This is a genomic window from Pseudohalioglobus lutimaris, from assembly GCF_002866825.1.
Classification (GTDB): domain Bacteria; phylum Pseudomonadota; class Gammaproteobacteria; order Pseudomonadales; family Halieaceae; genus Halioglobus; species Halioglobus lutimaris.
In genome coordinates this window covers 57,672-115,342 of the sequence record NZ_PKUS01000005.1, presented here as the reverse complement: position 1 = coordinate 115,342, position 57,671 = coordinate 57,672, and the positions used below count along the sequence as shown (strand labels likewise).

Annotated in this window: 50 protein-coding genes (2 of these 50 cut by a window edge); 25 read left to right on the top strand and 25 right to left on the bottom strand. The window is 57.3% G+C overall.

Features of this window, described 5'->3' with window-relative positions:
- From C0039_RS06440 to C0039_RS06430, 3 genes are all read right to left on the bottom strand, one after another.
- Window positions 1-743, bottom strand: partial view of a hypothetical protein gene (locus C0039_RS06440; RefSeq protein WP_076001780.1) — the 5' portion only. Its footprint begins 286 nt before the window's first position; 743 of the gene's 1,029 nt are visible here — the first part of the coding sequence; the start codon lies at window positions 741-743; its stop codon lies beyond the left edge, outside the window.
- 239 nt (window positions 744-982) lie between these two features.
- Window positions 983-2,407: a DUF3482 domain-containing protein gene (locus tag C0039_RS06435; RefSeq protein ID WP_084179925.1), complete on the bottom strand. Its 1,425-nt coding sequence runs from the start codon at window positions 2,405-2,407 to the stop codon at window positions 983-985.
- Window positions 2,404-3,765 (bottom strand): DUF2868 domain-containing protein, encoded by a 1,362-nt coding sequence (locus C0039_RS06430; protein WP_101517611.1) that lies wholly within the window; start codon window positions 3,763-3,765, stop codon window positions 2,404-2,406. Before C0039_RS06430 ends, C0039_RS06435 begins: the two co-directional genes overlap by 4 nt.
- 80 nt (window positions 3,766-3,845) lie before the next feature.
- Between C0039_RS06430 and C0039_RS06425 the strand changes: the two genes are divergently transcribed.
- From C0039_RS06425 to C0039_RS06415, 3 genes are all read left to right on the top strand, one after another.
- Complete coding sequence (locus C0039_RS06425; protein ID WP_101517610.1) at window positions 3,846-4,289, top strand: nuclear transport factor 2-like protein; 444 nt, start codon at window positions 3,846-3,848, stop codon at window positions 4,287-4,289.
- 107 nt (window positions 4,290-4,396) lie between these two features.
- A complete protein-coding gene (locus tag C0039_RS06420; protein ID WP_101517609.1) occupies window positions 4,397-5,935 on the top strand; it encodes an AbgT family transporter in 1,539 nt (512 codons plus the stop codon).
- Between the two features lie 236 nt (window positions 5,936-6,171).
- The gene (locus C0039_RS06415; protein ID WP_084179926.1) at window positions 6,172-6,759 is read left to right on the top strand and encodes a DUF3833 domain-containing protein; all 588 of its coding nucleotides are present in this window, start codon (window positions 6,172-6,174) and stop codon (window positions 6,757-6,759) included.
- Here the strand turns inward: C0039_RS06415 and C0039_RS06410 are convergent.
- Window positions 6,756-7,469 (bottom strand): YebC/PmpR family DNA-binding transcriptional regulator, encoded by a 714-nt coding sequence (locus tag C0039_RS06410; RefSeq protein WP_076001783.1) that lies wholly within the window; start codon window positions 7,467-7,469, stop codon window positions 6,756-6,758. The two genes, C0039_RS06415 and C0039_RS06410, sit on opposite strands and share 4 nt — an antisense overlap.
- A gap of 183 nt (window positions 7,470-7,652) precedes the next feature.
- Here C0039_RS06410 and C0039_RS06405 point away from each other — a divergent pair, with 183 nt between their 5' ends.
- Complete coding sequence (locus C0039_RS06405; RefSeq protein WP_101517608.1) at window positions 7,653-8,870, top strand: serine hydrolase domain-containing protein; 1,218 nt, start codon at window positions 7,653-7,655, stop codon at window positions 8,868-8,870.
- Between the two features lie 12 nt (window positions 8,871-8,882).
- Here the strand turns inward: C0039_RS06405 and msrA are convergent, their stop codons facing one another.
- Complete coding sequence (gene msrA / locus C0039_RS06400) at window positions 8,883-9,464, bottom strand: peptide-methionine (S)-S-oxide reductase MsrA (RefSeq protein ID WP_076001785.1); 582 nt, start codon at window positions 9,462-9,464, stop codon at window positions 8,883-8,885.
- A gap of 153 nt (window positions 9,465-9,617) precedes the next feature.
- Between msrA and C0039_RS06395 the strand changes: the two genes are divergently transcribed.
- From C0039_RS06395 to C0039_RS06370, 6 genes are all read left to right on the top strand, one after another.
- Window positions 9,618-10,472, top strand: coding sequence for a phytanoyl-CoA dioxygenase family protein (locus C0039_RS06395; protein WP_101517607.1), 855 nt, complete (start codon window positions 9,618-9,620; stop codon window positions 10,470-10,472).
- Window positions 10,473-10,516: 44 nt separating this feature from the next.
- On the top strand, window positions 10,517-12,295 hold the full coding sequence (locus C0039_RS06390) for a carboxyl transferase domain-containing protein (protein WP_101517606.1): 1,779 nt from the start codon (window positions 10,517-10,519) through the stop codon (window positions 12,293-12,295).
- A gap of 172 nt (window positions 12,296-12,467) precedes the next feature.
- A complete protein-coding gene (locus tag C0039_RS06385) occupies window positions 12,468-12,668 on the top strand; it encodes a hypothetical protein (RefSeq protein WP_076001788.1) in 201 nt (66 codons plus the stop codon).
- A 116-nt stretch (window positions 12,669-12,784) separates the two neighbouring features.
- Window positions 12,785-14,893: a hypothetical protein gene (locus C0039_RS06380; RefSeq protein WP_207796384.1), complete on the top strand. Its 2,109-nt coding sequence runs from the start codon at window positions 12,785-12,787 to the stop codon at window positions 14,891-14,893.
- A 78-nt stretch (window positions 14,894-14,971) separates the two neighbouring features.
- Window positions 14,972-17,032: an SDR family oxidoreductase gene (locus C0039_RS06375; protein ID WP_101517605.1), complete on the top strand. Its 2,061-nt coding sequence runs from the start codon at window positions 14,972-14,974 to the stop codon at window positions 17,030-17,032.
- A 25-nt stretch (window positions 17,033-17,057) separates the two neighbouring features.
- Window positions 17,058-18,659, top strand: coding sequence for a WS/DGAT/MGAT family O-acyltransferase (locus tag C0039_RS06370; protein WP_101517604.1), 1,602 nt, complete (start codon window positions 17,058-17,060; stop codon window positions 18,657-18,659).
- A gap of 68 nt (window positions 18,660-18,727) precedes the next feature.
- Here the strand turns inward: C0039_RS06370 and C0039_RS06365 are convergent, their stop codons facing one another.
- From C0039_RS06365 to C0039_RS06355, 3 genes are all read right to left on the bottom strand, one after another.
- A complete protein-coding gene (locus C0039_RS06365; protein WP_101517603.1) occupies window positions 18,728-20,098 on the bottom strand; it encodes a wax ester/triacylglycerol synthase family O-acyltransferase in 1,371 nt (456 codons plus the stop codon).
- Window positions 20,099-20,186: 88 nt separating this feature from the next.
- A complete protein-coding gene (locus tag C0039_RS06360) occupies window positions 20,187-22,181 on the bottom strand; it encodes a DUF3604 domain-containing protein (RefSeq protein WP_101517602.1) in 1,995 nt (664 codons plus the stop codon).
- A gap of 27 nt (window positions 22,182-22,208) precedes the next feature.
- The gene (locus C0039_RS06355; RefSeq protein ID WP_076001794.1) at window positions 22,209-22,961 is read right to left on the bottom strand and encodes an SDR family NAD(P)-dependent oxidoreductase; all 753 of its coding nucleotides are present in this window, start codon (window positions 22,959-22,961) and stop codon (window positions 22,209-22,211) included.
- Window positions 22,962-23,376: 415 nt separating this feature from the next.
- On the opposite strand from C0039_RS06355, the gene C0039_RS06350 reads away from it, so the two are divergent.
- The 4 genes from C0039_RS06350 (at window position 23,377) to C0039_RS06335 (ending at window position 26,158) form a co-directional block, all read left to right on the top strand.
- Window positions 23,377-24,690 carry a succinylglutamate desuccinylase/aspartoacylase family protein gene (locus tag C0039_RS06350; protein ID WP_101517601.1) on the top strand — a complete coding sequence of 438 codons (1,314 nt, stop codon included), beginning with the start codon at window positions 23,377-23,379 and terminating at the stop codon, window positions 24,688-24,690.
- A 95-nt stretch (window positions 24,691-24,785) separates the two neighbouring features.
- Window positions 24,786-25,142: a hypothetical protein gene (locus C0039_RS06345; RefSeq protein WP_076001797.1), complete on the top strand. Its 357-nt coding sequence runs from the start codon at window positions 24,786-24,788 to the stop codon at window positions 25,140-25,142.
- Window positions 25,120-25,728, top strand: a complete 609-nt coding sequence (locus C0039_RS06340; RefSeq protein ID WP_076001798.1) for a hypothetical protein — start codon at window positions 25,120-25,122, stop codon at window positions 25,726-25,728. The genes C0039_RS06345 and C0039_RS06340 overlap by 23 nt, the downstream gene beginning before the upstream one ends.
- Window positions 25,729-25,774: 46 nt before the next feature.
- Window positions 25,775-26,158 carry a phage holin family protein gene (locus tag C0039_RS06335; RefSeq protein ID WP_076001799.1) on the top strand — a complete coding sequence of 128 codons (384 nt, stop codon included), beginning with the start codon at window positions 25,775-25,777 and terminating at the stop codon, window positions 26,156-26,158.
- 20 nt (window positions 26,159-26,178) lie between these two features.
- On the opposite strand, the gene C0039_RS06330 is transcribed toward C0039_RS06335, so the two are convergent.
- Both C0039_RS06330 and C0039_RS06325 read right to left on the bottom strand, forming a co-directional pair.
- Window positions 26,179-27,060, bottom strand: a complete 882-nt coding sequence (locus C0039_RS06330; RefSeq protein WP_101517599.1) for a DMT family transporter — start codon at window positions 27,058-27,060, stop codon at window positions 26,179-26,181.
- A 52-nt stretch (window positions 27,061-27,112) separates the two neighbouring features.
- On the bottom strand, window positions 27,113-27,994 hold the full coding sequence (locus C0039_RS06325; protein WP_076001801.1) for a TIGR03619 family F420-dependent LLM class oxidoreductase: 882 nt from the start codon (window positions 27,992-27,994) through the stop codon (window positions 27,113-27,115).
- A gap of 349 nt (window positions 27,995-28,343) precedes the next feature.
- Here C0039_RS06325 and C0039_RS06320 point away from each other — a divergent pair, with 349 nt between their 5' ends.
- Both C0039_RS06320 and C0039_RS06315 read left to right on the top strand, forming a co-directional pair.
- Window positions 28,344-28,898, top strand: a complete 555-nt coding sequence (locus C0039_RS06320) for a hypothetical protein (RefSeq protein WP_084179928.1) — start codon at window positions 28,344-28,346, stop codon at window positions 28,896-28,898.
- The gene (locus tag C0039_RS06315; RefSeq protein WP_133125955.1) at window positions 28,888-29,481 is read left to right on the top strand and encodes a PX domain-containing protein; all 594 of its coding nucleotides are present in this window, start codon (window positions 28,888-28,890) and stop codon (window positions 29,479-29,481) included. Before C0039_RS06320 ends, C0039_RS06315 begins: the two co-directional genes overlap by 11 nt.
- Window positions 29,482-29,563: 82 nt before the next feature.
- On the opposite strand, the gene C0039_RS06310 is transcribed toward C0039_RS06315, so the two are convergent.
- The 12 genes from C0039_RS06310 to C0039_RS06255 all read right to left on the bottom strand — a co-directional run bounded on the left by C0039_RS06310 (window position 29,564) and on the right by C0039_RS06255 (window position 44,708).
- Window positions 29,564-31,153, bottom strand: a complete 1,590-nt coding sequence (locus C0039_RS06310; RefSeq protein ID WP_084179929.1) for a M48 family metalloprotease — start codon at window positions 31,151-31,153, stop codon at window positions 29,564-29,566.
- A gap of 39 nt (window positions 31,154-31,192) precedes the next feature.
- Window positions 31,193-31,861, bottom strand: a complete 669-nt coding sequence (locus C0039_RS21400) for a cytochrome-c peroxidase (protein ID WP_279304911.1) — start codon at window positions 31,859-31,861, stop codon at window positions 31,193-31,195.
- Window positions 31,862-32,009: 148 nt separating this feature from the next.
- Window positions 32,010-32,492 (bottom strand): peroxiredoxin family protein, encoded by a 483-nt coding sequence (locus tag C0039_RS06300; RefSeq protein ID WP_076001803.1) that lies wholly within the window; start codon window positions 32,490-32,492, stop codon window positions 32,010-32,012.
- Between the two features lie 2 nt (window positions 32,493-32,494).
- Window positions 32,495-34,621: a TonB-dependent receptor plug domain-containing protein gene (locus tag C0039_RS06295; protein ID WP_084179931.1), complete on the bottom strand. Its 2,127-nt coding sequence runs from the start codon at window positions 34,619-34,621 to the stop codon at window positions 32,495-32,497.
- 274 nt (window positions 34,622-34,895) lie between these two features.
- Window positions 34,896-35,603: a 5-formyltetrahydrofolate cyclo-ligase gene (locus C0039_RS06290; protein ID WP_076001804.1), complete on the bottom strand. Its 708-nt coding sequence runs from the start codon at window positions 35,601-35,603 to the stop codon at window positions 34,896-34,898.
- Window positions 35,604-35,786: 183 nt separating this feature from the next.
- A complete protein-coding gene (locus C0039_RS06285; RefSeq protein WP_076001805.1) occupies window positions 35,787-37,133 on the bottom strand; it encodes a metal-dependent hydrolase family protein in 1,347 nt (448 codons plus the stop codon).
- 157 nt (window positions 37,134-37,290) lie between these two features.
- Window positions 37,291-38,394, bottom strand: a complete 1,104-nt coding sequence (locus tag C0039_RS06280; RefSeq protein ID WP_165787051.1) for an alpha/beta fold hydrolase — start codon at window positions 38,392-38,394, stop codon at window positions 37,291-37,293.
- Between the two features lie 63 nt (window positions 38,395-38,457).
- Window positions 38,458-40,707, bottom strand: a complete 2,250-nt coding sequence (locus C0039_RS06275) for a TonB-dependent receptor (RefSeq protein WP_076002477.1) — start codon at window positions 40,705-40,707, stop codon at window positions 38,458-38,460.
- A gap of 267 nt (window positions 40,708-40,974) precedes the next feature.
- Complete coding sequence (locus C0039_RS06270) at window positions 40,975-42,285, bottom strand: serine hydrolase domain-containing protein (protein WP_133125954.1); 1,311 nt, start codon at window positions 42,283-42,285, stop codon at window positions 40,975-40,977.
- Window positions 42,286-42,327: 42 nt separating this feature from the next.
- Window positions 42,328-42,636 carry a putative quinol monooxygenase gene (locus C0039_RS06265; RefSeq protein ID WP_076001808.1) on the bottom strand — a complete coding sequence of 103 codons (309 nt, stop codon included), beginning with the start codon at window positions 42,634-42,636 and terminating at the stop codon, window positions 42,328-42,330.
- Window positions 42,611-43,459: an enoyl-CoA hydratase-related protein gene (locus C0039_RS06260; protein ID WP_101517597.1), complete on the bottom strand. Its 849-nt coding sequence runs from the start codon at window positions 43,457-43,459 to the stop codon at window positions 42,611-42,613. The genes C0039_RS06265 and C0039_RS06260 overlap by 26 nt, the downstream gene beginning before the upstream one ends.
- A gap of 34 nt (window positions 43,460-43,493) precedes the next feature.
- Entirely contained in the window at window positions 43,494-44,708 is a 1,215-nt protein-coding gene (locus tag C0039_RS06255; protein WP_101517596.1) for a CaiB/BaiF CoA transferase family protein, read from the bottom strand.
- A 338-nt stretch (window positions 44,709-45,046) separates the two neighbouring features.
- Between C0039_RS06255 and C0039_RS06250 the strand changes: the two genes are divergently transcribed.
- The 5 genes from C0039_RS06250 to C0039_RS06230 all read left to right on the top strand — a co-directional run bounded on the left by C0039_RS06250 (window position 45,047) and on the right by C0039_RS06230 (window position 49,990).
- On the top strand, window positions 45,047-46,426 hold the full coding sequence (locus tag C0039_RS06250; protein ID WP_076001813.1) for a GntP family permease: 1,380 nt from the start codon (window positions 45,047-45,049) through the stop codon (window positions 46,424-46,426).
- A gap of 87 nt (window positions 46,427-46,513) precedes the next feature.
- A complete protein-coding gene (locus tag C0039_RS06245) occupies window positions 46,514-47,722 on the top strand; it encodes a CaiB/BaiF CoA transferase family protein (protein ID WP_076001814.1) in 1,209 nt (402 codons plus the stop codon).
- Between the two features lie 134 nt (window positions 47,723-47,856).
- Entirely contained in the window at window positions 47,857-48,066 is a 210-nt protein-coding gene (locus C0039_RS06240; RefSeq protein WP_076001815.1) for a hypothetical protein, read from the top strand.
- Between the two features lie 181 nt (window positions 48,067-48,247).
- Window positions 48,248-49,402, top strand: coding sequence for a hypothetical protein (locus C0039_RS06235; protein WP_076001816.1), 1,155 nt, complete (start codon window positions 48,248-48,250; stop codon window positions 49,400-49,402).
- 126 nt (window positions 49,403-49,528) lie between these two features.
- A complete protein-coding gene (locus tag C0039_RS06230; protein ID WP_076001817.1) occupies window positions 49,529-49,990 on the top strand; it encodes a MaoC family dehydratase in 462 nt (153 codons plus the stop codon).
- Between the two features lie 68 nt (window positions 49,991-50,058).
- Here C0039_RS06230 and C0039_RS06225 read toward each other — a convergent pair whose 3' ends face one another.
- From C0039_RS06225 to C0039_RS06210, 3 genes are all read right to left on the bottom strand, one after another.
- Window positions 50,059-51,084: an AraC family transcriptional regulator gene (locus C0039_RS06225; protein WP_101517595.1), complete on the bottom strand. Its 1,026-nt coding sequence runs from the start codon at window positions 51,082-51,084 to the stop codon at window positions 50,059-50,061.
- A 661-nt stretch (window positions 51,085-51,745) separates the two neighbouring features.
- Window positions 51,746-52,156: a nucleoside diphosphate kinase regulator gene (gene rnk / locus C0039_RS06215; RefSeq protein ID WP_076001820.1), complete on the bottom strand. Its 411-nt coding sequence runs from the start codon at window positions 52,154-52,156 to the stop codon at window positions 51,746-51,748.
- A 225-nt stretch (window positions 52,157-52,381) separates the two neighbouring features.
- Window positions 52,382-53,758, bottom strand: coding sequence for an MFS transporter (locus C0039_RS06210; RefSeq protein ID WP_207796383.1), 1,377 nt, complete (start codon window positions 53,756-53,758; stop codon window positions 52,382-52,384).
- A gap of 325 nt (window positions 53,759-54,083) precedes the next feature.
- Between C0039_RS06210 and C0039_RS06205 the strand changes: the two genes are divergently transcribed.
- From C0039_RS06205 to C0039_RS06190, 4 genes are all read left to right on the top strand, one after another.
- Window positions 54,084-54,440 (top strand): MliC family protein, encoded by a 357-nt coding sequence (locus tag C0039_RS06205; RefSeq protein ID WP_165787050.1) that lies wholly within the window; start codon window positions 54,084-54,086, stop codon window positions 54,438-54,440.
- A 215-nt stretch (window positions 54,441-54,655) separates the two neighbouring features.
- The gene (gene rbr, locus C0039_RS06200) at window positions 54,656-55,234 is read left to right on the top strand and encodes a rubrerythrin (protein ID WP_101517593.1); all 579 of its coding nucleotides are present in this window, start codon (window positions 54,656-54,658) and stop codon (window positions 55,232-55,234) included.
- Between the two features lie 124 nt (window positions 55,235-55,358).
- Window positions 55,359-56,798 (top strand): cardiolipin synthase, encoded by a 1,440-nt coding sequence (gene cls / locus C0039_RS06195; RefSeq protein WP_101517592.1) that lies wholly within the window; start codon window positions 55,359-55,361, stop codon window positions 56,796-56,798.
- 164 nt (window positions 56,799-56,962) lie between these two features.
- Window positions 56,963-57,671: the 5' portion of an SDR family NAD(P)-dependent oxidoreductase gene (locus C0039_RS06190; protein WP_101517591.1), read on the top strand. Its footprint extends 8 nt past the window's final position; 709 of the gene's 717 nt are visible here — the first part of the coding sequence; its start codon is at window positions 56,963-56,965; the stop codon falls past the right edge of the window.

Below are 57,671 nucleotides of genomic sequence, written 5' to 3'. Positions count from 1 at the left end.
TAGGAATCCCCTACTTTCAGGTCAAAGCGCTGCAAAAATGCGGGAGAGATTGACCCCTCGGCCTCCTGCATTACCGGTTTTACAGTCGTCTGATCAATTCCTATTGTACGAATACGCAGGGCAGCGAGGTCTACCTGGTTGTAAGCTGTTATCTCCAGCTCGGAATCCAGCACGCCTTTATTGGTAATCGCCTCGCGCAGGATCATCACACTCTTCCCCTTATACATAGCAGGGCCTGAAACGTTACTCAACGTTCGCCTAGTGCCTTCCTTCACACCATCATCATAAAGCTGAATGGTGATGTCGGAACGGTATCCGTTCGCATACATCGACCGATCAATACAGGCCTTGAAGGGACGGTTGACGATATCTCCCGCGCCGCTCTTCTCCGAGAAAACAGGCCTGAGATAAAAGACCTCCTCTGACTCCAGTAATGCCAACAGGTCGGGGTTGCCCGTAAAACCAGACGTGGACAATACGCAGTCCTTTGCCGAACCACCACAGAGAGTGTTGGCCCCCCGCTTCCAGCCGGCAAAGGCAAAGCCATCGACGGCTTCGCCACGAAACGTATCTGCAAAGAAAACATCGACCACATCAAAGGAGCAGGTGTCGCCTTCCGCGCAATCGAGCGCGCCGCTGTCACTGACCACGCTGCCGCCCGAGGGCACTGTGATCTGTACTTTGCAGGCCATTAGAGGCGCCACCAGGAGAAGCAACAGAAAGCCGGTAGAAATGTTGTGCATGGCGAGAGACTCCGCAGCTGGGCGAAAGCTATCGCAAGACAGGTTCGCAGTAGATTATGCAAGCCCGATTCAATCTAGCAAACCCGGTAATAAAAGCAATGAAACGCGGCGATATTTGGCAGTTATAGACTTAACTTTGACTAGCGTTTCGGCTGAGGGCGGAGCCCCCCTCTCGCTCGCTCAATGCGGCGGGCCGAAGTTTGGAGTGCCTCTGCGCTGCGCAACCTCCCTGGTGGCACTTAACCTGACGCGTCAACCGCTTCGCACCAGGCTTTTATCAACTGGCTTAACTCTGCGCGCCGCTCGCTGACGCGCTTTGCGCTGCGAATGTCATCGAATATACGCGCCAAACGACGTTTGTCCTTGTCTTCCAGCCAGTCCAGCGCAGGCTCGTGGAGTTTCAGGGTTTCACGCACCGCATGAGTACGCTGGCTGATAGCGCGGTGGTGTTGCATGGCGCGCCCCAGCAGGACAAAGGGAAAATTGGCGTTGCGCGAGGGACCATAGGCAAGTCGATTGCCGCCAGTAGGGACGCCGCTAACCGTCCACCTGGCAATATCATCGGCGTGGCGCAACACGCTGCGCGTGGACGCAACGGCACCGCCAATCGAGCCGGCCAGCGTGGCCAGCCCACCTAACAGGCCGCCGGTCATGCCGTCCACCACGACCCCGGCACCACCGCCGGCCACGCCGCCTGCTGCCCCGGCTGCCAGCAACAGCTGTTTGCGATTCAGTCCCCACAGGTACCAGTTTTCCTGGTGAAACAGGTCCTCTTCCTCAAAAGCAATGCCCTGCTCGGACTTGCTCAGGTCGCGGTAGTAAAACAACTCTTCAACCCTGGCCCGGGCGCTGCGCTCGCGCTTGATCAGTTGCCGCTGGTAACGGGTGAACAGGAGTTTACGAATCGGTTCCTCCGGCGCACCCTCGGGCACGGCCTGTTCCACAGTAACGGTAAGGCCGTCGTATATCAGCTCGGCAATCGTCTCCCCCGCCTCATGGTGCTGGCGCAGTCGATCCGCCTCCAGCACATCAACGGCGCGCTGCAGGGGCTGTCGCCACTCCGGGTCAAGATGGCCAAACAGGGTGAGCAGATCCAGTTGCTTACGATACTCAGCGCGATGCGCGTCAAAGCTGCGGACCGTCTGGAAATACTGACCCAGACCCGTGGTCCACTGGGCAACATAGTCGCTGTTGGCGATGGGGTTAATCAGGGCCAGACTGGGCCGGCCTGTCCAGCGCAGAATTTCCATTTCTGCCTCATAGTCACCGCCAAAAGGCACGGAACCGTCCACCACGTAGATGACGCCGGCACCCGCCACTATGGGCTCCAGTGCATGACACTCATCGGCAAACTGCGCCTGACCGGCGTGCTCCGCCAGAAACTGTTGCACTGCAGCGGGCCGCGCGGCAGCATCCTTGCAATGGCTGCGCAGCCAGGCCAGCACCTGTCGTGATCGCTGTATACCCGGCGTGTCGATCAATTCGTAAAGCGTTTCCCCGTCCACCTGCATGGGAAACCGCCGCGTACTTTTGGTGGAGCCTGCGCGGGCGGCGATGTGCACAGTATCGTCACGGGCCAATGTGGCCACGATAGAGGACTTGCCCTTGTTGGGCCTGCCGACGACGGCAAAGTGCGGAAGGTCTGCGTCCTGTCGCACACTCACGCGGTCAGCTCCAGTGGCTGCACATCCGTATGGGTAAAACCCAGCTCCCGGCCGAATTCCTGCCAGTCACGAATACTGCTCTCATTAACCTGTTTTCCCTGCAGGGGGATCAATTGCAGGATGCAGTGCGACACGTTACGTACATCACCGAGCACATCCGCAAGATCCGCCATGGGCGGCTCCCATGACTTTACCGCCACCCGCAGCACTTTCGGCCGGCGCTGGTTAACCAGTTCAATACAGTCCAGGTCATCAGCAGGCGAACCCAGCCCGGCGCGCAGATGGTTCTCAGGTGACGCCAGTTGCAGCCCCGCTGCGCCCAGTTCAGCCAACGCGCCGGCCCATTCCAGCAGCAAAGCGCCATCATCTTTAAAAATAACGGATGATCTGGCGTCAACGTGTTCAGTGTCACCCGCCTGGGTTTTAACCACAGGCGAGCGCATCCGGGCCAGTACTGCCGCGGCCCCCGGAAAGGTAAGAAAGCTGCGCGTCACTTCACGACGGTACAAGCGACGCGACAGCAGCCAGAGCAGGAACCTGGGCAACAGCGCATAAGTCACCAGGCACATTGCCAGGAACGACCACCAGCCCCGCTTGCTGGCCTCATTGAGCCCACTCAGGTCCAACTGTGCCGCATGATAGCGGGTAGCGGTAACCACGTCGGCCGGCACCACCGCCTGCGGTAACCATGAGGACCAGGGCAATGAAAGTGTATTGTTAAAGGTGCTGACGGCACTGTCGCTGAAGCCAAAGGTGGAGCCCCAGACAAAGCTGAAATCGGTAAAAGCGAGCAGCACCAGGAACGCGGCAATCACACCCAGCGCAAACAACACCCCCAGTTCCTGGCCATAACGCAGCATCAGCAGGCGCAGCGCTGCGCTGGCCTCACGTAATTCTCCCTGCGCGGGCAAGGCGCGGTTGGCCACCAGACGCGCCGGGTTGAAAGGCGAAACAGCGGGCGGCCGGCCGCGGACTGAGCGCAGCATAACCACTGCGGCCAATAGAGAAAAAAACAGGGGCAGAAAAACAAACAGCAGTTGAAACAGGAATACGTTGATCAGGGCGCGCTCACTGGCCAACAGAAAACCGCCCACGGCCAGCGCACCCGCCAATAACGCTAGCAGGCGCAGCAACAGCGCCGTATGCGCTTCAGTGAACCAGCCCGGTTGATCCTCATCACAAGCGACCTTGTCCAGCCAGTAGAGCAAACGTCCGGTGTCATCACGCTCAGTGCATCGCAGACCCAGCGCATGATCGCGCTCGCGAAGCACAGACGCGGGCAGGTCCCGCTCCGCCTCGAGTTGCTGGCCGAGGCGGTACAGGTCGTTTAGCGTGACTGAAGCGGCGTTCCCTGACATTTCTTGTCTCTGGAGAATGAGGCTGTAATAGTGTCGTGTCCCGACTTAAACTGCAATGCAACCAGCACAGGGTGTCGTTCATGCGCGCTTTACACGGTCTCTCTTTAGCACTGCTCCTGGCACTGAGCTGTGCCTGCTCCAGCCCCTCTGATCCCGAGGCCGAGATCAGGCAGGTCATCAAGGAAATGCAGCGGGCACTGGAAGAAGGCAGTAATGCTGACTTTCGCGAACATCTGGCCGACTCGTTTCTCGGCGGCCACCGCGGACAAAGAAACATCGGCAAGGAAGAAGTTCGTAAGATACTCACGGGCTACTTTCTGCGCTACCAGAACGTCGGTGTGGTTATTCCAGTGCTGACGGTAGAAGTTGACCGCCATGAACCGGCTCTGGCTACCGTGCAGGGCACGGCCGCGCTCAGCGGCAGCAACGCCAGCCTGCCCGAGGCTGCGCAGCTCTACCAGTTCAGGGGCCAATGGCGCCACCTCCAGGGCCGCTGGCAACTGATACAGTTCAGCTGGGAGTAGTCGCTTCCCTAGGGTAAGCATGACCGCGCGCACAGTATTGAACTGCAGGTTGTGCAGCGCTATCTCGCACCTTAGACTGCCGCATAAATCACTGCCCAGGTAACCAGATGAACACACACACCACATCCGACGCCGGCTTCACGCGTCGCGCATTAGCTGGCGTAGAGCGCATCGGCAACAAGCTACCCGATCCCGCTGTGTTGTTCATCGCTTTACTGGTTGCCGTTTGGGTGCTCTCGTGGTTGCTTTCCTATGTCGACTGGGGCGTCAGCGACCCGCGCACTGGCGAGCCGCTGGTCGTGGTGAACCAGCTGTCCGGCGAGTCCATGGTCCTGTTCTTCTCCTCCATGGTAAAAACCTTCGCCCATTTCCACCCGATCGGCGTGGTACTGGTGGCAATGCTCGGCATCGGCGTAGCCGACCACACGGGCTTTATCAATTCCGCACTGCGCGCGATGATGGGCGTCACCGCACGCTGGCTGCTCACACCCATGCTCATCCTGGTAGGCATTGTCAGCCATACGGCGGCAGATGCAGGCTATGTGCTGGTGATTCCGCTGGGCGGGGCGATTTTCTATGCGGCGGGCAGGCACCCGTTGGCAGGCATTGCCGCGGCGTTCGCCGGTGTCTCCGGGGGCTTTTCCGCCAACTTCATTCCCTCCGCTATCGATCCCATGCTGCAGGGGATTTCACAATCCAGCGCTCAAATACTGGACCCGGGCATCACCCTGAACCCGCTGAATAATTATTTTTTTACCGCCTACTCCTCGTTTCTGATTGTCGCTGTTGGCTGGTGGGTAACCGACAAACTGGTGGAACCGCGACTTCAGGGCACGATCATTGACGACGACCTGGAAGATCTGCCGTCTATGCAACCGCTTGACGACAATGAGCGCCGCGGGTTGCGGGCAGCTCTCTGGTCGATGGCCCTCGCCGTTACCCTGCTGGTGGCCAGCGCCTGGCCGGTTAACTCGCCCTGGCGCGGCCAGACGGGTGGACTGACAGAACTGGGCGCACCGCTGATGGGTTCCATCGTGCCGTTAATTTTTATTCTGTTCCTGGTCCCAGGCGTGGTCTACGGTTACCGGGCAGGCACAGTCACCAGCGCGCGCGACATCATCGCCGGCATGACCAAGGCGATGGAGAGCATGGCCTATTACCTGGTCATCATGTTCTTTATTGCCCAGTTTATCTTTGCTTTTGCCCAGTCCAACCTGGGGATACTGCTGGCCATCGAGGGCGCAGCAGTACTGCAAGCAGCGGGCCTGCCCAGCGCCATGACCATTGTCGGTATTATCCTGCTTACCGGACTGCTCAATCTGTTCATTGGTTCGGCATCCGCCAAGTGGGCCCTGTTAGCGCCGATTTTCGTTCCCCTGCTGATGAAGCTGGGCATTTCCCCTGACCTGACCCAGGCTGCCTACCGGGTGGGCGACTCCACCACTAACATCATCACCCCGCTTATGCCGTATTTCCCGCTGGTAGTGGTGTATTGCCAGCGTTATATCAAGAGTGCCGGTATAGGCACACTGACGGCAATGATGCTGCCTTACTCTATAACCTTCATCAGTGTATGGAGTCTGTTTCTGCTGGCTTACTGGGCGCTGGGAATACCGCTGGGCCTGCAGGCGTCCTACTCGTATTGATTAGCTGAATCCAGGTAGTCCTGTCGGCGCCTGCTTCCGTATCAAAGACTCAGATGCCGGAGACACAGGATGACAGACATGCCAGAAACAAGCGCCGCGGGCGGCCAGCCCCCAATACAGACGCTCCCGGAACACCGGCCGCCCTGCCGCGGCTGCCCGCCAGAGTGCAGCCACCGTGATCACTGTGAGGGCAGGCTATGGCGCATGGATCAGCGGGCACAGCGGGGAGCAATACAATGAAGATTATCAATGCCGTTCAATTTGAGCCGGGCGGGCAGCGTCTGGCCGGCATACGCGCTGCGCTCTCAGCACTGTTTCTCACCCTCGCAGCCGCCTGCTCACCTGTGCAGGTCACCGACTACAGTGCGATGACACCACGGTTCAGCGTCGAGGAATTTTTCCAGGGCCCGCTCGCTGCCCACGGGGTAGTGAAGGACCGCAGTGGCAAAGTGATACGAACCTTCAACGCCACCATCGCTGCCAGCTGGGAAGATGGCGTGGGGACACTGGACGAAGACTTTGTATTCAACGATGGGGAGAAGCAGAAACGGATTTGGACACTGCGCCGCCAGAGTGATGGCAGCTACACCGGCACTGCCGGCGACGTCACCGGCGAGGGCACCCTGCGCCAGTCCGGCAACGCGGTGTTTCTGGACTACGTGCTGCAGGTGCCCTATCGGGGCGACACCATCGACCTGCACGTGGACGACAGGATGTATCTGCTGACGCCGGACATCCTGATCAATGAGTCCACACTCGACAAGTTTGGTTTCCAGGTGGGCGAACTGCTGCTGGTCATTCGACGCCTGCCGACGCCCGACTAGGCGACGTTGTGATACACCTTCTGCACATCCTCGACATCGTTCAGCATGTCGAGGAATTTCTCAAACATGGCCTCGTCGTCTGCAGGAATGGGCGCCGTATCCCGTGGCACGAACTGAATTTCTTCCACTTCAAAATCAATATCACCCAGGGCCTCATTCAGCGCCTGCCGGGCCTTGGCGAACTCGGTATGCGGCGTGAACACGGTAATCTTGCCGTCTTCGCATTCGATATCCTCTACGTCCACGTCCGCCATCATCAGCGCCTCCAGCACTGCCTCGTCATCCTCTCCTGCAAAAACGAAGATGGCACTGTGATCGAATGAGTGGCTGACACTGCCGGGAGTGCCAATCTTGCACTTGGTCTTGGTAAAGCATTGGCGCACATCACCAATGGTGCGATTGGGATTGTCGGTCAGACAGTCCACGATGACCATACAGCCCCCGGGCCCAAAGCCTTCGTATCGCGCCGCGGCGAAGTCTTCTCCCGCACTTCCACCGGCCTTGTCCAGCGCCTTGTCGATGACATGCGCGGGAACCTGGTCCTTCTTCGCCCGGTCGATCGCGCTGCGCAGGGCCAGGTTGCCGTCGGGGTCGACGCCGCCCTGTTTGGCCGTCACATAGATGACACGCGCGTGCTTGCTGTAGACCCGGGCCTTCTGGTCCGATGTCTTGGCCATGGATTCCTTGCGGTTCTGGTAGGCTCTGCCCATGGGATGCTCCTGAAAAAAACCGCAAGTATAAGCGAGATAAGCAATCGGTTTCACGTTTTGCGCAATTTCCCGGACCCAGTCCCCGCGTACCCACCATTCGCGTAACAATAACCGCCTGTCGGGCGATGCACTGACCGCAGGACTGGTCTAGACTAATCAACGTCATTAAATTGAGGTCAGCCTATGTCATGCCGTGCACACCTGCGCAATCTGTTTATCACCTCCACTCTGCTGGCCAGCACCACCGTTGTGGCCCAGGGAGTCACCATCGGCGGCACACCGTCGGGCGGCGAAGCAACCGGCTTCAGTGCCATGTTTGCCGGCGATCGTTTCGAGAATTTCCGCAATATGGACCGCTTTGTGCCCACCTCGACGATGTCGCCCTCCCCCGACCCCTGGGACCTGGGCAGTAGCGCTGACAGCCTGCAATTCACTGCTGATTTTCAAGGTAAGCCCACTACGCTGGAGGCTTTTATCGAGCTCTCAGACACCTCGGCCTTCCTGGTGATCAAGGACGGCAAAATAATTCACGAAACCTACACCCACGGCGACGACCGTGACAGCCTGCACATTTCCTTTTCCATGGCCAAGTCATTCACCTCTGCATTACTGGGAATTGCACTCGGTGAAGGCAGGCTGGACAGCCTTGACGACCCAATTCGCAAGTACCTCCCCGCACTCACCAGCAAGACATTTGACGGTGTTACCGTCAAACACGTGCTGCAGATGGCCTCAGGCACCCGCTTCAACGAGGCCTATACCGACCCGGAATCCGACATCAATAAAATGACCACGATGGTTCCGCCAATGTCGTATATCGAGTACATCAACACGCTGGAAAGAGAGCACCCACCCGGCACATTCAACCACTACGCCAGTATCAACACGCAGCTGCTGGGCATTCTGTTGGTAAAGGTGACCGGCGAGTCCCTCACCGAGTATATGACCAGCCGACTGTGGCATCCGCTGGGCATGGAGAACGCGGGGTTATGGACGCTGGATGAGCAGGGCTACGAATTGGCCATGGGCGGGCTGGCTGCATCGACACGCGATTACGCGAAACTTGGGCTTCTCTATCTGAACAAGGGCATGCGCGGGGAGCAACGCATCCTGCCGCAGGGCTGGGTTGAGGAATCAGTGACACCTGACGAACCCCACCTGATGCCGGGGGAAAACCCACGCTCGTCCAACGTATCCGGGTATCAGTACCAGTGGTGGACGCCCCGTGACTGGGACGGTGACTTTCTTGCCCGGGGTATATGGGGCCAGAACATCTATGTGCATCCTGACAACCAGGTAGTGATCGTCAAGCTGGCCGCAGACCAGAAAAACTTTGACCCTGCGTTTAAGCTCGCCTACGTCGACTACCTGCAGGACCTGGCGCAGTCTCTCTCAGACTAGTCCTGCTCATGCTCAGTGGGTCGCGGCCGCGTCACCCCAGATTTCCCTGGTGCGCTGATCTCGCCCACAGTTCCAGCGATAGTAGTTGTAGCGCACCGGGTTTTTCAGGTAGTAATCCTGGTGGTATTCCTCCACCGGCCAGAATTCGTTCGCATCGCGCAGCTCGGTGTAGACAACCTGGTCGGGAAAACGGGCCTGCACCGCATCCAGAGACTGCTGCGCCATGGCTTTCTCTTCAGCGCTGCTGGTGAATACGGCACTGCGGTAGCTGAAACCCTTGTCGCAGAACTGGCCCGCATTGTCGAAGGGGTCGATACTCACCCAGAACAGGTCCAGCAGTTGCTGGTAGCTGATCACTGCCGGATCGTAGCTCACCTTGATCGCCTCGAAGTGCCCCTCGTGATTGCCCTTGTAGGTGGGGTTTTTCAGTGTGCCACCAATGAAGCCCGAAACGACATCGACCACACCCTCCTGCTCCTGATAGTTGGATTCCATACACCAGAAACATCCACCGGCAAAATAGGCCTCGGCAGTCTCTGCCCTGGCGCCGGTGGACATGAGGAGCAGCACTGCGATCAGAAAAGCTTTTTGCATTATGTAACCCCGACAATATTGTATTTAGGTTGACCGCGGTATAGCAGATCAGTTCCACCCCGCAGCCGCCGGACTTTTCTTTGCCGGCATTTCAGGGATAATGCGGTTGCTGCGTCCAGGCGTTGAACATTTCATCTATAAAGAGTCCCCGATTTGACCACCTCATCCGACTATCACGTCTCCCTGCACGGCGAGCACGACACCGTATTGCGTGAGCGCTTTGCCGAAGACGGCTACCTGTTTCTCAAGGGCGGCGCCGAGGCCGAACATTGCGATGCTCTGCGCGATGACATTCTGCAGGTACTGGCCCCCCATGTGACCTGGGACGAGACCAAAGCCAAGCCACGACTCAATGGCAATCCTTTCTACGAGACCGATGCGATCTGGGATCGCGTTTATCCGAAAGTACAGCAGCTGGAGTCTTTTCACCGCTTCTTTCACCAGCCCTGGATGCTGCAGTTGATGCAGCGTATACAGGGCTGCCAACCCTGGGTCTATCCGATCAAGATGGCGCGCATCGCCACGCCACGGATGCTTGGCTATGAGACCCCGCCCCACCAGGACGCCTATTCCCACCACGCCGGCCCTAGCATGGCCGGCATCTGGGTGGCCCTGCATGATGTGGACGCCAGCATGGGGCGTGTTACCGTGCTTCCCGGCTCACATAAGGGTGGGGTGAGGAAGGTGCACGAGGCGCAGGGCGTAGGTGGCGTGCAATGTGAGATCTACGAGCATGAGACCCACTGGCATGTCTCCGACTTTGAAAAAGGCGACATACTCATTTTCAACTCGGCCACCGTACACCGCGCTGAACCGAATACGGCAGAGAACAAGGTTCGACTCAGCGTAGACACACGTTTCTGCGACTACGGTGCGCCCGTATTCTCCACCAATCTGGAACCCCATCACGGGTGGCGCATTGAAGGTCTCAACTGGAAATCCATCTATGCCGACTGGCAGAGCAATGACGAACAGTATTACTGGAAATCCTATCCCCACACATTTTGAGCGGTCAGCGACGGCTGGTCCCGGTAGCCAACAAGCGAGCACCTATGCAAAGCAACACTATCCCCATTCACTCTCCGATGGCTGCGGCCGTCATTAGCATCGAAGTCAGCGCGGGAGATGCGGTACACGCCGGCCAGCGGCTGGCGACAGTGGAATCGATGAAACTGCAGTCCTCCGTGGATGCCCCGCAGGCGGGCATCGTCGGCGTTATTCATGTACGTCCCGGGCAGACGGTACAAACCGACGTGGTGCTGATGGAACTGATACCGGAAACGCACTCCTCCGATCCAGCACAGCCGTCTCAGACCAGCACCGGCAACGATCTTGTTGAATTGCACGCGTGGCAGGCGCAGTCGGCGATGACGCAGGACGCGGCGCGCCCGAAAGCTGTAGGCAAACGCCATGCAAAAGGCTACCGAACGGCCAGGGAAAACCTCGATGACCTGATTGATGCGGGCTCGTTCGTCGAATACGGCCAACTCGCCGTGGCCGCCCAGCGCGGCCGACGCAGCCTGGAGGACTTGCGCACCAACACGCCGGCAGACGGCATCCTTACCGGGCTGGCCACTATCAACGCAGACATATTCGGGGAGACGGCCTCTGCAGCAGCGGTGATTGTCAACGACTACACAGTGCTCGCGGGCACCCAGGGTTTTTATCATCATATGAAACTGGACCGCATTATCGGCGTGGCCCTGGACAAACAGCTACCCACCATCATGTATACCGAAGGCGGTGGCGGCAGGCCCGGCGACACCGATGTACAGATCGGCGGCGGCGGACTGGACGTCAGCTCATTTGTGGAGTGGGCGCGCCTGTGTGACGAGGTACCCACCATCGCCGTCAACAACGGCTATTGCTTTGCAGGAAACGCGGCGCTGTTCGGCTGCGCCGATGTGCGCATCGCCACGCGCAGCTCATGGATTGGAATGGCCGGGCCGGCCATGATCGAGGGAGGCGGTCTCGGGCAGTTCGCACCCACGGAAATAGGCCCCATTGAGGTGCAACAAAAAAATGCGGTGGTGGACCTGGATGCAGAAAACGAGGCCCATGCCACCGCACTCGCGAAGCAGCTGCTCAGTTACACCCAGGGCGACCTGCCCGAATGGGACTGCGCCGAGCAGGAAGCTCTGCGCACGGCGCTTCCCGCCGATCGACGCTTTGCCTACGATGTTCGCCATATCATTGACACGCTGGCCGACACCGCCAGTTTTATGGAGATCACCCGTGAATTTGGCACAGCGCTGGTCACCGGCTTCATGCGCATTGAAGGCAGGGCCCTGGGCGTGATTGCCAACGACTGTCGCGGCCTGGGTGGCGCGCTGGACTGCGACGCCTCTGACAAGGCCGCCCGATTTCTGGCCCTGTGCAATAAGCTGGGCCTGCCCCTGGTCTCACTTTGCGACACACCTGGCTTCATGGTGGGGCCAGAGAGTGAAGTAGAAGGCGCACCCAGGCGCATGGCAGCCCTGTTCCGTGCCGGTGCCCGACTGCGCGTGCCGATGGTGACCATCATCCTGCGCAAGGCCTATGGACTGGGCGCAATGGCCATGGCCGGTGGCAGTTTTAAGATCCCGGTATTCACTGCTGCCTGGCCCACCGGTGAAACCGGCCCCATGGGACTGGAGGGCGCGGTGCGCCTTGGGTTCAAGAAGGAGCTCGCTGCGGAGGCCAATGATGAGGCCCGTAACGCGCTGTTCAACAAGTTATTGGATACGCTTTATGAAAAAGGTAGAGCTACCGAGTCTGCCGCGGCCACCGAACTCGATGCGGTGATCGACCCCGCAGATACCCGCAAGATAATTCTACGGGCGCTGTGCTGAACCATGCCCGGTAATTCAGCGATTGGTTTCAGCCTTCTCCGGCCTCATTATTTATCATTAAAAACAGTACCTTACCTCGGTGATAAAGCGGTATAAATATGGCTATGACTATTCTTTTTGCAATCTCCCCCTGATGATCTATAAACCTAGAATGACCTGGGGGCGGTATGCCATGGAATTACTAGACCACACTACAGAGAGCGTCGACATCCACCTGGATCGACATGAACTGGATACACTACTGGCGCTGGTAGAACAGGGCCGCCTCGCCTTGAATCGGCAGGAGCCCACCGGCCAGGCAATCGACGAACTGCTGCGCACGGCGTCAGCGATGATGGGCATCGCCAACATTCGCCGCCAGCGGCATCATTGACTGCCGGTAGCGTTCACTCTTTTTCGGTACTCACACCAGCACTTTCCTTGCGGTCCATCAAGTCTGCGCCCTGCAGACTGCAGTAGCCTTGCCCAATTCCTAGCGAGGTAATACAGATGAAAAAAATTGTCAGCGTCAGCCTGGGCTCAAGCGAACTGGATGACAAATTTACGGCGCGATTCCTGGGTGAGCAATTTCGGGTGACGCGCATCGGAACCAACGGCGATACCAAAAAAGCAGCGAACCTGATCCGCGAATGGCGCGACGAAGTGCAGGCCATCGGCCTGGGCAAAGTCCGTGAGCACTACACGGTTGGCACGGATCATTTTATGCGGCCGGAAACACGCGCGCTGGAGCAGTGCGCGGGCAGCACACCCGTTACCAGTGGTGCGCGGCTGCGTGAAATCGTACAGGAATGGACTGTGCGCTCAGCCATGCTCGAACTGGGCAACATCTTTAACAATGCCAAGGTACTTTTCCTGTCCGGTACGCTCAATTACCGGCTGGCAGCCATCCTCTCGGAGCACACCGAAAACCTGACCTTCGCTGACCCTGTCGCCCAGTTCGGCCTGCCCAACCTGTTGCGCTCTCTGCGGGCGCTGGAACGGTATGCCAGCGGCAGCCATCCAGTACTGCGCTTCGAAACAGGCAAGGACCTGGTGCCCTCACTGGCGCCGTTCACCTTTTTCAACCACCTCGTGCTGCGACGCGCGATAAAAGATGCCCAGGTAGTCGTGGCGACCTATGAACAATTGGAACACTACGGAAGGGAGGAGCTTGAGGGTAAGACGGTCATCACCTCCACGGTGTCGGAACAGCGCCTGGAACAGTTCAGGGATTGGGGTGTACGCCTGGTGCTGGACTGCAGCGTGCAACCCTTCAAGCAGATCGTCGGCATCAACATTATCGAAGCGATGATAGTCGCGGCATTGGAGAAGCCGGCGGCTGAAATCACCCACGACGACTATCTGGAGATCTTCACCGACCTTCAACTGCAGCCACGCCTGCTCTATCCGATTCCCGGGCGCAAACAGATAAATCGCTTCGCGTTTGTCATACATCCCCTGTCACAGCAGTACCTCACCCACCTGAAGCCACTGGAGATGCTGTCAAAAATTTCCCCGCAACCGGTGATGAACCTGGTGGAAAAGGCAGCCGCCTATAGCCCGCCTTTTGTCTATACCAGAGTTGAGGGCATTGTATCGCCTGACGGTACTGAGGCAGAGGGCTGGCTGATTATCGTTGGTGGCACACCGCGCGAGATCATGAGTCACACGCCCGAGTTCACTTACCGGAGACTGCTGGCGGCGGCAGATATTGCCAAAGGCTTGGGCGCACAGATCATGGGGCTGGGCGCATTCACCAAGGTGGTCGGTGATGCCGGCGTAACCGTGGCCAAGCGCGCTCCACTGCCCATCACCACAGGCAACAGTTACAGCGCCTCCGGCGCACTGTGGGCAGCCCATGACGCGGTGCAACGGCTGGGGCTGGTAAAGCTGGAAAAAGGCAGGAAGGTCAAGGGCAAGGCCATGGTCGTGGGCGCCACCGGTGCTATCGGCGCAGCCTGTGCAAGACTACTGGCACGCACTACCGAGGAGTTGCACCTGGTATCACCCGAGGCGGCCAAGTTACTGATTCTGGAAAAATCGATTTTGCGTGAGTCTCCCGGCGTCAAGCTGGTGCTGTCCTCCTACGCCGATTCTGATACGAGTATCGGCGACATGGACATGATCGTCACTGCCACCTCTGGTGCCGGGAAAAAAATTCTGGATATTACCCGGGTGAAGCCCGGCTGCGTGATCACAGACGTCGCCCGCCCGCTTGACCTGTCCCCGGACGACGTGGCCCAACGCCCGGACGTGCTGGTAATTGAGTCTGGCGAGATATCCCTGCCCGGTGAGGTGCATATGAAGTCCATCGGCTTCGAGGATCGCAACGTGGTTTACGCCTGCCTGGCGGAAACCATTGTCCTGGCGCTGGAAGGCCGTTTCGAAAACTTCACCCTGGGGCGTAATCTTGAATGGAAAAAGGTTCATGAAATCTACAAGCTGGGACTGAAGCACGGCATGCAGTTGGCCGCCATCTCCGGGGTCAATGGCGTCTATTCCGATGAGGATATAAAGCGAGTTCGGAACAAGGCGCTGGAGGCACGCAAGACCTGGCAAAGCGGTACCCAAAAGCAGCAAAGACCCCGTCGACGCAAACGCAGCAGCAAGGCGAAATGAAGCGTTCTGTACTAACATGCTGTATTGTCTACGCTGATTGTTTCACCAGACCCATAAAACCTTAATAAGGGGATCTCAATGAATTACTTCGTCACCGGCGGCACCGGCTTTATCGGCCGATTCCTGGTACCCAAACTTCTTGATCGTGGCGGGGTCATTTACCTGCTGGTAAGGCCCGCTTCACTACCCAAGGTGGACGGCCTACGAGAACTCTGGGGTGCGGAGAAAGACCAGGTAATCGCCGTTGAAGGTGACTTGAGCAAGCCAAAGCTGGGAGTCAAACCGGCGTGGATCAAGAAACATGCCGGCGACATTGATCACTTCTTCCACCTCGCCGCAATTTACGACATGAAGGCCGATGCAGAGAGCCAACGCGTCAGCAACGTCAATGGCACGGCACAAGCTATCGCCCTCTCCAAGAGCCTGCGATCGGGTTGCTTCCACCAGGTGTCGTCCATTGCAGCCGCCGGACTTTACGAAGGCACGTTCACCGAGGACATGTTCGAGGAAGCAGGCGACATGGAGCACCCCTACTTCGCGACCAAGCACGAGTCCGAAGGCCTGGTGCGCAAGGAAAAGCGCATGAAGTGGCGCATCTATCGTCCCGGTATGGTGGTGGGTCACTCCGAAACGGGCGAAATGGACAAGGTAGACGGCCCCTATTATTTCTTCGATTCATTGAAAAACCTCAGTTCGGTGACTCCGAAGGGGTTCCCGCTGCTACTCAACAAGGCTGGACTGCTCAATATCGTACCGGTGGACTACGTCGTAGATGCCATAGATTACCTGGCACATGTACCCAAACACGATCAGGAGTGCTTCTTCATCACCGACCCCGATGGCATCCGCGTGGGCGATCTGCTCAAGGTGATGATGAAGGTATCCGGTGGCCCCAATCTCAAGTCGATAGAAATTGGCATGCTCGACACGGCAACGCAGCTGGCTGGCGAGGGTATCAGCCGGGTAAAGCCGCTGAAGTCGTTGGGTGAAAAGGCCATTTCCCGGCTGGGAATACCCCCGCAGGTTATTGGTTACATCAGTTACCCCACTCATTTTGACTCACGTAAAACCCGCAAATTACTGGCCGAGGCAGATATCGAATGCCCTCCCTTTGAGGATTACGCACAGGTGATCTGGGACTACTGGTTGCAATTCCTGCGGCCCGACAAGGAGACTCTGATAAGCGAGGTGGACGGGCTGTTCAATGAACTGATCGGGCGGCCCAGCCTCGCAGCGCTGCGGCGCAAGGTAAAGGGTCGCGTCGTCGTGGTCACCGGTGCCACCAGCGGCATAGGCAAGGAATGCGCGCTGCGCCTGGCCAGAGCCGATGCGACAGTAATCCTGGTTGCGCGAACGGTGGAAAAACTGGAAGAAACCCTGGCCGAAATTGCCGAAAAAGGCGGCGTGGGCAAAGCGTATTCCTGCGACGTGTCCAGCCCCAAGGACTGCAAAAAACTGGTGGCCGACGTTTTGCGCGATCATGGGCAGGTGGACATCCTGGTCAATAACGCTGGCCGCTCCATCCGTCGGTCGGTGCGCTACAGTTATGAACGGTTCCATGATTACGAACGCACAATGGAACTGAACTATTACGGTGCCCTGCGCCTTATCCTCGGTTTCCTGCCTTCTATGGAAGAAAACGAAAGCGGCCATATCATCAATATCTCCTCTATCGGGGTGTTGACCAACCCGCCGCGCTTCTCTGCCTATGTCGCCTCCAAGGCGGCGCTGGATGCTTTCAGCCTGTGCGCTGCGCCTGAGTTCGCTGCTCAGAATATTTCCTTCACCACCATTCACATGCCGCTGGTACGCACACCGATGATAGCGCCTACCAGTCTGTACAAGGCATTCCCCACGCTGTCGCCGGAACAGGCCAGGGACCTGGTGATCAAAGCGATCATTTCCAGACCGAAACGCCTGTCCACCCGTCTGGGCGTGACTGGTGCGGTCGCCCAGGCGACCATTCCCAGCGTGACCGAGGCGTTTCTCAGCCAGGCATATGACCTGTTCCCGGATTCCGCCGCGGCCAGGGGGCTTACTGAAGCCGAGGCGGCGAAGGAGAAGGAGAACGTGCCCTCATCCAAACTGGAACTGGCACAAAAAATGTTCGCGCAGGTGATGCGCGGCGTTCACTGGTAGACCGGCAGCAAGGCGGATATAGCGTATGAAACAACTGGGTGTCATGGACAAGGGCTTTCTCATTGCCGAGCGCCGGGAGATGCCCATGCATGTGGGCGGCCTCAGCCTTTACACGCTCCCCGAAGGCGTCAACGAACAGGCGTTTTTAGCCGACCTGGCGCAAAACATGCGGTCTGCCGACACCCTGCTGCCGCCCTTTGGGGACCGGCTTAAAACCGGCCCCCTGGGGATGGCGGGTGCCGCGTACTGGGAGCCTGACCCTGCCCTCGACATGGAGTATCACGTGCGCCATTCGGCGCTGCCCAGGCCGGGAAGATACCGCGAACTGTTCACCCTGGTATCGCGCTTGCACGGCACCTTGCTGGAGCGCAGCCGTCCGCTTTGGGAGATGCACCTCATCGAGGGTCTGGGCAACCGCCAGTTTGCCGTGTACACCAAGACGCATCATGCTGCTGTTGACGGGGCGCGATCGATTCACGTGTCACGCTGCATGCTCTCTTCCGACCCGAATTTCATTCGCGAGGATTCGCCGCTCTCGCTGCGTGCCTGGGAAGCCTACAAGGTAGGGCTGGGGTTGGGCAAGCGCCCGGAGTACAGTGACTCGGAATTGCGCACAGTCACCGATATGATCAAGTCCAGCCTCGACAGCAGCACCAGCCTGTTCAATGCGGTCAAGGGTTTTACCCGCGCCTGGGCCGGGCGCGGCGACAACCTGTACCTGCCCCACCTGAAAGTACCGCGCAGTTCCCTGAACACATCTATTGATGGCGCTCGCCGCTTCGTGGCCCAGTCCTGGCCATTTGTACGCATAAGGGCGGTGGCCAAGGCGTTTGATGGCACATTCAATGATGCCGTACTGGCCATGTGCGCAGGCGCCCTGCGTCAGTACCTGCAACTCCATGCTGAATTGCCGGACGAGTCACTGAAAGCGATGGTTCCCGTATCGCTGCGCAAAGAAGGCGATGTCGACGCGGGCAACGCGGTCGCTGCAATCAGTGCCGACCTCGCAACCAACATCGCTGACCCGGGCAAACGATTCCGGGCAATTCAGGCCTCGGTGCAGGCGGGCAAAGAGTACTACCGCGGCATGACACACAAAGAACTGGAACTGTTCACGCTGCTGATGCAGACGCCTTCACTGCTATTGCAGCCTATGGGCCTGATGTCAAAACTGCCGCCCTACAACACAGTGATTTCAAATGTTCCGGGCATCAGGCAGACCATGTACTGGAATGGCGCGCGCATGGATGGCAATTACCCCCTGTCCATCGTCACCGACGGTATCTCCATGAACATCACCCTGGTTACCTACGACCAGAACGTGGACTTTGGCATTATCGCCTGTCGTCGTTCGGTACCGCAGGTTCAGCGCATGATAGATTACATGGAAGATGCGCTGGTAGAGCTTGAGGATGCTGCAGGATTAAAGCCAAAGCCCGGCAAGAAAGCCGCTGCCAAACGCGTAGCACGGCCAGCGGCCCGGTCAGCCTCCAAGCCAGCAACCAGAAGCAAAAAAAAGGCCACACCAAAAGCGAAGACAAATCCCAAATCGAAAGCCGGTAAAAAGGCAGCAGGCCGCGCTGCCGCAAAGCCAAAAGCCAGGGCGAAAACGAAGCCCAGGAGCTGAGCCCGATATCCATTCGGCCAAGGCAATCCTGCGGGGCGCCATGCGCCCGGCATCTGCAACAGCCGCGCCTACGTCGCGGACTGCACTGCTTCGCGCAATTCAGCATAACCCGCCTTGAGCAGCTTACCCAGCCCCTCAATCCCGGGTTGGTCCCGCGGGCAACTGGCCACAGCGAAGCACAGCTTGTTCACATGACTGAGAACCGTGATATTCAAACCCATGGCATCGGTGACGATCGAAAGTGGATAAATCGCCTCTAACTCAGCCCCCTCCAGATAAAGCTTGTCTCGTGACCCTGGAACATTGGAGAAGATCGCGTTGACTGCGGGGCGTACCCTGGTGGCATTGCCGGTAACCGTCAATAATATCGTTGGCGCCATAATCAGTGCGTAGTAGTCTTCTGCGGCGGTCACCGAAACGCTGGCCAACTCGCGTTTTGCGGCCGAAGTCACTTTGATAATGCGCTGCAGGCGTTTCAGCGGATCGGCCTCGTGGGTAAAGAAAGGGCACATAATATAGCTGAGCTTATTGCCCTCACTCGACCCGGAAGATTTCAGGGAAACGGGCATCCCTGCCACCAGCGAGCTGCGTGGCAGCGCATTCTGCTCGAGTAAATACGCGCGCAGCGCACTGCCGCAAACGGCCAGCAGCACGTCATTGATGGACCCACCCATGGCATGGGCGGTGCGCTTGACCTGATTGCAGGGGAGGTCGCAAATCACCAGCGAACGTCGTGAGTCCAGTTCAGTGTTGAACAGGGTGCGCGGCGCAGTAAAGGGCAGGCGCATGGCATCGGTCTTACCTTTGAGCGCATCCATTCCCATGTGCGCCATCAGCCGGGAGAGTTCCGGGAGAGCCTTATACTGGTCCAACAACCCCTTCCTCATTTTGCCAATGCGTTCCAGCAGGGAATAGTGGCTGTGGCACCGCGCCTCCAGCCCCTCCGTGAAGTCCAGCCGCCCGCTCGGTGAATCGCTGAACAAGCCCTGCAGCATCTTCATAGCGCCCACACCGTCCACCAGGGCATGATGAGTTTTGCAATACAGGGCGAAGCGGTTACGAGGTAATCCCTCAATGACGTGCAGTTCCCAGAGTGGGCGCCCACGGTCCAGTGGACGCTCATGCGCACGCGTCACCAGGCGCATCAGGTCCTCCATGCGCCCGGGCTGTGGCAGGGAGTAATGCAAGACGTGCCGCTCGGCCACGTAGTCATCCGCAGGTACCCAGGCCAGGTCTGACATATCCTCGGGATCGTGGAGTTTTTTGGCAAACACGGGCCACAGCTCATTGAGACGTCCGCACTTTTTCACCAGCGTACGAATGAAGTTGCGCGGAGCGTGCTCCGGCCTCTTCAGAATCATGAGCCCGGCGACGTGGAACGGGCAGTGGGCAGATTCAATTTTCAGGAAACCTGCATCCTGGGCGCTTAGCTTTTCCATCTGCGACTCCGTAGTGCTATCAATAACTGGGAACGCTAACCCGGTAGTGCCCTACGGTTGAACCGAATGGATCAATTTTTGTGCAAAGTCATCCTTTGCGAACCCAGATAGGTGAACTCCAGGCCCGCTCCTGAATCGTTTTCGGCAGGTCCGCTCGAGGCTCAACACCGGCACGTAGTGCATCCCAGGTCGACCAGCGGCAGGAAGGGTTTTCCAGAACGCGAACATAATAGAATGCATCCACATCCGGGCTGTACTCCGGGTCCTGCCAGCGGGTCAGTAGTTCGGCATCACCCGCATTTTGACTGACTGAACAGTTGTCGAGGTCGACCCGAGCGCCGTTGTCCGCACAGCGATGGCTCACCGGATCAGGGGACTGACCGTCGGAGCAGGCGACATCAAAAACCCGTTCCGCGGGTTGCCCATCGCGCACGTAGCCCTTGATCACCTGTAAACGTTGCAGTGGCGTCCCGCGAGGATCAGCAGAGGCCCACACAAGGAAAGACGGTGCCTTGCCACCGGTGTAAAGCTCACCACCCATGGGAACACCCTGCTCATAGGCCAGCGCCGCCAATTTGCCTGAGCCGATAATATTCTCGGAAAAATCTGTGCCGGCGAAAAAGCGTACCTTGATGCGCGGGCCAGTCGTCGCAAACGTTTCCTTACGACGAAACGCGTCGTAGATAGACTCCCTGGTGTTTTCTTCTGCCCACACCCCGGCGATACCGGAGGCGCTCCAGGTTTCAAAGCCACCACCACTCATGTAGTGCCTGCCTTCTACTTCCACCAGGTTTTCTGGCGACACCATGCGCACCACCGCACCGTAAAACAGGGATACGGGTACAGACCCTCTCCCCACGGGTTCGCCGTCGAGAATACCGGCCTTGGAAAAGTAAGTGGACTCATCGTCGCTGCTTGCGGCCACGTGCGTATCACTGGCTGCGACCAGACCAAACTGGAAGGGATTCTTCAGCCCGCGCGCCTCCAGCGCCAGACCATGCTGCAACGCCTGGCGTACGTAGCTGCCGTTAGGCTCACTGGGTAGAGTAGTGCCGACGCGCAGGGGGTAGATTTCGAAGTCTGCCCACTCATCATTGGGCGACAGCAGGGGATGCGTATCGGAGGTGCCCTTGATCTGGGTGATCTCTACCAGTGGTTCATTGCGCAGGCGGCGCGCCGTGTAAGCGTCGTCTATAGGGTCGCCGGCCCAGTCCACAAGCTTGAACATCTGCCCATTGGAGCCGTTGGAGTTGTGCGGTATCGCCAGGCTCTCGATACCCTGCTCACGCAGGCCATCCATCCATTCCCAGAGGCCCTCCGGGTTCTGCGAATTCAGCCTGGAAAAAGGCACTGCCGGCAGTTTTTCGCTGCCGCGAAAAATCACGTTGCGATGCAGGTTGCCGCGTTGATCGGTAGCAGTTGTGTATTCATAGCCCACGAAAGTGGTAAACCGGCCGGGGTCGTTATGCTGATCTGCGGCGTCGATAATATCCAGCCAGGCCCTGCGGGTAACATCTGTGGCCATCTCACCATCGATTTCACCACTGCGAATCCCTTCAAGCGTGTCAGGAATAAAATTTCCAAAGTTACCGACCCGCTGGATCACACTGCCGGAGGTGAGGTTGTCTGGGTCATTGATATTGTGGATAGGTTTGGCCACGTCGTAACGCGAGAATTCAGTGCGGGTGTCGGCTGCCTCCTTGACCAGGCCCAGAAACATGGCGTGATCGGTAACCGCGTAGAAGTCCAGCGGCGTGCGTAGCTGCACCTCGAACCCACTCGGGTGCATGATCGCCTCCCCTTTGGCATAACGGTATGCATCGTAGGGCGTTGCCGTCGTGCCGAAATTGTAAGCGTCAAAAGAATACTCGGTATGCACATGAAGATCGCCAAACCAGGCACTGCGCTCCGGATTGGCGGGCGGTGGGCTGCGATCCAGCAGCTCGGTCACGGTCGGTAACTGACTGTTTGCGCCACCCCCTCTCCCGCCAAAGTCATTGGCCTGTTCCGAAAGCGACTTGCCGCCGCAGGCCGCCAGGGTGCACACGATTAAAGGGGTCAGGGTTCGCAGCAGGTGCGTCATAGTCTCTCCACAGCGTTGTTGTGCTAATCAGGTCGCAGTCATGCCGCCATCGGCGACCAGGGTAAATCCGGTGGTATAGGTTTCTGCTGCAAGATAGAAAATGGGCAGTAGAATCTCTTCACTCTCCGGAATGCGTTTAATCAGGTTAGCTGAAAGCATTCCTTCCTCAAAGCCGGGGATAGCCGAAATAGCGCTGTCAGTCAGGTCCGAGTGGTAGGAGCCGGGCGCAATAGCGTTAACCCGAATTTTCATGGGCGCCCACTCCTGCGCCATTACTTTGGTCAGTGCCTGCAGCGCCGCCTTGGTAGCAGCATAGAATCCCGTATATGCGGGTGGTTTCAGTGCGGCGACAGACAATACGTTGATCACCACACCACCGCCGTTTTCCGCCATATGTGGTGCGAGCCGGGAGGCAAGATACCAGGGACCGCGCTGGTTGACCTGGTACATCTTGTCGAACGCATCAGCAGTCACATCGGTAAGCGGACCCCGGGCAATATTAGTACCCGCATTGTTAATCAGGATGTCCACGTGGCCATAATGCTCCAGTGACGACGTGACCAGCCGATCCAGATCCTCGGTGGAACTGGTGTTGGCGGCGCATGCCCAGGCCTCACCACCCTCCTCCACTATGCTGTCTACGACTGCCTGGCAGCCGTCCAGTTTACGGCTGGCGACAATGACCCTGGCTCCGGCGCGCGCAAATCCCCGGGACATCGCCCTGCCCAGACCCCGGCTGCCGCCAGTGATCAGGACGACTTTGCCTTCGAAATCGAACATAACCAATCCTCCACCTCACTCGAAGTGCCAGATGATACAGGCTCCGGGCATACCGAGCCGCAAACTTCAAGCGCCGCACACCAGACAATTCGGGGCCCGTCCGCCGGACCACGTAACGTCACTTTAACAAACCCTGGAGTCATCTTTATGCCCTCGCCCTGCCTAGACGATACAGGCAACAAATTCAGAAATCGCCCGCGGTAATTCGCAGTTGACCCCTGGCCAGCGGGCCCACCTGGGAGAATTTGCACCCACCAGGCGGTGGGAAGCCACATGATTGGCCAAATTTCCAGCATTTCACCTAGAGACATTCACAGGATTATTCGGTAACATCTTGTATCAACTGGATTTTCACTAAAAAATAGGTGATGTATTGTCCACTTCGGGGCAAAGAAAGCGTTCCTTCGTGAACTCAATGAGACCTGTCTGCCTGGTACTGGCGATAGGCGCGTGCCTGGCGCCTGGCGCATTGGCAGCGGATCCAGCGCCGCCCGCAACTATTCCGGAGGCAAAGAGCGTCGATCTCGATCAACCCGTGTCCGCCGAGGCACTGATGGAGTCGGCCAGTACCCAACGGGCGGCAAATACCACGCCACCTGACGTCCAGACTGAGGCGCACTACCACTCCGGCCCGCTCGAGAACGAGATCATCTACCCGCAGTCATTACCGGAAATGAGCGCAGCCAACCCCTTGCTGCTACTGGGGGCCAAGGTGCCACCCGGAACGGCCACCCGGCTGGCCTGGTCACCGAGTCAGTCTTTTGAAGGTATTGCCGTCCCCACCCCGGTGCTGGTGGTGAACGGCGCGCAGGATGGGCCCACCCTGTGCTTGACTGCAGCGATTCATGGCGATGAGCTAAACGGTATCGAAATCGTCAGGCGAGTGCTCTACAACCTGGATGCACAGGCCCTGTCCGGCGCAGTGATCGGCGTGCCCATCGTCAACCTCCAGGGATTTCGCCGCGGCTCGCGCTATCTCACTGATCGCCGGGACTTGAACCGCCACTTCCCCGGCAACCCCGGGGGAAGCTCCGCGGCCCGCATCGCCCACTCTTTCTTCAATGACGTGGTGACACACTGCGACGCACTGGTAGACCTGCACACGGGCTCTTTTCATCGCACCAACCTGCCTCAGCTGCGTGCCAATCTCAAGGATCCCGCGATTCTGTCCATGACCCACGGCTTTGGCTCGACCGTTGTAATGCATAGTGAGGGCAGCCCCGGCACCCTGCGGCGCGCAGCGGCAGAACACGGCATCCCCACGGTAACGGTCGAGGCCGGTGCACCGATGCGTCTGGAAGAGGACAGTGTCAACCAGGGCGTAATGGGTATCGAAACGCTGCTGGGCCATATGAAAATGATGAAGCGCTTCCGCTTCTGGGGCAATCCCGAGCCTGTTTACTATGAGTCCAGCTGGGTAAGGGCAGACCAGGGGGGAATACTGCTCAATAGCGTAGAGCTTGGCCAGACTGTCTCCTTCGGCGAATTGCTTGGTACGGTAACGGACCCGATTACCAACATGCGCGTCGACATCCGCGCCCCTCACGCCGGACGCATTCTGGGCATGGCCCTGAACCAGGTTGTGCTGCCCGGCTTTGCCGCCTACCGCATCGGCACCCAGACCACCAAAAAGCCGGATGAGTTAGAGGATAATGAGCACCTCTCTGCCGACGATGACGTGGCTGAGCAGGACGTCGATGTGTCCGAGGACGATGCGCTCGCGGAGTGATCCCGTCACACACCTTATTACGCCCGGCAGGTGTAGGCATCACACCTTATTTCGCTTATGCTCGCTTATCCCCGTCTATCTGAGAACACGCTCACATGCGCAGAACACATTGGCTGCTTGCAGCGCTTGTCACCCTCTCTTTGCTCGGCGGTTGCGCCCAGTATGATAACCAGCGCGGAGTCGATGTCTCCTGGCAGGCATCCGTCACCGACTCGCTGGTAAAGGGAGAAAGCACACGCCAGGACGTGTTGGCAAAATTGGGCCCGCCCTCGCAGATCATCGCGCTGCAGGATGAGACCGTATTCTATTACCTGTTTGAACACGCAGAAGGCAACGGCCTGATTCTCGTTGTCTATAACCGCTTCGATACCCAGACTCGCTATGACCGTGCCGTTTTCTTCTTCGACGAAAATGATGTTCTGGGCGATTATGCAACCCACATCCGCGACTAGGCTGACCCTGCTGGCCACGCTGCTGCTATGCATGGGGCTGCAGGGCTGCAGCCAATGGCGCTATAGCCTGGGCGTTCCGCTCTCGGCGGCGCAGACCCCGACCCCGGCTACCACGCCCACCCTTACCGAGGCGTTGCGGCAACTGGGGCCGCCCATGCGGCTCTCCGCCACCGCAGATGGATACGTACTGGCCTGGGAGCATTGGCAAGTCAGCGAAGACGCCATTGGCCTGAGCCTGGGCGCCCTTGGCGCAGACATGTTGTCGCTGGACTGGGGCCGCGCGCGAATGCGCGGTGAGTTCATCATCGCCTCATTCGACCACGGGCATCAACTGACCTCAGCCGCGTTTTCATCCTGGGATTCAGCCGCTGGCGGTGGCACGGCACTACAGCCCTTTATCGGAGTCTCGCTGGTGGATGTCGACGATCTGCTGCAGTACATGCCACAGCATCGCTGGGGTTCCATGAGCCTGGAGCGACTGCCGCGCACGCTGAACACCCAGAGCAGACCCGACACGGGCCAGTCGGGCGTGGAACAGCGCGGCACCCCTACAGGCACCGGCCAGCGTACCCTCGAAATGCACTGATCACCGTTATCTGGCGCCCTGGCCGCGTCGATGGTAAGTTATTCACATGTTAGGACTTATTCTACGTACTATTATCACCGGCCTGGGCATCTGGCTCGCGGCTTATCTCGTGCCCGGCGTCAACGCCTCCTCCACAGAAGCATTGATCTGGGCTGCCATTGCGCTAGGGCTAATCAACGCATTCGTGCGACCGGTTCTGGTCCTGCTGACCCTCCCGTTTACCATCCTGACCCTGGGCGTATTTCTGCTGATTCTCAACGCGGGTATGCTCAACCTCGCAGGGTGGTTCGTGGACGGCTTCGATGTGGTGGGATTCTGGAGTGCGGTCTTTGGCGCCATCATTGTGAGCGTGGTCAGCGGCCTCTGCTCTCGCTTCATCGGCCCCAAAGGCAGTTACGAGGTGCTGGTGGTTCGCCGCGGTGGCGAGTAACCCCCTGGCAACCGGCAGACTCAGGCCTTTCTGGACTGACTGAGTGCAATACCGGCAAAAATGACCAGCAGGCCCAAAAACTGGTGCGCCTGCGCCGCCTCTCCCAGAAACACTATCCCGGCGGCAAACGCGATGGCGGGAATCAGGTAGTTGATAATGGCCAGGAAGCCCGGACCGCAGTCGGAAACCACCTTGAAATAGACCCATGTCGCCAGCCCGGTAGCGAAGATGCCCAGGGCAATAGCTGCAACCCAGGCGTCCGCCGTTGGCGCCAGCTGCCAGGGTCGATCCATCAGCAGCACCACCGGGAGTAACACCACAGTACCGGCAATGAGTGACCCCGTCGCCACCACCAGCGTATTGATCGCCGGTAGTCGCTTGGTGTAGACGGAGTTCACCGCATAGGAAAACGTGGCGACCAGCACGGCCAACTGCGCGAGCAATTGCGCACCCCCCACCTCCCTCAAGACCTCAGGGCCAACCAGGATTGTGACGCCCACAAATCCCGTGCCAATGCCCAGCAGACGCCGCCGTGTAAGTTGTTCGTGAACCACGTAAAAGTGCGCCAGCAGCGCCGTGCTCAGTGGCATCAGCGCCATCAGCAGGCCCGCCTGCCCACTGGAGATACGCGTCTCTGACCAGGTAATCAAGGTGAACGGCAGCAGGTTGCCGCACAGCGAGAGCAGCAGAAACCGCAGCCACCACCGCCATTCATCGGGCAGGCGGCCTCCCTGCCAGCGCATCAGCAGGTAGAGCGCAGCAGCACCAACAGCAAGACGCAGCCAGACGATTGTCAGCGGCGGGAATCCCCGCAGGGCGACAGCAATCAGGAAAAATGCCAGCCCCCAGAAAATGCTGAGGTAAGCCAGCATCATCCAATGGCGAGGTAGCGGGTTTTGCATTATCAGCCGCCAGCGCGCCAGCTTGTTGACCGGGCGCGCGGGGTGAGCATCTTCAACGGCTCCGGTATGGCTCGATAACGTTCTCTGCGTACCAGTTTATCATTCCGACCTTTTCCTCCACGCTCTGCGTATCAGGTTCTGCATCGTAGGGGTTACGGAACGCAATAATGACCTCCGTCACGCCGGCGCTGGCCAGGTCATCGAGACCCTCTACCGAATAAGCCGCCTCGGTCATGGCATGGTATTCGAACGGCACCTGCTCGCGACCATAGTCCTTTTTGAAGGCCTCTATCTGACCGATCATATCGCGTAGTTCCTGAATGGAGGAGCCAGCGGAAATCCAGCCGTCTCCCAACCTGGCCGCCCGGCGCAGCGCCGGCCTGGCGTGACCGCCTACCAGCAGCGGGATGTGATGATCGGGTACCGGCGTCATCTTTATCGGGTCCAGCTGGAAAATCTCACCGTCATAGCCAAAATACTCACCACTCATCAGGCCATTGACGATCTCCATCATCTCGTCCATCCGCTTACCGCGCTTTTCCCAGGGGATCTGGCAGGCGAGGAAGTCCTCCGGCCAGGGGCTGATGCCAATACCGAAGCCAAAACGATCCCCTATCATCACGCCCAGTGTCGACAACTGCTTCGCTACGACCGCGGGTTGACGCACTGCCAGCTTCATTACGGAGGTAGTGAAGCGCAGCTTTTCTGTCTTTGCGGCGAGATAAGGTATCGCAACGAAGGGTTCCAGAAAAGGCACGCCGTCCAGGAACTCGCGAGTGCCGTCATCGTTGTAGGGGTAAACATCTGAACCTTCCCTGGGGTAGCAAATGCTGTCCGGAAAGGTGAAAGTGTCGAAACCGGCCTCTTCCGCGGCAAGGGCAAGCGGAAGGTACTGGTCGGGCGGGCACATCGTAGCGTGATAGGCAAATTTCATTCTGGGTATCCTGTTGATTAGTTATTCTCATCGAAACGCTGGGAGAGCGAGTGGCGCATCCCGATATCGGTGTTCCTTGAGCAAGCATAGTACTCGAACTGATACGACGGGGAGAATGGCGCAGATCACTCCTGGGCTGTCCACCTGAGTGCTGGTATGCCAGGGGAAACCGGTTGCGCCGATGAACAGCGTGAGGTGTAAGGGCCCCGCCGCGTCTGCAAACGTGCTCAGGTCAACTCTTTGGCGCATTTATGGCGCTACCGGAACGACTCTCATCGTGGAGATCTTATGGAAGCATGTGAATTCGATGGAGGGCAGGCTATGCTAAACCCTCTCTAGAGAGTTTGGCATGACAGATATGGACTTTACAGAAACCGATTTCCTGGAGTTCCTTCGCCAGGGCAATATCGCAGGCATCATGAAACCGGCTACAGCGCGTTCGCGCAAACTGGCGGCACAACAGCTTTTCCCTAAACTTGAGCCCACCGAGCGTATGGACCTTCGCCTGGTGGATGTGGATGAACTGTGCTCCCGGTTCCATAAGCTGGAGGACTCGACGATTCGCCCCGAGACGCTGAAGATCTACAATGAGCGCCTCAAAGGTGCCCTGGAAGATTTTTTCAACTGGACTGAGGACCCGGCCAATTTCATCTCGGTTGAACGTGATTTACCCGAGGCGAAGCTGGTGATGAAAAGAGACAGCCCGGGTCAAAGACAGGCCAGGGAGGAGCTCGCCCTGAATCCGCCACGCAGCCCCCACGACATCTTTCCGGTGCCCCTGCGTGAGGATCTAGTGGTCTACCTGCAGAACATTCCACTGGATATGACCCGCCAGGAAGCGGCCAAGATCGCAGCGGTGGTCAAGGCACTGGCCCTGCCCGATGAAGAGGTGAATGATGAATAGGCTGGTATTGTTCGCTCCCCTGGTTCTATTCGGGCTGGGCGGCATCTTCCTTTTTGCGCAGTTGATGCGACACGGCGCCCCCGGCACCTTTGAGGACAACCTGATTCCGGAGCTGATTGGCTTCTGTCTTGAGGGCTTCTTCCTGGTGGGCATATTCTCTCTCATCCAGTTGCGGCTGGCGCGCGAACGAAAAAATGAGCTGCGCCTGAGCCTGCGAGGCGCACTACGGGAAGTCCTTAGCCACCTCGACGTGGCCTTGCTGGAGGAATTCACAGAACCTGCCACTTCGGCAGCCCTCGAGCAGGACCCCAGGGCCGTACAGGCCCTGTTCGTAAAGTTGAGCAACAGGCAGCTTGAACTGGAAGACATGCGCAATCTCAAGAAAACCGCAGGGGTCAGCTTCAGTATCCTGCGGGATCTTATCCCGGTGGCAGCAAACCTCAGTGCCGATCATATGCGCTGGTGGCTTGCCATTGCCGACAGCGTGCGTGAGATTGCCGAGGCTACCAGCAGTATTGGTGTGACCACCGCGGCGCAGCGATTCCTTATCAACGTGGGTGAGTTCGATGATCTACGCCTGTAGGACTTAACAAGCGCGCATCCCCAAACGTGTTTTCAGGATTGGGCAGGCTGGTGATGCGACTCCGCTGCCTGGACGGCGCGGTTCACTTCGCATGACGCGCTACAACCACCCTGGTGCGGAACCGCTGCGCTGACCGCGGATCCTGAAAAGGGCCGATGCCCGTACTGAATTCGATTTGCTGCTCCGGAGCCAGGGAGAAACCTCTGGTAATCACTTGACTGCGTCTGGCAGTGTCGGCGCTGGACATATCCACTAACTCGACCCTTACGGCTTTAACCGGAAAGCTGGTGGTGTTCTTTACCGCAATGAAGAGATACCCGCCCTTGCCGACAAACGGCTGGCTGGCAATATACTTGTGCGGGGCCTCATCCAGCTCTATCAGGGCCAGCTTGTTGTAGGCTGCCATGGCCAGTTCCCGGTCCTTGCTTCTCATCGCCTGTTTGAGATATTTTGCCGCCTCGTCCTCGCCACCCAATTGCAGGAAAATGTCACCGAGATAATAGGCGCTGGTGGCAGTGGGCAGTAAGCGGTAACTGCTGGCAAGATCATCTCGCGCGCCTGACAACTCACCTTGTCGATAACGCGTAACACCCCGGTACAGCCAGGGGCTGAACAGGTCGGGGTTCTTTCTGGTCGCTGTAGAGTAGGCTTTTTCCGCCTGCTGCTCGCTTTTCTTCATAGCCCAGGCATGGCCTCTCATTTCCCAGAACTGCGCCTCCTCCGGCTGCAGTTTGACGGCTGTATCCAGGTATTTCAGTGCCGCGTCGGCATTTTTGTCTTCGAGTGCGCTCATGGCCTTTTCCTGGGCCTCGTACGCGGGCGCGTCTCTCTTCAACTGGGCGATGCGCTGCTGGTAGCGTTCCCGAAAACGCTCTCCCCCTGGCATTTGTGCTGCGCGTTGCCTATTGGCCTCCACCCTCTCGCTGGACGGTGGATGGCTCGCGAACAGGCCACTGATAAAATCCTGCTCGCGGTTCTTGCTGAGCCGTACGAATGTTTCCTGCAGGTCCACTGCGGCTTCAGGGTTATAACCTGCCCTGGCCATATACTGCATACCGTAGTCATCGGATTCGAGTTCATCGTCGCGGCCATACTTTGCCATGATGGCCGCGCCGCCCACCTGCGATGCCAAATTACCCAGATCACCATAACCGTAGTTAGCCGCCGCGATAGTCGCCAGCTGTGCACTCAGCCCCACCAGGGTGCCGCGCGTCATTTGCGCCGCGCTGTGACGTGCAGCGGCGTGTACAATTTCATGTCCGAGTACGGCAGCAAGTTGTGCCTCGTCTTCCAACTCGGTCAACAAACCACGGTTCACTGCGATCTTTCCGCCGGGCAATGCCCAGGCGTTGGGAATGGCGCTGTTAATCACCACAAATTCGTAGGGTAGATCGGGCTGATGGCTCACCTTGGCCAGTTTCATGCCAACGTCGGCAACATACGACTGCAGTCCGGGATCGAGATAGTACAGACCGCCCTGCGACTGCTGCGATGGCCCATACTGCTGTTCGCCAATAGCAATTTCCTGCGAAACAGAAACAAGCGACAACTCGTTTTCGCCGGTAACGGGATTTACCGCGCAGCCTATCGCCGTGACACAAAGCGACAAAAGAAGTGCTCGCCCTGCCAGGTTCAGCGCCGTCCATGCGAAATTAATGCTCAGTCTATTCATGTTCTCTCAGTCGCGGTAGCTCATGCCATACACAGATTGTCACGCCAATTCCCATCGCAACGGCAGCTTAAACCAGGTTGCCCGGTAAACTGAAATCGCCGACGTGCTATCCAGAAAGGCTCTGGATGCACGGCGGCGTTTATCACCATGCAAGCAGTGTGCAGTGGTGGAGGTCATTTCGTCCGGGCGCGGTGTGCTGCCCATTTCTACACCGGCCTGAATCGGGCCCTTGGCTTGTTCGGCCAGGTCAGCAGCACGGCCGTCCCAGAACTGGGCAGCGTTAAACACTGCATTAAACACCGTGGGAGAATTGCGTGGTCCTTTTTGCCAGCCGTGGCCGATGGATACGGGCAAATAGTCATGACCACCCATGCCCACATTGTGACATGTGTTACAGCTGATCAGATGGCTGGCTGAAAGACGCGGTTCAAAAAACAGCATTTTACCCAGCTCTACCTTTGCTGCAGTGATTTCATTGCCGTCAATCGCCGGCGGATACTTGGGAATGGCCTTGAACATCGAGTTGGCCCGTTGTTGCAGTTCGTCAGCACAGACCGCACCGGCCGCCAAAACAAACACCGCCACTAAAGCGAATGCCAGCGGTTGTTTTTTCATTACACAGTTCCTCGTTACGCTTGTATTTCGATCATCAGTTTGTACTGGACGCCAAACCAACCAAACCCTGGAAAGCTGCGGATTATATGTCATATCAACCCGCTGTTGTGAGTCGATATTTGCATTGAACAGGGGCCGGCAAGGGCGGAGTCAATAGCGCCGGGAGGATGTGGGCTCAGTGCTGCAACGGCTGCTCAGGAAGGCCCCGACGAAGAAGAGATAGGGCTGGGGCACTCCCCCTTCAAGCCGGGCAAACCATATTCAACTGCTGCCGCAGAAGCGGCCTGAGCTCGTCTTCAGGCATGTATCCGCGCAACCAGCCCAGGGGTTTCCCGCTGCCATCGGCCATTAGTGTGAAGGGGGTGGCGGGGACGCCACCAATGGCGGCCAGCAATTTGCTGCTGGCCTGGTAGGCCGGGAACGCGGGCCTGACTCTCCGGTATTCAGCGAGCAATTCCCGGCGCGAGCCGTTCACACCCACGGCCACCGGCCTGAACTCGCCCGGGCACTGCGCATAGAGCTTGTTCAGCACTTTAAACTGGCGGTAACACCAGCTGCATTCCGGCTCGAAGAACATCAGTAGCAGTGGTGCCCCCTGGTATTGATCGAGTGAATGGCGCCCGGGTTCTCCGAGGCTGCGCAGTTCGAAATCCAGCAGCGAGCCCGGCTCATCGGCAACGGCCGACAGCGCGAACAGCAGAGGGAGTAAGCGTAGCCAGGACATGCCTAAAGGCTCCACTCCATGCCCACGTAGTACTCCCGGCCGCGCAGGGGACCGTAGATGTAGGCAACGTCATAGGCCCCGCTGAGGTCCCAGAACAACGGCGTTTCGGCGTCGTCCACCTGGGTATAGTCTGTAAGATTATTGCCGCCTACATAAAGCGACAGCGATGGCGAGACGTCGTAGGTCAGCTTCATGTCGATTGTCCAGTAGGAATCGGCCCGGGTGCTTTTCGGGTCCGAGTCAAAGACGTTGTACGCCTCATACCCGTAGTCCGCCAGGTTGCGGCTGCCAGTCCAACTCGCGCTGCTGTAGAACATCCATGACCCGTAGTTAAAGTCCGCCATGAGCACAGCGCGCTCCTCGACGGGTGCTATAGCGAAGGACTCCTTGAATACGTCGTCGTAATCGTACGTCTCCAGTGCAGCACCCAGGGTGAGGTAATCATTGACCCTGTAGCCCACTGCGATATCTCCGGCGGCGACTGCGGCAGTCTCCTCCATCTGCGTAAGCAGAGGTGTACCCTCGTCCGTTTCGCCCAGTGAGGCCAGGTTGTCCACCTCGGTGTAGGCCAGGGACAGGGTTGAACTCAGGGCCTCGCCCTCAAAGCTCAGGGCATAGGTTGCAGACAGGGATTCTTCGAGCTCATCGATATCAATGGCAAAGCCATCCCCGGCGTCGAGGATACCGTGATCTGTTTCGAAGAAAGACAGCGGCGCGCGATAACCGCGCCCCACTGACACCCGCGATGTCCACTGCTCGTTGTGCAGGTAGCGCAGATCTGCCCTGGGCGCGATGACACTCTCGTTAATCTCGGTACCGGGTTTCTCCGGCGCGACAAAGTCTGCCCTGGCGGTATCCACGCGAACTGCCAGCGAAAGCTTCAGCGAATCGCTCACATCCCAGGTATCCTGTAGATAGACACCCCAAACCCGGTAGTCGAAGCTGTCTTCAACGTAGTTCTCGCTCGCCGAGCCGGCCACCGAGTCCGAGCGCATTTCCTCATCGCGACTGTCTATGCCAAAGGTCAGCATATGCTGCTCGTTGATGACATAGTTGTTGCGTAAATCGAGGTAATAAAGCTCATCCGTGGCAGAATAATCGAAACCCTCATAGAAGCTGTCCTGCTCATGCCGGGACCAGGCCACAGACAGGGCCGCGTTGTAGCTTGTGCTGAATTCGTGCAGCCAGTTGACGGAAGCTTCGGTGCGCTGTGTATCAATCCACTCGGTAGTCTCCCAGGGCTTGCCGATAAACGCCTCGCGCACATCGTCGTTGGCGAAGAGATGCCCGGATTCCGTAGGGTCATCGCGGAAGCTACGGCGAGCCTCGCCGATGTCCGAATCCTGGGGCCCACCGAATATTTCTGAATCGGTGTAACCGACGCGCAGGACCACGTTATCGACGTCGGTGAAATCATGAGAAAGGCGAGCCACGTAATTGGTGTTTTGCTGCAGCGGGGCCTCGCTGACGCCATTGTCGTCGCCATCCAACTGATGGTGTTTATCGTCCTGGATGACCAGACTTGATCGTGTGCGTTCGTCATCGCTTACCAGGGTGCCCATCATGCCAACCAGGTAGGAATCATCATCCTCCATGGACATATTCAGGTTGAAACCGGTTTCCTGTGGTTCCTTGGAGACCACATTGATGGTTCCGCCAATAGCCTCAGGGGCCAGCAGAGACGCTCCGGCACCACGGGCTACCTCGATACGCTCAACACCGGTAGTGGCCAGGGCGTCGACAGCGTAATAGCCTGCCATCATCGTGTGCAGCGGAATACCGTCAGTAAGAATAGTCGAGTGCTCACCGCGCATGCCGTTGAGCATGATCCGTTTGACACCACACATGGAGCATTCGTTGGACACCCGCACGCCCGGTGAATTCTGGATAGCCTGGGTTAGGTTCACGGCCTGCATGGACTTGATCAGTGCTTCGTCGACCACTTCGGTTTTCTGGATGGCGTCCAGCAAGGTGCCGGCCTGGTACATCCGCTGGCGAACCCCCGTGACCAGGATTTCTTCCAAGGGCGGTGCAGCAGCGTCGTCGGACGCGGGGAAGTCTTGCTGCGCGATGGCCAGATTTCCGGCAGTTACCAGCAGTGCCACTGGCGCGAGTGCAAACTTGAACAAGGTTTTATCTCCGTGAAGTGGTTCCCAAACTCCTATTAATGATAATGATTATCATCTAGATTACAATCGTCTTTGAGAATTATTCTTATTACGATAGGAAAGGCGGACTGCACCCTGTCATCCCGCGTCATCCCGCGCAGGTTTGCACATGGGTAAACCTGGCAGTTCATTCAATACGGCATCCATAGATGGATTGCCTGGGAGCTCAACTATGCATAGACGCAGTGATTGGGTAGCTGGGAGGGTTCACGAGGTAAATCTTCTACGGTCGGCTTCACTCATTGGTATGGTTGCAGCGCTCACCTGCCTCCGTGAGTATCAGGTCAAGAGGAATGTCGTGAGGTTGCGGATAGATCGTAGGCAGCCGAGCGGATTCAAATCCGATACCGATGAGCAAGGGTCTAGGCGTTAACGCGGCCAGGGTACGATCAAAGTAGCCACCGCCATTTCCAAGGCGATATCCGTTGTCGGTCCAACCGACCAGGGGTGCCAACACGATCTCGGGCACAAGGCCAGGCGCGTCCGGCGGTGGCACAGGGATTTGCCATTGGTCGCGAAGCATTCTCGTTTCTGGTGTCCACAAGCGAAAGACGAGTGGGGCCGCCCTGGTCTCTACCACCGGGAGAACGATGTTCATACCCGCTCCATGCAACTCCCGCATCAATGGCCGCAGGTCTGGCTCACCCCGGATTGGCCAGTAGAACGACAAGACAACGCCACGCACATCGCAGCAGCGGTCATACAGCGCAGTTCGAACGCATTCTGTCAGCATTCCGGTCGCGGCACTGCGCTCTTCGACCGACATGGACGCACGGGCCTTTCCCAGGCGAACACGTTCCGCCTTGCGCCAGCGCGCCACATCGCGGGCCTGTTCGGGGTCAACTGCCAGGGGGTCGAAATAGTCCGGTGCAATCTCGGCTGCAAGACACGGCGGAGAGGAGAACCGGCCCGTACCCTGAAACTTTTCCGAATCGTCGCTCATAACGCTACCATGGGTATCGGCAATCTAAGCTTGCACTCGCTCTAGTGTTACGGGCAGAAATATTAGCGCCAAAATGCAAGCCAAGTGATATCAGTATAGCGCCTCCCGACCAAACACCTTACACCCAACAGGCCAGGTACGCCCCATTCTGGATATTGCTCGAGTGTATTTGTCAGGAAAAGCTCAAAGCGTGTTCTTGAAAATAGCTCCACCCTTCATGATGAGGTCAAACTTTTCCTCGTACTGAGTCATAACTGATATATCTTCGAGGGGATTACCCTCGATCAAAAGAAGATCGGCATGCGCGCCCTCCTCGATTACGCCCAGCTTACCCGGATAGGGATTACGCGGTCCGGACAAGGCCAGCAACTTCCCAGCCTTTGAAGTCGCCTGGCGAAGGATTTCAGCATTATCAAACCACTTTCTCCGAAGTGTGAATTCTTCATTCGCGCGGGCGATCATTGCCGGGGACGTGATGATGTCCGTGCCAAACACGATGTTCTCAAAGCCGATTTCCTTCGCCATGGTGAACATCTGGTCTATGCCCTCGTAGGCGGCGTCGTGTCTGGCTTTCATTTCGTCGTTAAAGCCCGCCGGGTGGAAGGTATAGACGATAACCTGGGGCGAAAGCCAGACGTCGTGTTTCTTCATCAGGCGCAGGGCTTTTTCGTTGATCAGGTTGCCGTGCTCAATGGACTTCACGCCATTCTCCACGGCGCGAATTATGCCCTCGGAGTTGTATACATGCGCGGTAACGTAAGTGTTCCAGTCGCTCGCGGCCTCCACGGCAGCGCGAATTTCATCGGCAGTGTACTGGGTGGTGTCCAGCGGATCAGCATAGGACCCGGTGCCGCCACCCACGGCGATCTTGATCTGCGATGCGCGGCGGCGCAGCACTTCGCGCACCGTCTTCAGTATTTCGTCGCGCCCGTCAGCAACCGCGACGTGGAAGTACTTCATCGGCACGCTCGGTTCGAACTCGAGTGTCGCCGGCCTCTGGGCGTCCGTGCGATGATCGGAGTGCCCTGATGTTTGCGAAATCATCGGCCCTGACGGGTACACGCGCGGCCCTTTCAGAATGCCTTCATCGATCGCCCGCTTCAGGGAAAAAGAGTTACCGCTAAGCTCCCGCACCGTGGTAAAACCCTGCATCAGGTACTGCTCAGCGACTGTCGAGGCGACATAGGCCCAGTACTCACGGTCCGATGTAAAGCCCACGCCGAAAGGCATCTGCAACATCAGATGCGCGTGCATATCTGCCAGTCCTGGCGTCATAACGCGGCCACCGGCGTCAATAATCGTCGTCCCCTCCGGCACATCGAGACCTTCCCCGATGGCAGCAATCAGGCCGTCTTGTATGAGTACGTCCTGGCCGTCGATGAGTTCCTTCCGGACGCCGTCGAATATCCTCGCGCCAGCGATCAGCGTGCCTGGTTCGGCGCTGTCCTGTGCCGCAGCGCTGGTGGACAGAAGAGCCGTCATACAGACGCCACTCAGTATTCGGCAAAGCACAGTCAGTTTGAGCTTCATGCATTGACTCCAATATCTATGAGAATCACTCCCGCCGGGTATAACACTCTACGGCGCACTGCGCCCTGTTTGACACGATAAATGCTGACGTTTCTTTTGCCGCCACTCCGCCAACAAAGATGGCGAACGCCGAAGCCAGCACGGGACTCATGGAACGTCATTTGTTGCAGCTTTGCTCATCTCCGAAACCGGCGTCGCGAGTCCTGCCGAAAATATCACGCAGTACGATCCTTTCGAAGTCCTCGTACTGTTCCACATGCGGCCAGTGGGCAGAGTGCTCAAAGCTATAGAAGCGTTTCAACGGCGCCAGCAGGTTATCAAAGTAGATTCTGGCCTGGTGATGCGTAGTCTGGTAATCGTGTTTTCCCTGGAATATGAACACGGGTAGCGTTTGCCGGGGAACCGTTTCGCTCAGGTCGGTTCCAATAATGTGGGGCCACAATTGCTCAAGGCTGATCTTTAACGCAAGCTCGTTGATATCCCGTTCACGCTGCGTGTAGTGCGGCAAATCTGCCATGCCGATTGCATACTCGTCAGCAGCCACGACCCGGTCATAACGCGCTCCGCGAAAGTAGTGTACCAGCGGGCGATTCACGAGCAGGTACTCCAGCCAAGGTCCCACGGCGGAGGTCTGGGGCAGGCTTAACTGATCGATAGCAGCTAACATTTTCGGGTCGGTCTGCTGCTCCCTCTTTGCTTTCAACCAATAGAGCGTCTCGACTTCGGACCGGGCCTGATTGCTACTCTGGCCAACCCCGATATAGGCGTGAAACAGATCAGGGTGGCGCATCGCAGTATAAGAGCTCAGTACGCTTCCCCAGGAATGCCCCAGTAGATAGATCTTCTCTTTGCCAAATTTCGACCTGAGATAGTCTGCAACTTCTGCTGCATCTTCTACCAGCCGGTCAAGATTGATGGATGAGACATCCAGATCCGGCGGATTGGACATGCCCGTTCCTCGCTGATCCCAATATGCAACGGTGAACAAACTCTCTATCTTCTGCCACTGCGCGTCGTTATGCAGTGCCGGGTAAACTGGTCTGCCCGGTCCGCCGTGGACGTATAACAGCACGGGATTACCAACCTTGTTGCCGCGGATAACGATTCCCTGGTGAATACCACCGATTAACGGGCGTTCTTCCAGAGCAACCGGTGGCGTTTTATCACACGGCGGCGCAACGGGCAGTTTATTCCCTGCATGCCCTGTTACAGCGAAGAGCAGAAGCAACAAAGCAAGCGTGGCACACCATGTGGGTGCCACGCTTGCTGCGGTGCAGTAACCCTGACCTGCCACCACCACAGCCATTAGCCGCAACAGGCTTTATCAGAAGTTGTACTTGGCTTCGACACCGTATGTACGGGGCATGGCGTAACCACCCAGTATCGTGCCGAAGAAGTCACGGAAGCTGTAATTCTGGTGGTCGCTGTCAGTCAGGTTACGTCCCCAGACAGACACCTCCCAGGTTTCAGCATCACTCACCAGACCAATGCGTGCACTGACGGTGCCATAACTATCAACCTCGCCAAAAGCCACCTCAGATCCGTCCGCAAGCGTATGACCCTCGTCGTTGCTTGCAGTAATGTAGTAGCCATCGGTATAGCTGTAGTCGGCACGTAACAACAAGCTGGAATCAATAGCCGGCAGCGGGTAATAGTACTGGGCTCCTAGTGAAGCAGTCAGTTCGGGCGCGTACGGTAACTTGTTACCGGAAGCGTCACCCCCCTCTGCGTCCCCACCCGGGAAGCTGTCGAACTCCGCATCCAGGAAACCCAGGGCTGCAGTCAGCTGTAAGTTCACCGTGGGCTGATAGGTCACATCGATTTCAACGCCCTGGGTAATAACCTCAGCCGCGTTGGTGATGGACAAAGCCGTGCGGCCGCCACCCAGGTCGACATACTGGTTCACCTGGTAATCTTCGAACTCAGAGTAAAACAGTGCCACACCCAGACGCAGGTTATGATCCGGGAACTCACCCTTATACCCCACCTCATAGCTGGTCACGGTTTCCTGGTCGAACTCAATACCGGCCTCAACCTGATCCACGTTGATGAAGTCCAGGTTGTAGCCGCCGCTCTTCGAACCGGTGGACACCCGGCCATAGATATAACTGTCTTCAAGCACTGCATAATTAAGGCTGATAGTGGGATCGAAGCTGTCATCGGTGCGGCTATCCACAACGTTGGTCGTGGCTATTCTGAATGCTCCGGAATTTGATCCGTCAATGTTCCAGTCCACGTCCTTGGTCTCTTCCCCGTAACGGAAGCCGACGCCCAGGGTCAGACGGTCGGTGAGGTCGTAGGTGCCGTTAGCGAAGATTGCGTAGCTCTCGGTGTCTACCGTGCCGTCAATGTCCACCGCCTTCCTGGTGGGATCTATACCAAAAGCCAGGATAGGAACCTCAACGCCTGCCCCGGGGAAGAAGACCGTACCCAGACCTGGAATCGCATCGCGATCCGTCGCGCTGTCTTGCTGGTAGTAGTAGATACCCGCCACATATTTGAAGTTTGAGTCGTCAGGCGAGATGATCTGGAATTCCTGTGTAGTCTGTTCATAGGTGTCGGTATAGATCACACCCAGGAATTCAGCGCTATCGTAATCAGGATCAGCGTCATAAGTGATCTCACTGTCTCGGTAAGCGGTGATCGACTTGAGCAGGTAACCACCCTCTGTTTCATAGTCGAAGGTCAGCGAGGCGCCCTTGAGCTCTTTATCTTCAAGGACCGTTTGTTGGGAGAACTCGTACTTGTCCTTGCCTTCCTCCGGCCTGAAGAACCCGAACGTATCGGTCAGCGGCTCACCGTTAAAGCCCAATCGATCCTGCTCCATGTAATCCGCACTGATGTTCATTTCCAGCGAGCTACTCAACTCGGAACGTAGATGCACGCGGCCCGACACAGCGTCTCGCTCATTGGCTTGATCGCCATTGAACAGGTTGTCAACGTAGCCATCGCGGGTTGTTGAATTGCCATAGAACTTAACACTGGTAGCGTCGGTGAGCGGGACATTGACTGAACCCTGCAGCTCGAGATTGTCGTAGTTGCCGACAATAACACCCACTGAACCTTCGAATTCGTCACCTGGCTTTACCGATGTCAGACTGATTGCCCCCGCCACCGTGTTCTTGCCGAACAATGTGCCCTGAGGCCCGCGCAGCACCTCCACTTGTGCCAGATCCACCAGACCCTGGTTGGCCGCTGGCGACTGCCCCAGGTAAACACCGTCAAGATAAACACCCACACGGCTGTCAAAACCGATATTACGGCTGTTGGCACCTACACCGCGAATAACAATGTTCGTACCGAAGTCGGAGTTCTGGCTGATCATCAGGTTAGGCGTCAGGTCGCCCAATTCCTTTAATTCCCTAACGCCGCTCTGCTCAATCGTCTCTGCACTCAACGTGGTAATAGAAATGGGCACTTCAATCAGACGTTCCGAGCGTTTCTGAGCGGTTACTACCACTTCCTCGAGCATCGATTCCTGTGCTTGTACGGCTGTATAGGTACTAAACAGTGCACCACTTATAGCAGCACGCAGAATAAAATTGGTTGTACTGCTACATGTTTTTGATTTCATCAGAGCTTTCTCCCACATTGTTTTTTATAGGGCATCCTGGCACAACCGCATAAGCTGGATCGCTCCAGCGGTTATCACTTCTATTACGCCTACAGGCCGTAACATGTGACGGATTATTGCCAGCGAGCAGATGTCATGCTTGATGTGAATGGACAATGCTTTCACTATCACGCGACAGGTTTTCACTAACAAAAAGATGTAATGCGCGTGGTCACGAAGTTCAAACCCGGTTTCACTGACATGTCCAGGACAGAGCTATTCGTCGCCCTATCGGGCGTCGTCGCCATCTTGAATGGTGAGCGCCTTCGACAGCGGTCGCAAAAAACGGATCAGGGGTGAACTGGGCACCGTTGAGTAATAGGCAATGACGATGCCCTCCTCCGGCAACACGTAAAGCCCCTGCCCGAACATCCCGCCCTTGAACATGCCACCATCCGCATACACCGCATCCCACTGGCGCGAATTCCCCAGCGGCGTTTCGCCAAGGTAGCCGGTAAAGCGCTTGCCATCGCCTTTGATGAAAACCTCATGGCTGTGACGCGGCCTGGCGATACGCGCCCTTGCGGCATCGGACACCACCTGGCGGTCTGCAACCAGTGACCAGTAGGGTGTATAGAGCAAACCGTACCGCGCCAGGTCACGCAGCCGCGAGGACACAATGCCGTGTGCCAGGGCCATGCCATCCGGCGCAAGATGCACCTGCAGGGGGCCCTCAGCGCGGACATGGGACCATACCCTGTCATCGAACGCGTCCGGCCAACTCTGTCCGGTTACGGCTTCGGCAATGAATACCAACATCTGGGTGATACCCGAGCTGTACTCGAACACCTGTCCGGGCTCTCCCGTGCGCCCTGCGGATTTCAAGATCTCGCGCACGGTCTCGACCTTGCCATGCTTGTAGGCTTCACCAAACTCGGCGAGGTAGTAACGCGTGGCCGTCGAGTCCGGTTCCTGCCGTGTCTGCGCACTGTCGTGGGTATCGGTACCCGGAACCATGTCCAGCAGCTCAATAATGCGCACCGCGCCTAGTGCGGTGCCGGCGAAGTCAGGCAGGTGCTCGGCGACGCTATCCGTGTCGGCCAGCTTCCTCTCATCAATCAGTTGTTCTATAAGTAGCGCCGCAGTGGGTTTGGCCACCGATGCCCATAGATGGCTGTCTGCCGACTTCAAGCCAGGATACGCCTCGTAAACCACCTCGCCACGGCGCAAAATAATCACCGCCTTGGTGGCCGAGCGTGGATCACTGATCGCTTCGCCCAGGGTCATGGTGCCCAGATCGGTTTTCGCGCTCACCGCATCGAGCTTCCCGGCCCATTCGCCTTCGTTGCGCTCGAAGGTGTTTGCAGGAAGCCGGTTGGGAAGCACCGCCGTGCGCATGGTACGTGCGATATTCTCGCTCCACCAGGAGGTGATATCGCCGCCGCCAAGCAGTTGTCTATAGCTCGTGGCGCTGGCATACCGCTGGCTTTCTTCCAGCGAATAACCGTCGCGAGATTCTTTCACATCCACGGGCAGTGCCGTCAGCGGCGTGATAGCCACGAGCAATAGCGGGACGAACACCCTAAAGACTGAATGCACTATTATTATCTCCTTGTAAAACAGTGTGGGGTAATTGGGCGATTACACAGGCTGCAAGCATTGGTGGCTGACATGCTTGACGTATTCTTTTGCCGCCTCGCGAAAACGGGTCATGTGCGGTGCTTGCAGGTGAGCCTGGAGGCTGTCCAGATTCGCCCAGGCTTCAACCAGTGTGATGGTGTCGGGCCGCAGCTCAACCTGGGTAGGCATTCCAGTAGCGATATCCACCATCGGTTCGTAAGCCAGACACCCGTCCTCAGCCTGAACCTTTGTAAGCGTCTCGTTTAGCAGAGACAGGAAGTCGTCCAGACAGTCCGGCAAGACTTCAACTGTCGTCACCACCTGAATCATATGCATTCCCCTGTGGGTGCCTTTCATGCGTCCAATCGCCCTGGTTTCGGTATTGCTTGAAGTTGGGTGTCCGCTTTTCCGCGAAGGCGGCCATGCCTTCTTTTTGGTCCGGAGTACTGTAAAGCGCATGGAACAGGCGGCGTTCGAGTTTCAGTCCGGGGATCAACGGTGTTTCCGCCTGCTGGTTTACCGCTTCCTTCCCCGCCAGTACGGCCAGACGCGGATTGTTTGCGATCACCGTGGCCAGTGCCATTACCTCCTCCATCAACTTGCCATCTTCGACAACTTTAGTGATCAATCCCATCCGTTCGGCCTCTTCGGCGTTGAACGGTTTTCCGGTGAGTATGTAGTACATTGCCTTGGCCTTGCCGACCGCGCGCGTCAACCGGGCCGGACCGCCGGCGCCAGGGATAACCCCCAGGGTCACCTCTGGCAGACCGAACCGGGCCGTCGTATCGGCAATGATAATGTCGCACATCAGTGAGATTTCAGTGCCACCCCCGAATGCGAAGCCGCTCACCGCGGCGATCACCGGCTTGCGCAGCTCGGCCACCTTGTCCATGTAAGCGGCCAGGTCGGTGAGGTAGGCACTCTCGAAATCCTGCGACGCGATCCACTTGAGGTCGGCACCGGCACAGAAGGCCTTCTCCCCGCCCGCAAGGACCATACAGCCGATGCTGTCGTCGGCGTCAAACTCCATCAAGGCATCCGTTACCTCCATTGCCACCTTCTCATTCAGTGCATTCAATGCTTCCGGACGGTTAAACGTCACTACACCTATGCTGCCTTTGCGTTCGGTTTTCATGTACTTGAAATCACTCATGATGAATTCTCTGCTGTTGAATAAACTGACCTGCCTAGCGCGGCAACCCGACCGCCCGCGCCTCTGCCATCGCTCGCACGTCCTCTACGCTGTAGCCCAGGTCCATCAGCTCAGACAGAGTGTGTTCGCCGATGCCCGGTGGCTTTCTCGGTTTGACCTTGTCGATACCTTGCGCCTGGATCTGGATCGGGCTGTCTACGGTACGCATACCGTCTGAACCTTCGACTTCCGGAAAACAGCCGTTGGCGATCATGTGCTCGTCGCGGGTGCATTCCTCCGTCGTCTGCGTCACGCTGAAATTCACGTGGCCTTTTCTGAGAATATCGGCAATCGCAGAAAGATCATGCGACCCGATGATCTTCTGTATCTCGTCAAACAGCACCTGATGGTTCTGGTAACGAAGCTCCGGGGTGCTGAAACGATCATCGCCTATTAGATGATCAGCCCCCAGGGCATAGAGACAGTTTTCGAAATTGGCGGGATTAAGCTCCAGAATAATGACGTAGCGGCCGTCCCTGGTCTTGTAGGTGCCCGCGGTGACCGGGTTGGGCCATTCCGTTCGGTGAAACTTCTTGATCGGTGGCGCCCCCGCCAGTGTTGACTGGAGCATGCTTGAGTTGATCCAGAGCCCGTTGCTCATGAGAGACGTTGACACCTTTGATCCCTCGCCTGTGCGCTCCCTGTGGAAGAGGCCAGTCATGACCGCGCCGAACAGGGAGGTCGCCGTGGCCAGGTCGCCGGCACTGGCGGGCAACAGCGCCGGATCCCCGTCCTTCGGACGCATCTCCTCCATGAGTCCCGTTCTGGCATAGAGCGCTGTCATATCATAGCCGGGGGCGTCCTTGTCGGACCCCTGCGAACCAAAGCCATTTACCCATGCGTAAATGACCTTTGGATTAACAGCCTTGATATCTTCGTAGGTGTGCTTGAGTTTTTGCTGCACCTGACGTGGCGAGTTGGTGAGAAACACGTCCGCTGTAGCAGCCAGCTTGTGCAGGGCTTCCTGCGCTGCAGGCACGTTAAGGTTAAGGGCTACCGATTTCTTGGTCCGGTTCTGAATGAAAGTGGTGTACGGCACATCACTTGGCGGCATGGGCACCACCTTGTGACCGTATCGCCATAGATCTCCGCTGGATGGCTCCACCTTGATTACTTCCGCCCCAAGATCTGCGAGGATCACGGTCGCGGATGGCGCCGCCGCCATCGCGGCAACTTCGACTACTCTGATACCTTCCAGTATTCCACCCATAAGACTCTATACTCCCAGTTGTTCGGTTTAGTGCTCGCATTATTATCTCCACAAGGCCGCGGCCTCCGCTTGCTCTGAGCGGACAGAATGCAGCATCACCTGGTTGCAAGCGCTTTCACCGCTGTCCGCTCAAATCAAGCACGTTCAACAGCAAGTCGGAACAATAACACTGCAAACATCCATCTCGGACCGGGAGCGCGTTCGATGGCCGCTGACTGACATTCTGCAAACCACTGCATGACTGGCAGCACGCAGGTTGCGCACAGCATCGAGCCGGTCGGGGGCAATTACCCTTTACCGGGAACCCGATACTGCAATAAAAATAGAGGGCTGGTCAGTTGATAGAATATTTAGGATTGTTGGGCGGTGTCGCGCTCCTTGTCTGGCTTGCCCTGCGCGGCGTCAACATCGTATTGGCGGCGATACTGAGTTCTCTGCTGGTCATTGCTACCAATGGCCTGCCGCTCGCCCAGGGTATCACTGAGTATTTTTCTTTCGGGCCCCTTGGCGCCTTCACCTTTGCGGGGAAATTTTTCCTACTGTTTACCGCCGGGGCCGTATTCGGTCGCGTGATGGGCGACAGCCACGCCGCGGCCAGTATCGCGCTGGCGCTGGTCAAACGGCTGGGGGCTCACCGCGCCCTGTGGATTACCACACTGTCCTGCGGCCTGTTGACCTATGGTGGCGTCGTGGCATTTGTCGTCATTTTTGCAATGTACCCCCTGGGGCTGCGGCTGCTCAAGGAGGCGGACATTCCCAAGCGCCTGTTCTGTGCGGCACTGGCCCTGGGCGCAGGCACCTTCACCCTTACCGCCCTCCCCGGCACCCCCTCGGTGCAGAACGTGATTGCCGCAGTGGCGCTGGAGACTGACCTCTTTGCCGGCGGCTGGCTGGGCTTGATGGGTGCTGCGATCATGTTCGGCGGCGGCATGTGGTATCTGGAACGCCAGCGTTTGCTGGCTGCCCTGAACGGAGAGCACTTCGTACCCGGGCCGCTGGATCGCATCGCCAACGCCACTGAAGACGACGCGCAACACCCGCCGGCTACCGTCGCCATTATGCCCCTGGCGCTGGTGCTGTTGACGATCATGCTGCCTCGCCTTTTCACGGGGCTCCTGGATGAGGCCACACTGTCATCGGCAGCCTGGCCATTCGAGTTACTGCGCTTTGCCTCCCGCCAGCCCATCGTCTGGCCCTGTATTGCCCTGGCGCTGGGCACACTGTTGGCGATCTTCCTGTTTCCGCTGGTGCGACGCGATGCATTGGTGATTGCCGGCAATGGCGCACAGGATGCCATGCTGCCGCTGGTCAACACCTCGGCGGTGATTGGCTTCGGGGGCGTGGTGACCCACACCGTTGGTTTTGAAAGTTTTACCCGGGTTATGCTGGACTTCGGGCTACCGCCGCTACTGTCGATGTTTACCTCGGTGAGCCTGGTATCGGCGATCACCGGCTCTTCTTCCGGCGGTCTGCAGATATTCATGGAGACCATGGCGCCGGCCTACCTCGAAATGGGCATCAGCCCCGGCGCGCTGCACCGCATCTCCATCATGGCCAGCGGTGGTTTCGACTCGCTGCCCCACTGTGGCGCCATTGTCGCGATGCTGACGATTACCGGCCTCACCCACAAGGAGGCTTACAGGGATGTCGGCATGATCACGGTGGTTATACCCGTCTTCGCCACCCTGTGCGTGATGGGCGTGGTGGCGCTGCTCTGATAGCAAGGTCACAGAGATAAATACGCGAGATGGACGTTGCGTTGTACGCAACGATTTACACAAATCTGACACAGTAGGGAAAGAAAAATGGAAGCGGTGCTAAAAGGTATCAAGGTGATTGAGGTGGCCTCCATGGCCGCAGGGCCATCGGGGGGCGTGATGCTGGCGGATTTTGGCGCCGAGGTGATAAAAGTCGAGCCGCCTACCGGGGATCCCTGGCGATTCGGTCACCTGATTCACCCAATGCCACCGAGCCAGATCCCGTACACGACTTTTATACGGAATCGCTCAAAGAAGTCAGTCGCGCTGGACCTGAAGAAGCCCGAAGCACAGGCAGTGCTGCATAAGCTTGTGGAAACTGCGGACGTATTTTTGACCAACTCTCCCCTCAAGGTACAGAGTGATTGTGCGCACACCTATGAGGCCATCCGTGAAGTGAAACCGGAAATCATCTACGCGTGGATCAATGGCTTCGGGCTGAACGGGCCCGACAAGGACCTACCAGGCTTTGACGTCACGGCGTGGTATGCGCGCTGTGGTCTGTCGGAGCAATTCCGTGCCAAAGATGGTGATCCGGTTATGCAACCCATAGGTCTTGGCGATACGTTTACCGCCACAACCCTGTTCGCCGGCATCATGATGGGCCTCTTTAACAAAGAGCGTACCGGTAAAGGCACCCGGGTTAGCACCTCGCTGATGAACAATGGTCTCTGGGCTAATTCGTCCATGATGCAGGCGGCCCTTGTCGGCGCGCCACCCATGGAGAAATACCTCAGAGACGAGTGGCCACAGGCGGTCATGGGTGCCATCTACAAGACCCGGGATGAACGCTTTGTGCTCATCAATGAGATCAATCCAAACAACGCTGCAGGGGTGGTAGAAGCCCTCGGCGCAGAGCACCTTAAAACCGATGCGCGCTTCACAACGGCCGAGCTGCGCACACAAAATGCCCGGGCACTGTGGGACCAACTGCAGAATGTTATCGCCACCATGGATCTTGCCGAAGTCGAAACGCGCTTCAAGCAGCGCGGCGTCAACCACGGCGTCATGAAAACCGCTGCGGAGTGTGCGGAGGATGAGCACATGATTGCCAATGGCTGCTTCCCGGAGGTCGAGGGCTGTGAGGGTATCCGCACCATAGACAACCCGATTCAACTGGACGGCATGGAAAAGATCAAACCGCAGAAACCACCGGAGATAGGCGGTAACTCACTGGCCGAATTGATGGCCATTGGTTACAGCGAAGAAGAAATCCACGCCATGGCCGCGGCTGGCGTGGTCGGCATTGCCAGGTAAGTAGCTACCTGTGTCGCCGGGCGGTATTGCGGGAAACAGTTACCGACCGCGTTGGCTGCAGATTTATCGGCTGAGATTCGAGAGGCTTTTGCAGCTGCCCGGGTACGCGGCAGCCTCGTGAGAGGGTTAACGTAGTGATAGATTTATTATGTCGTAAGACCAGCGGTGGCGATCTGCATATCAGCCTGGCCGAACGCTATCTGGCCAACGGCGAATGGGGCAGAGCCAGAATGGCCATTGAAGAGGGGTTCGCCAAGGGGCGCCTGTCCGAGCCCGAGAGAGCGCGACGCCTGTTTCGGGATATATGCGCTCGCCTCGGTGTCACGGAAACCTCACTGCAGTAGGCAGTGAGTGAACTGCCATTATTTGATTCATATAACGCGGGGGCACGCTACGCGTGATACGAATGGATGTCAGACCTGAAACCGGGTTATAAGCCGCCGAAGGCTTGTCCTCTCATATCAAGCGCAGTCAGACAGCGCGGCGTAATAATAAGACTCCAAACATTCAACCCGGAGAAGTCTGATGGCCGATCGAGCAAAAGCACTGGACCTGCTGTGCCAGCGCGTACTGAGCACCCGCGAGCAAATAGGTGATGCCTGGGCACACAATGCAGACCCTGAAACAGGTAAGTGGAATACCGTTCCTACCGGGGACTGGGTCGATGGTCACTGGGTCGACATGCTGCGCATGACCGGCGAGTTACTTGATCGCCCGGAACTGATTGAAGAAGCTTTCAGTCGCACCGAGGCCATTCGCCACAAGCTGGAACTGGATGACATGTTCCGTGGCCATCGTTTTGCCTATTCAGCGGCACGCTTGTATGCAACCACGGGGGACGAGCATATGCGCACGCTGGCCCTGGCTGCGGCCTGGACATTGCGCGCCAGCGCAAATAAAGGCAATGGCGCCATGCCGGTGGGCAGTGAATGCCAGGTACTGGGGGCCGTGGAGTTTACCGATGAAGTGGCCGCAGGCGCCCTGTCGCGCAACACGATCTGTGTGGATAATGTTCACCCTCCTCTTATCCTCGATTGGTGGGCCTGGAAAGAAACCGGCGACGAGACCTTCCGGATTGGAGCGGAGCGAATGCTAAAGGTGCTGGAGGAGCACTTTATCCGTGAAGACGGCTCGACGATAGAAAACATCATGTTTGACTGGCATACCGGTGAATTGATCGCCGAGTTGCCAACGCTACTTGGCTACGCTGATGATTCTTGCTGGACAAGAGGTCAATCCTGGGCAATCGCCGGGAACTTATGGGGCTATGAACATACCCGTAACACGCATTACCTGAGTGTGGCAGGGAAGCTGTTTGATTACTGGTGGGACAGAGTGGGCGCGGACATTCCTCCCTGGGATTTCAATGATCCCAACCCGGACGCCCCGCTGGAGACATCGTCCTCTGCCATTGTCTGTTCGGCACTGGCGCGTTTGGCCGTAATGGACCCGGTGCCGGAAGAAGCCAAACCGTTTATCGACCGCCTCGACCCGATGCTGGAGAGCCTGTGCAAACACCTCACACCCATCGACGATCAGGATAATCGCCCTGTGGGCATGCTGCTTGACGGTTGCATGAACGGTAGAAAACACGTTGCCGAGAGGAACGAGCTGATCTGGGGCGATTTCTATTTGATGGAAGCCCTGTACTGTCTGGAGAAGAAAGGCTTAGCCAGCTGATCGGGGAATACCACCCGCGTTGGTGGCATTCAGCGATTAACAAGGGATACGAGGAGGGACATTTCCTCGGCTTTCTTTAGGTGCCGAATGCCCTGATGCGCAAACGTAGAACAATAGGAGCGTAAAATGGACTTCCCTGTATTTTTCGAAGACTTCGAGATCGGTTCATCCCGCGTGACTCATGCCAGAACGATCACCGAAGCCGATATCGTTTTTCACGCCGGGCATTCAGGTGACTTTATGCCGCACCACACTGATGCCGAGTTCTGCAAAACACAACCTTTCAAGAAAATAGTCGCTCACGGCACCATGACGTTCGCGATTGCCATCGGGCTAACCGTGTCCTCCCAACCATTGAACCCCCACGGCATGTCGTACGGCTACAATAAAATTCGGTATCCCAGACCTGTTTTTGCAGGGGATACGATTAAAGTCAACGTCAAGATCCTGTCGAAAGAGGATCACGCCAAGCAGCCGGGTCACGGCATCTTGATCGAAGCGAAAGAGGTGACCAACCAGCACGACGAGGTGGTCATGTATGCCGAACATGTCATCATTGTCGAAAAACGGAGCGCCCAGAAGACCTGAGCTGCTGCGGGGCAATCACAGGGTAAAGAGCAGCTACTTGATGTAACCACCGAAGCTGCTGACATCCGTCATTTTTTTCTGATCCTTGCCTTGTCCCGCCAAACTGCCGGAGAAACCTGATGGCGGCTTTTGAATGTATGGGAAAAGCTGCTTAACTCGCTGAAACCCAGCATATCCGCGATGGTCGTCAACGGAAGATCCGAGTCTTGCAGGTAGCGCTCCGCCATATCCAGCCGTACCTCGGCTTTAAGTTCTCGAAAGGTAGCACCCCGGCAGCTCAATTCTCGTTGCAGTGACTTGGGGTGCATAGACAGCACAGCGGCGATACCCGTTTGGGTGCAGTCCGCAGTATGCACACGCTGCTCAATCAACAACTTCACTTTCGAACAAAAATCCTCCTGACGTTCGTATTCCTCCTCCAACGCCGCGATCTGCCTGTTCACCTGTTTATAAAGACTGCTATTGCGCTCAGCAAGGTTTCCACCCAGGTCCGAGGCGGGAAAATCGATCAGATTGAACTCCCTGTTGAATTCAACTTTGACGCCAAAGAATCGATCGTACCCGTGGCTGTCTGCCGGAGGCGGGTGAATAAAACCCACGGACGACGGCCGCCAGTGTTGACCACACAAGGCTTTCATCCCCATAAACATCGAACAGGTGCTGTACACAGCCCACTGGAAGGTTGGCACGTCACTGGGCACCCTGTCCACCCGCGTAAGCAAGGCGTGATCGCCCTCTACATCGAGTTGCCAGAGGATTCCCCGGTTGTGGAGGTGCAAGTGTTTCGTGGCCGCCTTCAAGGCCTGCTCCACACTGGGGCTGTGCGCAACCAATGGCCATAACAAACCAAACTGGAACACCTTTCTTCGGCTACCCAGCATCAGGCCAAAGTCGTCCCTGCCCAACGTCCGGGCGGCAATATCCAGCAATGCGGAAACATTGGCACAGGGAACTAAATGATCCGGGTTGGACATTAGCGCTGCAGTCAGGCCCACTTGGCGATACATGGGTCTGGGGTCGGCGCCAAGCTCCTGCACCAGGTCATCAAAACCCGCCAGGACTTCGCTGCGTACCAGAAAAATTTCTCTAGTCATGACCCAAACCGTTCGCCTTCGGGCATATTGTTATAAGTAAATATTATTACTGCCTGACTTACCTTTGCCCACTGGAAACAAGACAGCCAGCAATCAAGTAAACGGACAATATACACCCATAAATCCCATTATATGAAGCATCGAAATGGAATACGTCGGCCTTATTGCAGGGGGAGAGACAACGAGATCGAGCTTGGGTCAATGCTGAACATTCTGTGCCGGGCCGTGCTGAACAAATCTCAAACATCGAGCATGAAGGCGGCAGCTATCTCCGCTGGGCCCTGGCTTACCGGCCCCGGGCACGTGTGCGACTAACCATCATCTTCCCGCGCGTACTAAAACTCTCCATCAACGATCCCAGCATGGCAGGCGGTGACCCTGCGATGGAATTGTTGGCTTTTGCCAGTAAGCTACCGATTGTTTGGCCAGGTTCTGCTGGTGTGGTCGCATTCGCACAGGGGGCGCGATAACACCTGATAAGCACACAGATATACTTTATCGCACCATCGCACCATCGCACGACGGGGTCTCGCGTGTTTACTATCACCTGTCGTAGATGAAAACGTCGCTTAAGGAAAGCCACGAATGACAGAAATACCCGCTGCGATAGCAGCGGGTAATGGCAGGCTATAGGCCCAAAGAATTAGGCGAGTAATTTCCCTTAGCGATGAAATTCGCCAGCGCGTTCCGGTTGATAGATCACCTCTTCCAGACGAACGTTTATCGTGCCACCGCCGGGCTTTGGCCACTCGATGTGCTCACCGGCAGACAGGCCCAACAGAGCGCTACCGACCGGGGCCAGTATCGAGATCCGTTCGGGACTGCCATCTATGTCCTTCGGGTATACCAGCGTCAGGCAAAATTCTTCACCTGATTCAAGAGCAAAACGCACTTTACTGTTCATGGTTACCACATCGGGCGGGATCTCCCGGGACTCAACAACCTCGGCGCGATCAAGCTCCATCCGCAGCTCGTTCTTACCCGGGAAAGTGGTCGTCGGAAGCGTATCGAGAAGCGCCTCCAGTCGATCCAGGTCCTGAGAGGTTAAAACTATTCTTGGCTGCTTATCCATCAGATTTTCTCGCTAATCAGTTAGTCTGAACCGTTCCAACACGGCCAGTCTTTAGGGCGACCAGATGGTCGCCGAGGGGCATAGTATACATAAGGAATTGAAGGCTGGAACGATAAACACAGGCCTTTTCCTGCTGAGCGGAAACTCTCTCAGAAGTGCCCTTTTCCGCACGAGACAAGGATGTTCCAGGTGATCAGCACGGCCTTGATAGCAAGCGATCCCCGATCATGCCCCGTCCCCTTTTGCGCCGTGAGCTGTACTATCGCCGCTGAAATCTGCACTGTAGTCTCGCGCCTGAACCTCGTCCAGCCGCGATGCCGCCAGTACAGCCAGCGCGGCCATCAATGCGAACAACGCCAGCACTACGCCAATACCCAACCACTGAGCAATGACGCCGAAAACCCCACCCGCCAGAAGAATCAGTCCAATCACTGAGTTACTAAGCGCAGTATAGGTGGCGCGGCTATCGAGATCAGCCATATCGACTACGTGGACCGAGCGGCCAAGCCTTACCCCCTGGTGAGCGATGGTCAGCACAAAAAGCAGTACCGGCAGTATGAACGCCGACTTCAATTGCTCGGGCATCAACAGCGCGGCACAAGCAGCGGCGCCATTGGCCATTGTCGCCAGCGCTGCCGCCACCATCAGTACACGACGACTGGATTGATCGGCTAGTCGCCCCCATACATAGGAGCTCGCCAGACTCGCCGCCGACGACGCCAGCATGAAGAGTCCCAGCGTACCCAGCCCGCCAGATTCGTGGTCGCCGCTAAGCGCAATATAAAATGGCGGCGCAAGCGCTGTGGACAACAGCAAGGCGCGGGCCACAATCAAGCGCTGCAGACGTACATCGCGTTGCAACAAGCCAAGCTGTGAAATGACAGCGGCAAAACCATCCATACCTCCTGCGGTCGCGCCCGGATATTCACGGATGGAGTGAAACACCATGGCGGCGGCAAGCCACAGCAGGCCGCCGAGGATCACAGCGGTGGCAACCACCGGTACGCTGAGCGGGATCCAACCGGTAGAATAGCCTAGCGCCAGCAGCAGCGTAGCGGCGGCCGCGATGCTTCCTGCAAACCCGCTAACTGAACCACGCCTGCCTTTGTCCACGGTTTTGGCAAGCACATCCTTGTGACTGATCGAGCACAGGCTGCGGCCAAGAGCGAACACCGCTATGAGTCCAACCGCGAGGCTTCCGGCCACGGTCCCAGAGAGAGTTAGTGCAACCACACCGGTACCGACAATTGCCAAGCCTTGCACAACACAGCCAACAACGTAGACGGTTTTGCGAATAACCAGCCGTCGGATACGCGCTGAGATCAGCAGCTGTGGCAGCATCGCCAGCGCTTCACGCACGGGCACCAGCAGGCCCATCGCCCAGGTGGGAGCACCAATAGCGTCAAGCAACCAGGCCAGCACCAGCTTGGTATCGGCCAGGCCCTCGCCCACTTTGGTCAGGCTCAGAGATACTACATGCAAACCGTAGTTGCGCGGCTGCTCTCGACAGGCTGAGTCCGGCAAGTCGCGACAGACCTGCGCCAGTTCATCGTCATCAACCAAGACAGCATGCGAGCGTGCATAGTCGGTAAGTGTGCTCACGGCGTGTTCAACCTCGTACTAACGTTACTGGTGCCAGGGCTGCTCTTGCATTCTGTGGCGGCCGGCGACGGCCAAAGAGTGTGAACCATGCGTATTAATACTCAAGGAATGAGAATGTAGACGACAGTCCAGCCGACCACATTGCGCAACAGCCCGCCCTCTTCAATTGCGTGCTGCCATTATAATGACCTTCCTCGGTCCGGGACCAGCCTCAGGCCCAGGCCCAGGCCCAGGCCCGGGCGAGAGCAGACCACCTTTCCAGGTCAGATTGGCTATCGGCAAGTTGCACGCATATACTGCCATTTTCACATTGGAAGGATACACAATGCGAAACCGCATTCCGGGAATCATCGCGCTTACCCTCTGCGCCTGCGCTGGAGCGGCATCGGCCGGGATCACGATCTCATTCCCGCTAAAAACCGGCAGCACGGACAAAGTAAACTCAGCGAGTTACCTGTGCGAAGAAGGCGAGCCTTTATCCGTTCAGTATGTCAACTCGGGTGTGAATTCACTCGCTTTCCTTACTATCGAGGGTGAAGAGCGAGCCTTCGTGAACGTCATATCAGGATCAGGCGCGCGCTATGTATCGGGCCAATACGTTTGGTGGGTCAAGGGCAGTAACGCGACGCTGGCTAATGACATGGTCGAAGACAGCATGAAGAACTGCCGCCTGCAGGAGTGAAACCTGTGCTGGCAGTAGTGAATACCCTGATCTTGCAGGGCCCTTGACCCAGAAACGCACCTCCAACTTCTACGGTTGCGGCGTTGGGGGGCCGGCGCCATACCTGTTAATGCTTTGGAAGATACGCAATTATCCTCGCCATGCTGGACTTTTGCATAGCCAGCCCTCCATCCACTAAACTGTTATCGTAAAGTACGTTCTATAGGAGAATTCCAATGGGCAAAAGTGTCAAAGGTACACAAACCGAAAAGAACTTGCTCGTCGCGTTCGCAGGCGAATCGCAGGCAAGAAACCGCTATACCTATTTTGCCGGAGCCGCAAAAAAAGAGGGTCTGGTGCAAATAGCAGACATATTTGAAGAGACGGCAAACCAGGAAAGGGAACATGCAAAACGGTTCTTTAGTTTTCTGGATGGTGGGGATGTTGAGATAACGGAAACATTTCCAGCGGGCACCATCGGAACAACGTTGGAAAATTTGCGTGCGGCCGCTGCAGGTGAAGAATACGAGTGGACTGAAATGTACCCAACCTTTGCGAAGGTCGCCAGGGAAGAAGGGTTTAAGCAGATAGCCGCTGTCTTTGACGCCATTTCAATCGCAGAAAAGCAGCATGAGAAGCGATTTAAGGATCTTGCTGACAACCTCGAGTCTGGAAAAGTCTTCAAGCGTAACGGAAAGGTTGTATGGCGCTGTAGAAACTGCGGATATCTTCATGAAGCAGAGGACGCCCCTGAACTATGCCCTGCGTGCTTGCATCCCCAGGCGCACTTCGAATTGTTGGGGGAAAACTGGTAGTTCGGCTGCACACTTGCATAGTCACCCTGTCTGCCCAACTGGCAGACAGCGGCAAAGCGGGCGGACTTGACCAGTAGCAGAAAGCAAATATGGAGGCATCACCAATCAACCAGCTTGGCTCGTCTTGCTGATTCAGGGGCTAGCAGCCGCTCACGCGCTGGTCGTGGTCGTTTTTTCGACCCGGGTCCTGCTGCGTGATGACCTCTCCTCGGCCGCCAGGCTTGCCTGGTTTTTGGTCATGTTGTTTGCCCCATACGTGGGCGCTGGTCTTTACCTGCTGTTTGGGGAGATCAGTATCGGGCGAACTGTCCACCAGCGGCACGACGAAATCTTCGCGAAACTACACCTTGTGGCATCGAACTCACTGGGCAGTTGTGATCAAAACCTCGACGGTAATGTCGAGACTGAGTATCAGACTGCTTTTCGGGCTGCATCAGTTGATGGTTTTGGGACGACACTGGGAAATACAGCCGAGTTGTTACCCGACGCTACGACTGCACGATCGCGACTCATCGAGGACATCGACTCTGCAACAGAGAGTGTGCAGTGCCTATACTACATCTGGTTGGCAGACAATACGGGAAAAAGCGTTGCAGAAGCTCTGACACGAGCGGCCAGGCGTGGTGTTACCGTTCACGCGATGGCTGACGGACTGGGTTCCCGGAAATTTGTTCGTACAAAGTACTGGCGCGAGATGCGAGATGCGGGCGTCAAGCTCTCTGTCGCCCTGCCAATAAAGTGGGTTGTAGATACAATACTCTTTAGCCGACTGGACCTACGTAACCACCGAAAAATTACCGTGATCGACAGCCATATCACATGGTGCGGAAGCCAGAACTGCGCGGACCCCGAGTTTCTGGTGAAGGCGAAGTACGCGCCATGGGTTGACATCATGTTGCGACTGCAGGGACCCGTCGTCGCCCAGAATCAACTGCTATTCATATCTGACTGGTTGCTCAACTCCGGCGAGGCTGCCCCCGAGTTCCACGACAATCAGGCGACGGCATTGAAAGGGGGTTTTCCAGCTCAAGTCTTCGCCGACGGCCCCACCGATCGTCGTGGAACAACGCCTCAATTGTTTGCCACACTCTTGGCGCTGGCCAGGAAAGAAGTGGTCATCACTACGCCCTACTTCGTTCCGAACTCAACAGTCCTTGACGCGATTTGCGCCGCTGCTATTCGGTCCATTGACGTAACGATGATCTTTCCCAAACACAACGACTCCTGGATTGTGGCCGCGGCCAGTCACGGCTATTACCGCCAATTGCTGGAACACGGCGTTAACCTATTTGAATACCGTGAAGGCTTGCTTCACTCCAAGACCTTTACAATCGATCGCAAGTTGTCGCTCATCGGCTCAACCAACCTTGATCTTCGCAGTTTCGACTTGAACTATGAGAGCGATATTTTGTTGCGCGATGACGAGATGACCCAGCTGATCTATGCTCGACAAGAAGAGTACATTGCCCAATCTGACCCGGTGACGCTGGACGATGTCAATGCATGGACCTATCAGCGCCGAATCTGGAACAATGTGGTTGCGACAGTCGGTCCAATTCTCTAGAAGGTGACGCATAGCCGCTACTGCCTCCCGGAACCTGAGTCGATAATTCAAGCTTTGTATGTGATCATGATAACCAGGGGTCGGCTCCTATGCTGTCGAGAGCAGGCCCCTGAAGCAACTCACAGCGCGAAAGCCGACATTGAACTAAACGAAGGGGAACTGCCATGTTTCGAATAGATGGACGTACGGCTCTTATCACTGGCGGCACGCGCGGGATAGGTGCAGCCATAGCGGACCAGTTCACTGAAGCGGGCGCTAACGTTGTGGTTGCAGGGCGACGACCCGCGGAGGGCCATCACCGTAGCGTCTCGTTTGATGTTAGCGACGACAATGCAGTTGCAGCCGGCGTCGCTGAAGCGCGCGAGTTGCTCCGTGGCCGAATAGATATTCTGGTCAACAGTGCTGGAGTACTGAGCGAAGCTGCTGTAGTCGACATGTCGCCTGATATGTGGAACCAGACACTGGCTGTGGATTTAAACGGCGTGTTCTACGCCTGCCGTCACGTCGTGGCGGGAATGATTGAGCAGCGCTGGGGGCGAATCATCAACGTCGCCTCTCAATTGGGCATCAAAGGCGCGCCGTCGATGTCGCACTACGTTGCGGCAAAGGCAGGTGTGATCGGATTTACCAAATCGCTCGCCCTTGAGGTGGCCAAACACAATGTTCTGGTCAATGCCATCGCACCCGGCCCGATCGAGACAGACATGGTGGCCGGTGTCACGGATGAATGGAAGCAGGCAAAAATGCTGGAATTGCCTCTGGGTAGATTTGGCCTGGTGGAAGAAGTCGCGCCCACTGCACTCCTGCTGGCGAGTGACCCGGGCGGAAACCTCTTCGTTGGCCAGACTCTCGGCCCCAATAGCGGTGACGTCA

What these genes read in the sequence shown, in the direction of transcription:
- C0039_RS06430 (WP_101517611.1), bottom strand. Translation starts at nt 3,765, where the DNA reads ATGTCAGGGAACGCCGCTTCAGTCACGCTAAACGACCTGTACCGCCTC.
- C0039_RS06425 (WP_101517610.1), top strand. Translation starts at nt 3,846, where the DNA reads ATGCGCGCTTTACACGGTCTCTCTTTAGCACTGCTCCTGGCACTGAGC.
- C0039_RS06420 (WP_101517609.1), top strand. Translation starts at nt 4,397, where the DNA reads ATGAACACACACACCACATCCGACGCCGGCTTCACGCGTCGCGCATTA.
- C0039_RS06415 (WP_084179926.1), top strand. Translation starts at nt 6,172, where the DNA reads ATGAAGATTATCAATGCCGTTCAATTTGAGCCGGGCGGGCAGCGTCTG.
- C0039_RS06410 (WP_076001783.1), bottom strand. Translation starts at nt 7,469, where the DNA reads ATGGGCAGAGCCTACCAGAACCGCAAGGAATCCATGGCCAAGACATCG.
- C0039_RS06405 (WP_101517608.1), top strand. Translation starts at nt 7,653, where the DNA reads ATGTCATGCCGTGCACACCTGCGCAATCTGTTTATCACCTCCACTCTG.
- msrA (WP_076001785.1), bottom strand. Translation starts at nt 9,464, where the DNA reads ATGCAAAAAGCTTTTCTGATCGCAGTGCTGCTCCTCATGTCCACCGGC.
- C0039_RS06390 (WP_101517606.1), top strand. Translation starts at nt 10,517, where the DNA reads ATGCAAAGCAACACTATCCCCATTCACTCTCCGATGGCTGCGGCCGTC.
- C0039_RS06385 (WP_076001788.1), top strand. Translation starts at nt 12,468, where the DNA reads ATGGAATTACTAGACCACACTACAGAGAGCGTCGACATCCACCTGGAT.
- C0039_RS06380 (WP_207796384.1), top strand. Translation starts at nt 12,785, where the DNA reads ATGAAAAAAATTGTCAGCGTCAGCCTGGGCTCAAGCGAACTGGATGAC.
- C0039_RS06375 (WP_101517605.1), top strand. Translation starts at nt 14,972, where the DNA reads ATGAATTACTTCGTCACCGGCGGCACCGGCTTTATCGGCCGATTCCTG.
- C0039_RS06370 (WP_101517604.1), top strand. Translation starts at nt 17,058, where the DNA reads ATGAAACAACTGGGTGTCATGGACAAGGGCTTTCTCATTGCCGAGCGC.
- C0039_RS06365 (WP_101517603.1), bottom strand. Translation starts at nt 20,098, where the DNA reads ATGGAAAAGCTAAGCGCCCAGGATGCAGGTTTCCTGAAAATTGAATCT.
- C0039_RS06360 (WP_101517602.1), bottom strand. Translation starts at nt 22,181, where the DNA reads ATGACGCACCTGCTGCGAACCCTGACCCCTTTAATCGTGTGCACCCTG.
- C0039_RS06355 (WP_076001794.1), bottom strand. Translation starts at nt 22,961, where the DNA reads ATGTTCGATTTCGAAGGCAAAGTCGTCCTGATCACTGGCGGCAGCCGG.
- C0039_RS06350 (WP_101517601.1), top strand. Translation starts at nt 23,377, where the DNA reads ATGAGACCTGTCTGCCTGGTACTGGCGATAGGCGCGTGCCTGGCGCCT.
- C0039_RS06345 (WP_076001797.1), top strand. Translation starts at nt 24,786, where the DNA reads ATGCGCAGAACACATTGGCTGCTTGCAGCGCTTGTCACCCTCTCTTTG.
- C0039_RS06340 (WP_076001798.1), top strand. Translation starts at nt 25,120, where the DNA reads ATGCAACCCACATCCGCGACTAGGCTGACCCTGCTGGCCACGCTGCTG.
- C0039_RS06335 (WP_076001799.1), top strand. Translation starts at nt 25,775, where the DNA reads ATGTTAGGACTTATTCTACGTACTATTATCACCGGCCTGGGCATCTGG.
- C0039_RS06330 (WP_101517599.1), bottom strand. Translation starts at nt 27,060, where the DNA reads ATGCAAAACCCGCTACCTCGCCATTGGATGATGCTGGCTTACCTCAGC.
- C0039_RS06325 (WP_076001801.1), bottom strand. Translation starts at nt 27,994, where the DNA reads ATGAAATTTGCCTATCACGCTACGATGTGCCCGCCCGACCAGTACCTT.
- C0039_RS06320 (WP_084179928.1), top strand. Translation starts at nt 28,344, where the DNA reads ATGACAGATATGGACTTTACAGAAACCGATTTCCTGGAGTTCCTTCGC.
- C0039_RS06315 (WP_133125955.1), top strand. Translation starts at nt 28,888, where the DNA reads ATGATGAATAGGCTGGTATTGTTCGCTCCCCTGGTTCTATTCGGGCTG.
- C0039_RS06310 (WP_084179929.1), bottom strand. Translation starts at nt 31,153, where the DNA reads ATGAATAGACTGAGCATTAATTTCGCATGGACGGCGCTGAACCTGGCA.
- C0039_RS21400 (WP_279304911.1), bottom strand. Translation starts at nt 31,861, where the DNA reads ATGACATATAATCCGCAGCTTTCCAGGGTTTGGTTGGTTTGGCGTCCA.
- C0039_RS06300 (WP_076001803.1), bottom strand. Translation starts at nt 32,492, where the DNA reads ATGTCCTGGCTACGCTTACTCCCTCTGCTGTTCGCGCTGTCGGCCGTT.
- C0039_RS06290 (WP_076001804.1), bottom strand. Translation starts at nt 35,603, where the DNA reads ATGAGCGACGATTCGGAAAAGTTTCAGGGTACGGGCCGGTTCTCCTCT.
- C0039_RS06285 (WP_076001805.1), bottom strand. Translation starts at nt 37,133, where the DNA reads ATGAAGCTCAAACTGACTGTGCTTTGCCGAATACTGAGTGGCGTCTGT.
- C0039_RS06275 (WP_076002477.1), bottom strand. Translation starts at nt 40,707, where the DNA reads ATGAAATCAAAAACATGTAGCAGTACAACCAATTTTATTCTGCGTGCT.
- C0039_RS06265 (WP_076001808.1), bottom strand. Translation starts at nt 42,636, where the DNA reads ATGATTCAGGTGGTGACGACAGTTGAAGTCTTGCCGGACTGTCTGGAC.
- C0039_RS06260 (WP_101517597.1), bottom strand. Translation starts at nt 43,459, where the DNA reads ATGAGTGATTTCAAGTACATGAAAACCGAACGCAAAGGCAGCATAGGT.
- C0039_RS06255 (WP_101517596.1), bottom strand. Translation starts at nt 44,708, where the DNA reads ATGGGTGGAATACTGGAAGGTATCAGAGTAGTCGAAGTTGCCGCGATG.
- C0039_RS06245 (WP_076001814.1), top strand. Translation starts at nt 46,514, where the DNA reads ATGGAAGCGGTGCTAAAAGGTATCAAGGTGATTGAGGTGGCCTCCATG.
- C0039_RS06235 (WP_076001816.1), top strand. Translation starts at nt 48,248, where the DNA reads ATGGCCGATCGAGCAAAAGCACTGGACCTGCTGTGCCAGCGCGTACTG.
- C0039_RS06230 (WP_076001817.1), top strand. Translation starts at nt 49,529, where the DNA reads ATGGACTTCCCTGTATTTTTCGAAGACTTCGAGATCGGTTCATCCCGC.
- C0039_RS06225 (WP_101517595.1), bottom strand. Translation starts at nt 51,084, where the DNA reads ATGACTAGAGAAATTTTTCTGGTACGCAGCGAAGTCCTGGCGGGTTTT.
- rnk (WP_076001820.1), bottom strand. Translation starts at nt 52,156, where the DNA reads ATGGATAAGCAGCCAAGAATAGTTTTAACCTCTCAGGACCTGGATCGA.
- C0039_RS06205 (WP_165787050.1), top strand. Translation starts at nt 54,084, where the DNA reads ATGCGAAACCGCATTCCGGGAATCATCGCGCTTACCCTCTGCGCCTGC.
- rbr (WP_101517593.1), top strand. Translation starts at nt 54,656, where the DNA reads ATGGGCAAAAGTGTCAAAGGTACACAAACCGAAAAGAACTTGCTCGTC.